Raw genomic sequence first — 56833 nt, 5'->3', positions numbered from 1 at the left:
GCACGCGCCGTACGGCGCGATCACGCTCACCGAGCGCGGCCGCAGCCTCGCGCTCGCGATGGTGCGCCGCCACCGGCTCCTCGAGACGTACCTCGTGTCCGAGCTCGGCTACGGGTGGGACGAGGTCCACGACGAGGCGGAGGTGCTCGAGCACGCGGTCTCCGACCTGCTCATCGAGCGCATCGACGCGCGCCTCGGGCACCCCACGCGCGACCCGCACGGCGACCCGATCCCCGGCGCCGACGGGACCGTCGTCCGCCCGCCCGCGGTCCCGCTCGCGGAGCTCGGCGTCGGCGACCGCGGCACGGTGGTGCGGATCTCCGACGCCGACCCCGACGTGCTGCGCTACCTCGCCGAGATCGGCGTCGGCCTCGACACGGGCGTCGAGGTCCGCGAGCGCCGCGAGTACGCGGGCATCCTCTCGGTCGTCTGGTCGCCGCCGGCGGAGGGCGTCGAGCCGGTGCCGGAAGGCCGCCCGGCGGCGCCCGCCCAGCTCGGTCTGCGCGCGGCGGACCACGTGTGGGTCGTGCGCGCCGAGCCCGTCTCCGCCTAGACTGGCCGCCTGCCCTTCTTCTCGTCGCCGATGTCGCCGACCGGACTCGAATCGATTCGACAACTCCGCTCCGAGCCGCTCGCCCGACCATCCCGACCGACGCACGAGGACACTCATGACCGACGCCACCCCGTCCGCACCGCCGTCGGACGCCCCTGAGCCGCGCGACGCCGGCCGCCTGCGCGGCGCCGGGCCCGCGCTGCTCGCGCTCGCGATGGGCGGCTTCACCATCGGGACGACCGAGTTCGCGACCATGGGGCTCCTGTCCGACATCGCGACCGACCTCGGCACGTCCATCCCGACCGCCGGCCACGCGATCACGGCCTACGCCGTCGGGGTCGTCGTCGGTGCGCCGCTGCTCACCGTCGCCGCGGCACGCGTGCCGCGCAAGACGCTCCTCCTCGCGCTCATGGCGTTCTACACGCTCGGGAACCTCTTCTCCGCCACGGCAGGGAGCATCGAGACCCTCGTCGCCGGGCGCTTCCTCGCCGGGCTGCCGCACGGCGCGTTCTTCGGCGTCGGGGCGGCGGTGGGCGCGGCCGTCGCGGGTCCTGGCCGCCGGGGCCGCGCCGTCGCGACGATGATGGCGGGCCTGACGATCGCGAACGTCGTCGGTGTCCCTCTCTCCACGTTCGCCGGGCAGCAGCTCGGCTGGCGGGCCGCGTTCGTCGTGGTCGGGGCGCTCGGGCTCGTGACGCTCCTGGCGCTGTGGCGGCTGATCCCCGCCGGGGCGGGCGACGAGGACACGAGCGTGCGGCGCGAGCTCGGCGCCCTGCGCAACGGCCCGCTGTGGACGGGGTTCGTCGGCGCCGCGATCGGGTTCGGCGGCATGTTCGCCGTGTACTCCTACGTCGAGCCGACCGTCACGCGCGTCACCGGGCTCGCGTCCGGCGCGGTGCCGCTCGTGCTCGCGATCTTCGGCGTCGGCATGACGGTCGGGACGGTGCTCGGCGGCCGGCTCGCCGACCGCTCGGTGATGCGCACCGTGTACCTCGGGTTCGTGTCGACCGGGGCGATGCTCGCCCTCTTCGCGCTCACCGGGCAGCACCCCGTCCCGGCCGTGCTGTCGCTGTTCCTCCTCGGCGTCACGTCGCAGATCCTCGGCCTGTCGCTCCAGACGCGGCTCATGGACCTGTCGCCGTCGGCGCCGTCGCTCGGTGCGGCGCTGTGCCACTCCGCGCTCAACGTCGGCAACGCCAACGGGGCGTTCCTCGGCGGGCTCGTCATCGCCGCCGGCTGGGGCTACCTCGCGCCCGCCTGGACGGGCGTCGTGCTCACCGTGGCCGGCCTCACCATCATCCTCGTCGCCGGTCGCCGCCCCGCGGGCGTCGTGGTCGCCACGCTGCCCGACGACGCGCACGCGCCGTCGGCGGCCGTCGCGCCGCCGCGGTAGCCCGTCGACCGACCGAGGTGGCGCCCGTGCGGTGGTCCGGTGTCTCCCAGCCAGGTCCCAGCGGGGCGCGGTAGGTTGTGCCGTGCGCGCACCGCCGTGCGCGCCGTCACGTCCGGCGGGAGCCGGTGACCCACGAGGAGCGTCCCCGTGAGCAAGAGCGCCACCGCCGGTGCGAACGTGTCCGCCGGGCCCGACGACGAGCTGCTGCCCGCGTCCGGCCCCCGCCCGATCAGGCCGCGCACGATGGGCTGGCTGCTCGTCGTGCTGGGCGCGATCGGCCTCGCCGGCTCGGCGGCGCTCGCGATCGAGAAGTACCTCAAGCTCGCCGACCCGGGTCACGTCGCCTCGTGCAGCGTCAACGCCCTGCTCGACTGCGGCGACGCGATGGACTCGTGGCAGGGCGCGCTCCTGGGCTTCCCCAACCCATTGCTCGGGATCGCGGCGTTCCCCGTGGTGATCACCACGGGCGTGGTCCTGCTGGCGGGCGCCCGCCTGCCGCGCTGGTACTGGCTCGCACTCCTCGGCGGGACGACGCTCGGCATGGGCCTGATCGTCTTCCTCATGTGGACGACGATGTACGCGATCTCCGCGATGTGCCCCTACTGCATGGTCGTGTGGTTCGCCATGATCCCGCTGTTCTGGTACCAGGTGGTCCACGCCGTGCAGGAGGGCTACCTGCCCGCGGGCGAGGGCGTGCGCCGCACCCTCGTCCGCAACCGGAACCTGTTCCTGGCGATCGCCTACGTCGCGCTCGTCGCGTGGATCGTGCTGGTCAAGGGCCCGATCATCGTCTCGCTGTTCTGACCGGCGCCGCCGCGCCGGTGGTGCCGTGTCGCGTCAGCGCCAGGCCGGCTGGTCCGGCGCGGCGTCCTGCGGGTAGCCGTGGCCGCCCGGCTGCGGGGGAGCGGACGGCCCACCCTGGGCCTGGTGGGCGGACTGCGCCGTCGCGCCGGGCTGGCCCGCGGCGAGCGGGCTGACGACGACGGCCGTGCCGTACGCGCACACCTCCGAGAACGACGCGGCGATCTCGCCGGTGTCGAAGCGCATCCCGACGACGGCGTTGGCCCCGCGGCGCTGCGCCTCCTGCACCATGCGGTGCATGACCTCCTGGCGCGACTCGTAGACGAGCTGCGTGTACTCCTTGACCTCCCCGCCCCCGATCGAGCGGAAGGACGCGACGAAGTTCGCCCCGAGGTTGGCGCTGCGCACGGTCATGCCCATGACCTCGCCGAGCACCGCGTCGATGCGGTAGCCGGGCACGTCGTTGGTCGTCACGATGATCACGCCGCACATCCTCGCACGGGGCGGACGGCCGCCGTCGGGCCGTGCGACGGCCGGTAAACTCGGCCGGGTGACCACGCCTGACACGACCTCGATCCCGCACGCCCCGGACGCCCCCGCCGCGGGCGGCCCCGCCCACCGCTACACGCCGGCGCTCGCGGAGCAGATCGAGCTCAAGTGGCAGGAGCTCTGGGAGCAGCGCGGCACGTTCTGGGCCGCGAACCCCACGGGCGACCTGACGGACGGCGAGGGCGACGGCCCCCGGGGCGCGAGCCCGTACTTCATCATGGACATGTTCCCGTACCCGTCGGGCGCGGGCCTGCACGTGGGGCACCCCCTCGGGTACATCGCGACGGACGTCGTGGGCCGGTTCCGGCGCATGCGCGGCGAGAACGTGCTGCACGCCCTCGGCTACGACGCGTTCGGCCTGCCCGCCGAGCAGTACGCGGTGCAGACGGGGCAGCACCCGCGCGTGACCACCGAGGCGAACATCGCCAACATGCGTCGGCAGCTGCGACGCCTCGGGCTCGCGCACGACTCGCGCCGCACGTTCGCGACGATCGACCCCGAGTACGTGCGCTGGACGCAGTGGATCTTCCTGCAGATCTTCGACTCCTGGTACGACCCCGAGGCCCTGCGCCCCGACGGTGGTCGTGGCCGCGCGCGCCGCATCGCCGAGCTCGAGGCCGAGCTCGCGTCCGGTGCCCGGCCGGTGCCGGGCGGCGTCGAGGGCGTCGAGGAGGGGGCCGGCTGGGCGACCCTCACGCCCCAGCAGCGCCGCGCCGTCGTCGACTCGCAGCGCCTCGCGTACGTGGACGAGTCGCCCGTGAACTGGGCCCCCGGCCTGGGCACGGTCCTCGCGAACGAGGAGGTCACCGCCGACGGCCGCTCGGAGCGCGGGAACTTCCCCGTGTTCCAGCGCAGCCTGCGCCAGTGGAAGATGCGCATCACCGCGTACGCCGACCGCCTCGCGGACGACCTGGACCTCATCGACTGGCCCGAGAAGGTCACGGCGATGCAGCGCAACTGGATCGGTCGCAGCGAGGGCGCGCTCGTGCGGTTCGCCGTGCTCGGCACGCCCGACGGGGCGAACGACGCTGCGGCGGAGTCCGGCGCGGAGGTCGAGGTCTTCACGACGCGCCCGGACACGCTGTTCGGCGCGACGTTCATGGTCGTCTCGCCCGAGCACCCGCTGCTCGACGAGGTCCCGGCGCACTGGCCGGACGGCACGTCGAGCGCGTGGACGGGCGGGCACCGCTCGCCGGTCGAGGCCGTCGCGGCGTACCGCCGCGAGGCCGCCGCGAAGACCGCTGTCGAGCGCCAGGCCGACGCCGGCAAGAAGACGGGCGTGTTCACGGGGCACCTCGCGGTGAACCCCGTGAACGGCCAGGCGATCCCGGTCTTCACCGCCGACTACGTGCTCATGGGCTACGGCACGGGCGCGATCATGGCCGTCCCCGGCGGCGACGAGCGTGACTTCGCGTTCGCCGAGGCGTTCGGGCTGCCGGTCGTGCGCACGGTCGAGCCCGCGGACGGGCTGCCGGAGGACTTCACGGGCCCGTACACGGGCGACGGCGTGGTCGTCGGCTCGGCGAACGACGAGATCTCGCTCGACGGGCTCGACGTGCCCGAGGCGAAGCGCCGCATCACCGAGTGGCTCGTGGGCAAGGGCATCGGCGAGGGCACGACGACGTACCGCCTGCGCGACTGGCTGTTCAGCCGCCAGCGCTACTGGGGCGAGCCGTTCCCCATCGTCTGGGACGAGAACGACCAGCCCGTCGCGATCCCCGACGCTCTGCTGCCCGTCGACCTGCCGGACGTCCCCGACTACGCGCCCCGCACGTTCGACGCGGACGACGCCGACTCGTCGCCCGAGGCGCCGCTGGGCCGCAACGACGAGTGGGTCAACGTCACGCTCGACCTCGGCGACGGGCCGAAGCAGTACCGCCGCGACACGAACACGATGCCCAACTGGGCCGGGTCGTGCTGGTACTACCTGCGCTACCTCGACCCGCAGTGGGACGGCGGTGCCCAGGACACGGTCGTCGACCCCGAGCTCGAGCGCTACTGGATGGGCCCGGAGCACAACCCGAGCGCGGGCCGCGCCGGGGGCGTGGACCTGTACGTCGGCGGTGTCGAGCACGCCGTGCTGCACCTGCTCTACGCGCGGTTCTGGCACAAGGTCCTCTACGACCTGGGCCACGTGTCGAGCGTCGAGCCGTTCCACAAGCTGTTCAACCAGGGCTACGTCCAGGCGTACGCCTTCACCGACGCGCGCGGCCAGTACGTCCCCGCCACCGAGGTCACGGAGGAGCCCGCGCCCGACGGCTCGGGCGAGGTCGTGTACCGCTGGAACGGCGAGGTCGTGCAGCGCGAGTACGGGAAGATGGGCAAGTCGCTCAAGAACGTCGTCACGCCCGACGAGATGTACGCCGAGTACGGCGCCGACACGTTCCGCGTGTACGAGATGTCGATGGGCCCGCTGGACCTGTCGCGCCCGTGGGAGACGCGCGCCGTCGTCGGGTCGCAGCGGTTCCTGCAGCGCCTGTGGCGCAACGTCGTCTCCGAGGAGACGGGCGAGGTGACGGTCGTCGACGAGCCGGCGTCGCCCGAGACGCTGCGCGCCGTGCACCGGGCGATCGCCGACGTCCGCGTCGAGATGGAGCACATGCGCCCCAACACGGCCATCGCGAAGCTCATCACGCTGAACAACCACCTCACGTCGCTCGACCGCGTGCCGCGCGAGGCCGTCGAGCCGCTCGTGCTCATGACCGCGCCCGTCGCGCCGCACATCGCGGAGGAGCTGTGGGAGCGCCTGGGCCACGAGCGCTCGCTCGCGCACGAGCCCTTCCCGACGGCGGACGAGCGCTACCTCGTCGAGGACACCGTGACGTGCATCGTGCAGGTCAAGGGCAAGGTCCGCGGCCGGCTCGAGGTGCCGCCGTCGATCTCGGAGGAGGACCTCACGGCCGCCGCGCTCGCCGAGCCGAACGTCGTGCGCGCGATCGACGGCGCCGAGGTCCGCAAGGTGATCGTCCGCGCCCCGAAGCTGGTCAACATCGTCGTCTGACGACCCGACTCGCTGAGTGCATGAAATCGTCGCGTGCCGGGCGCTCGGACGCGACGATTTCATGCACTCACGGGTAGCCCGGTGCCAGACGGCGTCGTCGCGCCTCGCGGACCCGGCGCACCAGGCGCTCGGGGAAGCGGAGCACGTCGTCGGCCGTCGCCGTGACGATGATCCAGCCGGCGTCCTCGAGCCGCTGGCGCCGCTCGACGTCCCGTCGCCACGTCGCGGGGTCGGTCCGGTGCACGTCGCCGTCGTACTCGATCGCGATGCGCAGCCGCGGGTAGGAGAGGTCGGGGAGAGCGAGGAAGCGGCCGGCGTCGTCGCGTGCCGGGACGTTCACGTGCGGGCACGGCAGACCGGCCTGGACCAGGAGGAGCCGGGTGCGCGTCTCCATGCTGGAGTCCGTCCCCGGCCGGACGAGGTCGATCGCCTCACGGCACCGCGCGATGCCGCGCATCTTGAACGTCGCGTCCGTCAGTCTCCGGAGCTCTCGGACGGTCGTCGCCGGGGCGTCCCGCCGCGTCATCGCGTCCGCGAGCACGACGACGTCGTCCGGCGGCAGGGTGTGCGCGAGGTGGAGCCAGGTCTGGGCCGCGGACGTGACGAGGAGCCCGTGGGCGGTGGTCAGGGTCAGGGCGGACTGACCGCAGTAGTGCGCGACGACGTTCGACCGCTGGGGGCGCTGCCGTCGCTGCGGCGCGACGACGTGGACGCGGTCGTCGTCGGTCAGGCGCCAGGGAACCTCGACACCGAGCAGACGCAGCGCGGTGACGTGGCTGAACGCGGTGCCTGCCGGGAGGACGCGGGCCGCGGCGGTGCAGAGGTCGACGACGGACCTGAGGCTTCCGCGCGGGACGCGCACCCCGGCGAACGGAGCCTCGAACGAAGGGCTGCGCAGCGACGCCGGTGTCATGCCGAACGTCTGCGCCGTGCGCGTGCGGAAGGGGCCGGACGGGCTGGAGACGGTCACCATGCGCACCGAGCATGCCCGCGCCGCCGCGGAGAGGAAACCGGCGCGCGCGAGGCTGTGGACAGCCCCGCCGTGAGTGCATGAAACAGTCGCGCTGAACCGGTTGCGGCGCGACTGTTTCATGCACTCAGCGGGAGGGGTGGGGGGTTCAGCGGCGGCGGGTGCCGAAGATGGTGCGGGTGAGCTCGCGCCCGAGCTGGGTGCCCGCCGAGCGGAGGAACGAGTCGAGCGGGCTCGACGACCGCGACCGGGAGGACCCGGACGAGCGCGAGCGTCCCTTCGCGGCCTCGCGCTCGAGCTTCGCCCGCATCTTCTCCAGCTCGGCCTGCTCCTTCTTCGCCGCACGCTCGGCCTCCTGGGCGGCCTGCTTCGCCGCCTTCTCCTGCGCGGCCGCCTCGGCCTCGGCCGCGTCGGCGGCGGCGCGTGCCGCCGCCTGCTCCTGGACGCGCACCTGGAGGAGCTCGAACGCGGACTCGGCGTCGACGGCGGTGCCGTACCGGGCCGTCGCGGGCGAGGCCGCCACGATGCCGTCGAGCACGGACGCCGGGGCGGGGTCCATCGACGACTGCGGCGCACGGACCCGTGTCCACGCCACCGGGGCGGGCGCGCCCTTCTCGGTGAGCACCGTGACGACGGCCTCGCCCGTCCCGAGCGACTGCAGCAGCCGTTCGAGGTCGTACGGCGACGTGGGGTAGGTGCGCACCGCGGCCCGCAGGGCCGCGGCGTCGTCCGGCGTGAAAGCGCGCAACGCGTGCTGGACGCGGTTCCCGAGCTGCGCGAGCACGTCGGCGGGGACGTCCTTCGGGCTCTGCGTCACGAAGAACACGCCGACGCCCTTGGACCGCACGAGGCGCACCGTCTGCACGACCTGCTGGAGGAACTCCTTCGACGCGCCCGTGAACAGCAGGTGCGCCTCGTCGAAGAAGAACACGAGCCGCGGCTTCTCGACGTCGCCCACCTCGGGCAGCTCCTGGAAGAGGTCGGCGAGCAGCCACATGAGGAAGGTCGAGAACAGCGCCGGACGGTCCTGCACCGCGGGGAGCTCGAGCGCCGAGACGACGCCCCGCCCGTCGGGCGTCGTGCGCAGCAGCTCCGACGTCGCGAACGCCGGCTCGCCGAAGAACACGTCCGCGCCCTGCGCCTGGAGCGCGACGATCTCGCGCAGGATCACGCCGGCCGTCGCGCCCGACACGCCGCCGATGCCCCGGAGCTCGGCCTTGCCCTCGTCGGACGTCAGGTACGCGATGGTGGCCCGGAGGTCCTTGAGGTCCAGCAGCGCGAGGCCCTGCGCGTCGGCCCAGTGGAAGATGAGCCCGAGGCTCGACTCCTGCGTCTCGTTGAGGCCGAGCACCTTGGCGAGCAGGAGCGGGCCGAAGTCCGCGACCGTCGTCCGGATCGGCACCCCGGTGCCGAGGCCGCCGAGCGAGTACACCTCGACGGGGTACGCCGTCGGGCTCCACTCCTGGCCGATCGACGCCGCGCGCTCCACGATCTTCGCGGACGACGTGCCCGGCACGGCGAGCCCCGACAGGTCGCCCTTGACGTCGGCGAGGAACACGGGGACGCCCGCCGCCGACAGGCCCTCCGCCATGCCCTGGAGCGTCTTCGTCTTGCCGGTGCCCGTCGCGCCCGCGACGAGCCCGTGCCGGTTGAGCATCGAGAGCGCGAACCCCACCTGGACGTCCGCGCGGGGCGCCGGGTCGCCGCCCTCCGCGCCCTCCAGCAGCGCGCCGAGCGGGAGCGTGCCGCCGGCGTACGCGTAGCCCGCCGCGACCTGCGCGGCGTACCCGCCCGCGGGGGGCGCCGCGTCCGGGGCGGGGTCGGTCGGCTCCGGCAGGGGCGGTGCGTCCGTCGCCGCCGTGCCGGCCGGGGAGGCCTCGCCCGAGGGAGCCCCGGCGGCCGCCTCGGCGGCTTCGAGCGCCGCCCGGGCCGCCGCGGCGCGCGCCTCGGCCGCCTCCGCGGCGGCCTGCGCGGCGGCGGCGCGCAGGGCGGCGAGCTCGGACGGGGACGGTGGGGCGTCGTCGGCCATGCTCGGATCGTAGGGTCGGGCCCGCGGGGGCGCAGCCGGGCCGGGATGCGCAGGGCGCCGAGCACGCCGTAAGGTGGCGCGGCCATGACCGACCACCGCGTGCACGTCGTCACCGACTCCACGGCCTCCCTGCCCCCCGGGCCCGACGAGCGGCTGCGCACCGTCCCCCTGCACGTGATCGTCGACGACGAGTCGCACCTGGAGGGCGTCGGCCTCACCGCCGAGGACGTCGCGGCGCACCTCCAGGCGGGCCACCGGGTGACCACCTCGCAGCCGACGCCGCGCGCGTTCGGCGAGGCGTATGCCGCGGCGGCCGCGGCCGGCGCACGCGAGATCGTCTCCGTCCACCTCTCGGGGCAGCTGTCGGGCACGGTGCACGCGGCGGCGCTCGCAGCCGCAGACGCCCCCGTCCCCGTGCGGGTCGTGGACTCGCGGACCGTCGCGATGGGGCTCGGCTTCGCCGCGCGCGAGGCGGCGGCGGCCGCAGCGGCCGGGGCGGGGTCGGACGTCGTCGCGCGGCGGGCGATCGAGGTCGCCGACGCGAGCCGTGCCGTCTTCCTCGTCGACTCGCTCGACCACCTGCGCCGCGGCGGCCGTCTCAGCGCGGCCTCGGCCGCGCTCGGGACGGTGCTCGGTGTCCGCCCGCTGCTGGCGGTGCGTGACGGCAGGATCGACGTCGTGCAGAAGGTCCGGACCCGGTCCGCCGCCGTCGAGCGGCTCACGACGGTCGCCGTGGAGTCCGCGGGTCGCCGCGCGGGGCCCGCGCTCGCGGTCCACCACGTCGGGGACGACGACGGCGCCGACCGGCTCGCGGTGGCGCTCACCGAGCGCACCGGCCTGGACGTCGTCGTGACGCCGGTGAGCGCGGTGCTCGGGGCGCACGTCGGCCCGGGCGTGCTCGCCGTCGTGGTCGCGGACCTCGCCGACCGCGGCTCCGGGGTGGGAGACCTCTCGGCGACGATCTGAGGTCCCGACGCCGGGGGCCTCCGATGCGTGGCCGTGCACAGCCGCGCACCTCGTCGTGTCCTCCACAGGCCGGGCAGCGGCGTCGGCAGGGCGCGCCGGCCGCGCCCTAGCGTCCACGGCGTGAGCACACCTCGGCACGAGCCCCGTCAGCACGCGCGCCCCGGCCGCGACCCCGGGAGGGACGGCGCCGTCGTCCGGCAACGCCTGCGGGCGGTCGCCGGCTCCGGGCGGCCTTCCCTCGCCTGGCACCCGGCGACCGCCGCGCTGCCCCGGGTCGACCCGCCGGAGACGAGCCCGGTGCGAGGCGAGCGGTGGTCGTGGGAGCCGCGCGAGGCGGTGGACGCCCCTGCGCCGGACATCCCTGCGCCGGACGTCGTCCCGTCCTGGCACCGGCGTCCTGGAGCGCCGGGCGACCCCGGGTCGTCCGGCGCCGACGGCTGGCTGCCGTCGCGGCCGGAGCCGGAGGAGCGTGCGCCGTCCGTGCCGTCCGTGCCGTCCGTGCCGTCTCTGCCGTCCCCGCCGTCCGGGGTGCCGGAGGCTGGCGAGGTCGTCGGTCCCGCCGCCCCCCGGGAGACGGCGCGGTCCGACGACGAGGCGCCCGCCGCCACCGTGGACGGAGAGGCGGACGGAGAGGTGGATGGCCTGCGGCGGCGCGCGGCGCAGACGGCGGCGAGCGCTTACACGGCAGCGCACGGGCACGCGACGGCCCACTCCGGGTTCGGCGACCTCGCCGAGGAGGGCGGCAGGCGGTGGGCGCTGCGGCCGCGGACCGCGGTCACCGCGCTCGTCGTGGTGCTGTTCGTCGCGGTCGGCGTCGCCGTGCTGCGGGCGCCGGCCGGGGGCGTCGAGCCCGTGGCGCGCGTGGACGCCCCCGCCGCGGCCGCGGCGGCCGGTGACGGCGCCCCGGCCGGTTCGGACGCGTCGCCCGCCGCGGCGGGTGGTGCCGCCGCCGACGGCGAGGCGGAGGCCGCTCCCGGTCCTGGCGCAGCAGCGGCGGGGACGCCGGACGGGGTCGTCGTGCACGTCGTCGGGCAGGTGGCGGCGCCGGGCCTCGTCACCGTCGCGACGGACGCCCGCGTCGCCGACGCGCTCGACGCGGCCGGGGGAGCGACCCCCGACGCCGACCTCGCCGCGCTCAACCTCGCGCGCACCGTGACCGACGGCGAGCAGATCCACGTCCCCCGCCCCGGGGAGGCGGTCGCCGCACTACCGCCCGCCTCCCCGGGAACAGCCGCCACCGGTGGCGGGAGCGCGGGTGGGGCGGTCGTCGACCTCAACGCCGCCGACGCCGCCGCCCTCGACACGCTGCCCGGCATCGGCCCCGTGCTCGCCGAGCGCATCGTCGCGTGGCGCGACGAGAACGGGCCGTTCACCGCGGTCGACGAGCTCGGCGAGGTCAGCGGCATCGGCCCTGCCGTGCTCGAGGACGTGCGCGACCTCGTGCGCGTGTGACCGACCTCCGGCTCGTCCCCGCGGCGCTCGCGGCGTGGGCCACCGCGTTCGTCGCCGTCGGTGCGTCGGCAGTGGACACGCTGCACGCGGCGCGTGCCACGGCCGTCGCGCTGTGCTGCGTGCTCGTCGCCGGCCTCGTCGCCCTGCGTCGCGGGGCGACCTTCCCCGGGGTCCCCGACGCGGGCCTCGGCGGGGGCGTCGTGACCGTGCCCTCCGGCCCGGCGACCGGAGCGGGCCCCTGTCGGTCGGGCGGGCCGCGACTCGGCGCACCCGTCCGGCCACGGGCCGGTCGGACGGTCGGGCCGCGGGCCGGGTCGTCGGTCGGCGTGCGTGTGCTCGGGCAGGTGGCGCTCGTCCTCGCGTGCGTGGCCGCCGTCCTCCTCTCGGGCGGGGTCCAGCTCGCCGCGCGGGCTCCGCTCGACGCGCTGGCCGACGAGCGCGCGACGGCGGCCCTCACCGGGACGGTGCGCTCCGCCGTCGAGCCGCGGACCGACCCGTGGTCGGGGTCGGCCGACCGGCACGAGGTGCGCGTGACGGTCGACCGGCTCACCGCACGCGGCGCGACCGTCCCGGCGGCGGGGCCCGTCGTCGTGTCGGGAAGCGGTGACGGGTGGACCGACCTTGCGTACGGGGCGGCCGTCGTGGTCACCGGCCGGCTCGACGTGCAGGGGGACCGGACCTTCCTGCGCACGGACGGCGCGCCACGCGTCGTCGACGACCCCGGGCGGTTCCTCCGGGGCGTGCACGCCATGCGGCAGAGCCTGCTCGACGTGACGGACCGGCTCAGCCCGCAGGCTCGCGGGCTCGTGCCGGGGGTGGCCGTGGGAGACACCTCGCGGCTGGACCCCGAGCTCGACGAGGCGATGCGCACCACGTCGCTGACGCACGTCACGGCCGTGTCCGGCGGCCACTTCGTCATCGTCGTCGCGTGCGTCGCGGCGCTGTGCGTCGTGCTGCGCGCGCCGCGAGCCGTCCGCGTCGTCGTCACGGGCGCGGCGATGGTCGGGTTCGTCGCGCTGGTCCACCCGGAGCCGAGCGTGCTGCGGGCGGCGGCGATGGGGGTGGTCGGCGTGCTCGGCATCGCGCTCGGGCGACCGTCCCGCGCGGTGGCGGCGCTCGGGGCCGCGGTGGTCGTGCTCCTGGTCGTCGACCCGTGGCTGGCGCGGTCGTACGGCTTCGTCCTCTCCGTCGCCGCGACGGCCGGGCTGGCCCTGCTCACGGCGCCGATCGCCCGCCGGCTGGCACCGTGGTGCGGACGGACCGCTGCGCACGTCCTCGCCGTCCCGGTGGCAGCGCAGGCGGCGTGCGCCCCGATCGTCGTCCTGCTCGACCCGAGCGTGAGCACGTGGTCCGTCCCGGCGAACCTCCTGGCCGCACCGGCGCTCGGTCCGGCGACGGTGCTCGGCGTCCTCGCGACGCTCGTCGCGCCGTGGTGGCCCGGCGCCGCGACCGCGCTCGCCTGGACGGCGGGGCTCTTCACGGGCTGGATCGCGGGCGTCGCCCAGGTCTTCGCGGCCGCGCCCGGCGCGCGGGTGCCTTGGCCGGGAGGGTTCGGAGGAGCCGCGCTGCTCGCCGCGCTGACTGCCCTCGGGCTCGCCGTGGTCCTCCGCTCGCGCGCCCTGCAGGACGCGGGGGAGCGCCGCATGCTGCGTCGCGCGACGTCGCCGTCCCTGCGGGTGCGCCTCGCCGGGGAGTGGCGTCGCGCCACCCGGTCGTCACGCCTCGGCGCCGGGCCGTTCGGACGGGCCGACGGCGCGCACGCCGCCCCCGCTCCGCGGGCGAGAGCCCGGTCCCGTGCGCGCCTCGCGGCCGTGGTCGTCGTGGTCCTGGCGGTGCCCGTCCTGCTCGTCGTGGTGCTCCGGCCGCTCGGTGTGACCGCGGGGCCGGTCCCCGCGGACTGGGCGGTCGTGGCGTGCGACGTCGGGCAGGGCGACGCGCTCGTCGTGCGCTCGGGCCCGCGCGCCGCGGTGGTCGTCGACGTCGGCCCCGCGGGCCCCGCGGCGGGGTCGTGCCTCGACGACCTCGGGGTCGAGCGGGTCGACCTGCTCGTCCTCAGCCACTTCCACGCGGACCACGTCGGCGGCCTGGAGGCGGTGCTCCGCGGCCGGGAGGTCGAGCGCGCGCTCGTGAGCCCGACGGCGGAGCCCGCGGCGCAGGCCGAGCGCGTGCTCGGGGACCTCGCGGACGCGGGCGTCCCGGTACAGGTCGCGCGGCCCGGGGAGACAGGCGCGGCGGGCTCAGTCGGCGCTGCGGGCGCTGGGGGCACCGCGGGCGTTGCGGGTGCCGGGGGATCCGGCGAGAGTGTCGGCGACGGCGCCTCGTGGGAGGTGCTGCAGGCCGGACCGGGTGACGCGAACGACGCGAGCGTGGCGCTCCTCGTCCGGGTGGCGGGACTGGACGTCGTCGCGCTGGGCGACCTGGAGGACGCAGGGCAGGCGGCGCTCGCGCGGACCCTGGGCGAGCGGGGCACGGGACCGGTCGACGTCGTCAAGGTCGCGCACCGCGGCTCGGCCACCCAGTCCGACCGGCTCGCGCAGGTCCTGGCACCGACGGTGGCGCTCGTCAGCTCGGGCGAGAACACCTACGGCCACCCCACCGACCGGGCGCTCGACCTCTACCGCGGGGTGGGCGCGACGGTGCTCCGGACCGACGCGTGTGGCACCGTGGCGCTCGTCGTGCGCGACGACGTCCTCTCCGCCGCGGGATGCGGGTGACCGCGCCCGAGCGCGCCCCCGCACGGGCACCCGGGCACCCGAGCGGCCGAGCACCCGGTGCCCCGGTGCCTCGGTGCCCCGGTGGCAGGGCGCCCCTGACGCCCGGGTGTCGTCGGTGCGGCGTCGCCGGAACTCCTGCGAGAGTCGCGGACCGCAGCCTCGGGGCGCGTCGGCCGGCACCGCCGGTGGGCGGCTCGTGGCAGGCTTGGGCCATGCCCGCGCCGACCCGCACCGCCCGTCCGTCCGCCGGCCCGTCCCTCGCGTGGGACGACGTCCGGCTCGCGCCCGTGGTGCTCGTCCAGGGGCCCGAGTCGCTCCTCGCGGAGCGTGCCGTCGACGCGATCGTCGACCTGGCGCGCGAGCGCGACCCCGAGGTCGAGAAGGTGACGATCGAGGCCGCGACGTACCAGGCCGGGATGCTCACGGTGGCGGCGAGCCCGTCGCTGTTCGGCGAGGCGAAGGTGGTCGTCGTCGAGGGCGCCGAGTCCGCGACGGACGCGCTCGTCGCCGACGTCGTGGACTACGTGCCGGTCGCCGACCCGGCGACGACGGTCGTCGTCGTGCACGGGGGCGGCGTGCGCGGCAAGCGCATGCTCGACGCGATCAAGGGCAGCGGCGCCCCGGTCGTCGCGGTCGAGGCGATCAAGAAGGACTCCGACAAGGTGGCGTTCGTCAACGCCGAGTTCCGCAGGGCGCGTCGACGCATCGACGCGTCGGGCGTGCGGGCTCTCGTCGAGGCACTCGGCAACGACCTGCGGGAGCTGGCGGCCGCCTGCAGCCAGCTCGTCACGGACACCGACGGCACCGTGAGCGAGGCCGTGGTGGACCGGTACTACGGCGGCCGGGTCGAGGCGACCGGGTTCCGGGTCGCGGACGCCGCGGTCGCCGGGAACGCGGGGGAGGCCGTGGCGCTCCTGCGGCACGCGCTCGCGACGGGCGCAGACCCGGTGCCGCTCGTCGCGGCCCTGGCGATGAAGCTCCGCGCCCTCGCGAAGGTCGGCGCGATGCGTGGCCGTGGCGGGGTGGCGGCCAAGGACCTGGGGCTCGCGCCCTGGCAGGTCGACCGCGCGCGCCGCGAGCTCGCGGGCTGGACCCCGGAGGGGCTCGCGACCGCGATCAGCGCCGTCGCGCAGGCCGACGCCGAGGTCAAGGGCGCGGGGCGTGACCCGGTGTTCGCCGTCGAGCGGGCCGTGCTGACGATCGCGCGGGCCCACGGCCGCTGACCGAGCAGCGAGCCCGCCCGGCTCCGGGCTCGGGTCCCCGGCTCCGCACGGTGGCGTCGGCCGCGGGCTCCGACCGGGGCCCGGTCCCGCGCGGTGTCGACGGCCAGGACGAGGCGCGCGACACCGGACGCACGAGGGGCGCCGACCCGTGCGGGTTGGCGCCCCTCGTGGGAAACCTGTGCGAGCGTCGCGACGATCAGCGTGTCACGACACCGCGGGCGAACCGTGCGCTCAGAGAGCGTTGACGGACTTCGCGATGGCCGACTTGCGGTTCGCGGCCTGGTTCGCGTGGATGACGCCCTTCGAGACGGCCTTGTCGAGCTTGCGCGACGCCGCCTGGAGCGCGGTGGTCGCCGCCTCCTTGTCGCCCGCGGCGACGGCCTCGCGCACGCGGCGCACGTACGTCTTGAGCTCGGACTTGACTGCCTTGTTGCGCAGACGAGCCTTCTCGTTCGTGCGGATGCGCTTGATCTGGGACTTGATGTTGGCCACGTGTGGACTTTCTGGTTCTGTTCGCCGGAGCGAGCGGATAGGTCGTAGAGGGCGACTCCAGCTCCGGGACTGGGGTGGGGAACCCGTGGAGAGGTGCTGGAGCTGTGCCCGCCGACCTGGGCGGACACGCAGCCATCAAGACTACCAGCGGTCCGGTCGTGACCCTAATCGTCGCGCGCGGCCGGAGTGCGACCTCGCCCGAGGCGTCGAGGCCGGCGCGAGGAGCCGGGACCACCGCCTCAGCGGTGCCGCGAGATCCCCTCGACCACGCGGTCGAAGACGTCGCGTCCGACGACGGCACCCTGGCGGCGCACCGCGGCCGGGTCGACGCGCACCACGCGGTCCAGCCGGACCTCGCTGTCGCGTCCCTTCGCGTCCCACGGGCCCGACCCGATGTCGAGCCAGTACCGCCCCCAGCGCGCCTCGTCCCGGGCGTCGCGCGAGTGGTCCTTGCTCGTGAGCATCACGCCGAGGAGCCACGCGCCGTCCGACCCGACGAGCAGCACGGGCCGGTCCTTGCCCTGCGAGTGGTCCTCCTCGAACGGGACCCACGTCCAGACGATCTCGCCGGGGTCCGGGTCGCCGTCGGGCCGCGGCGCGTACTGCGCACGCACCGCCCCTTCGAAGTCGCCCGGGTACGCCCCGGCGGCGGCGCCCCGACCGCCCGTCGTCCCGGCCGGGACCGGTCGCCCGCCCGCCGCGGGGCGGGGTCGAGGACCGGGTGCAGCACCGGGACGCGGGCCGGGCCGCGGCGACGGCGTGCGGTCGGCGGAGCCGCGGCCCGACGGCGTCCGCTCGCGCCCCGGGGCCCGCGTCGCCGCGGTGCCCTGGCGCGCGCCGCCCTGCCCCGCGCCCTGCGAGCGCGTGAGCCCGGAGACGACGGCGCGCGCCGCGTCGGTCAGAAGTCCCAGCCATCGGTTGCGTGCCACGCGCGCACCCTACCGGGCGGACGCGCGTCCGCCCGGCTGCCAGAACGGTGCACGTCACCCGGCCAGGACGGCGTCTACCTCGCGCAGGAAGTCGTCGAGGTCGCCGGGGTCGCGCGACGTGACGAGCGTGTACCCCTCGTCGTCGCGCACGACGGACCGGTCGACCCAGGCGCCGCCCGCGTTGAGCACGTCCGTCTCGAGCGACGCGTAGCTCGTGAGGGTCTTGCCCTCGACGGCGGCCGCCTCGACGAGCGCCCACGGGCCGTGGCAGATCGCCGCGACCGGCTTTCCGGCGGCGGTGAACGCGCGCACGAGGCTCACGGCGTCGTCCTGGAGGCGCAGCGCGTCGGCGTTGATCGTCCCGCCCGGCACGAGCAGCAGGTCGTACCCGGCGGGGTCGGCGTCGGCGAGCGTGAGGTTCGGGGTCACGGTGCGGCCGGGGTCCTTGTCACCCACGAGGGTCTGCACGTCGTCGGCGGACGTGGCCGCGACGTCGACCTCCACCCCCTCGCCGCGCAGGTGCTCGAGCGGGACCACGAGCTCGTCCTGCTCGACGCCGTAGTTGGTCACGATCGCGAGCACGCGGCGACCGCCGGTGCGGTCGGAGGTGCGGTGCTCGGTGTCCTGGGCCATGAGCGTTCCTCTCGTCGCCGGTCGGCCCGGTGCGGCCGGCCGGTCCTCCACGCTAGGTCGGCTCGCGGTGCCCCGCAGGGCGGGCGGGTGCCCGACGCCGGACGTGGGACAATGGTCGTTCCCGCCCGCCCGAGAGCGACCGTCGGCGCGCCGCCCCCGAGCGCGCGGCCCCGACCCGCACGCCACTCCCAGGAGCGCACCCGCGTTGTCCCCGATCCCCAGTGCCCAGCTGAGCACCCGCATCCAGCCCGCGGCCACGCCGCCCGAGCTGATCCGGAACTTCTGCATCATCGCGCACATCGACCACGGCAAGTCGACCCTGGCCGACCGCATGCTGCAGCTCACCGGTGTCGTCGAGCCGCGCGCCATGCGTGCGCAGTACCTCGACCGCATGGACATCGAGCGCGAGCGCGGCATCACGATCAAGTCGCAGGCGGTCCGCATGCCGTGGGCCGTCGTGGCGGACGGCGTGGAGACGCCGCACGCGCTCAACATGATCGACACCCCGGGGCACGTCGACTTCACGTACGAGGTCTCGCGGTCGCTCGCGGCGTGCGAGGGGGCGGTGCTGCTCGTCGACGCGGCGCAGGGCATCGAGGCGCAGACCCTCGCGAACCTGTACCTCGCGATGGAGAACGAGCTCGAGATCATCCCCGTGCTCAACAAGATCGACCTCCCGGCGGCCCAGCCCGAGAAGTACGCGGAGGAGCTCGCGAACCTCGTGGGCGGCGACCCGGACGACGTGCTCAAGGTCTCCGGCAAGACGGGCGCCGGCGTCGAGGCGCTGCTCGACCGCATCGTCGAGCGCGTGCCCGCGCCGGTCGGCGACGCCGACGCCCCCGCGCGCGCCATGATCTTCGACTCGGTCTACGACACCTACCGCGGCGTCGTGACGTACGTGCGCGTCGTCGACGGCAACCTCAACCCGCGCGAGCGCATCGTCATGATGTCGACGCGCGCGACGCACGAGCTGCTCGAGATCGGCGTCATCTCGCCGGAGCCGATCGTCACGAAGGGCCTCGGCGTCGGCGAGGTCGGCTACCTCATCACGGGCGTGAAGGACGTGCGCCAGTCGAAGGTCGGCGACACGGTGACGAACGCGGCCAAGCCCGCCGCGGACGCGCTCGGCGGCTACTCGGACCCGAAGCCCATGGTCTTCTCGGGCCTGTACCCGATCGACGGGACCGACTACCCGGTCCTGCGCGACGCGCTCGACAAGCTCAAGCTCAACGACGCCGCGCTCAACTACGAGCCGGAGACGTCGGTCGCGCTCGGATTCGGCTTCCGCGTCGGGTTCCTCGGCCTGCTGCACCTGGAGATCGTGCGCGAGCGCCTCGAGCGCGAGTTCGACCTCGACCTCATCTCGACCGCGCCGAACGTCGTCTACGACGTGACGCTCGAGGACGGGACGCTCGTCAACGTGACGAACCCGTCGGAGTTCCCGGGCGGCAAGATCAAGCAGGTCAGCGAGCCGGTCGTGCGCGCGACGATCCTCGCGCCGAGCGAGTTCGTGGGCACCGTGATGGGGCTGTGCAACGACCGCCGCGGCCAGATGCTCGGCATGGACTACCTGTCCGAGGACCGCGTCGAGCTGCGCTTCACGCTCCCGCTCGCCGAGATCGTGTTCGACTTCTTCGACCAGCTCAAGTCCCGCACGCGCGGCTACGCCTCGCTCGACTACGAGCCGTCGGGGGACCAGGTCGCCGACCTCGTCAAGGTCGACATCCTGCTCCAGGGCGAGCAGGTGGACGCGTTCAGCGCGATCGTGCACAAGGACAAGGCGTACGACTACGGCGTCATGATGACGGCGAAGCTCAAGGAGATCATCCCGCGCCAGCAGTTCGAGGTGCCGATCCAGGCGGCCGTCGGTGCGCGCGTCATCGCGCGCGAGACGGTGCGCGCGATGCGCAAGGACGTCCTCGCGAAGTGCTACGGCGGTGACATCAGCCGCAAGCGCAAGCTGCTCGAGAAGCAGAAGGAGGGCAAGAAGCGCATGAAGAACATCGGGTCGGTCGAGGTCCCGAAGGACGCCTTCATCGCCGCGCTCTCCTCCGACGCCGCGGGCGGCAAGGACGCCAAGGACAAGTCGAAGAAGTGAGCCCGGCGCTGCCCGAGGGCGAGCCGGTCCCGCCCGACGGCTCGCTGCCCTCCTGGGTCGCGAGCGGCGCGAGCGGCGCGGGCGGCACCGTGCCCGCGACCCGCGGGTTCGGGGTCTACCTGCACGTCCCGTTCTGCTCGGTGCGGTGCGGGTACTGCGACTTCAACACGTACACGGCGTCCGAGCTCGGCGGGGGCGCGAGCCAGGCCTCGTACGCGAGCACGGCGCTGCGCGAGATCGACCTCGCCGCGCGCGTGCTGCACGACGCCGGGCTGCCCGAGCGGCCCGTGTCGACCGTCTTCGTCGGCGGCGGCACGCCCACGCTCCTGCCTGCCGGGGACCTCGTCCGCCTGCTCGGTGGCGTGCGCGACGCGTGGGGGCTCGCCCCCGACGCCGAGGTGACGACGGAGGCGAACCCGGACTCGGTGACGCCCGAGTCGCTCGCCGAGCTCGCGACCGCCGGGTTCACGCGCGTGTCGTTCGGCATGCAGTCCGCCGTGCCGCACGTGCTCGCGACGCTCGAGCGCACGCACGACCCGCGCCGCATCCCGGACGTCGTGCGCTGGGCGCGCGACGCCGGCCTCCAGGTCTCGCTCGACCTCATCTACGGCACGCCGGGGGAGAGCCTCGACGACTGGCGAGCGAGCCTCGAGGCTGCGCTCGCGACCGGCGTCGACCACGTGTCCGCGTACGCGCTCGTCGTGGAGGCGGGGACGAAGATGGCCGCCCAGGTGCGGCGCGGGGAGGTCGCGCTCCCGAGCGAGGACGACCAGGCCACGAAGTACGAGCTCGCCGACGAGCTGCTCACGGCGGCCGGCCTCACCTGGTACGAGGTGAGCAACTGGGCCCGTACCGACGCCGACCGCTGCCGCCACAACCTCGCGTACTGGCGCGGCGACGACTGGTGGGGGATCGGGCCCGGTGCGCACTCCTACGTCGCGGCGACCGGCGCCGCGCCTGCAGGGGCGTCGCCCGAGGACGCCCGCGTCGGCGTGCGGTGGTGGAACGTCAAGCACCCGCGCCGGTACGCGGCGCTGCTCGAGGCGGGCACGAGCCCCGCGGCGGGACGCGAGCTCCTCACGCGCACGGAGGGCCGGCTCGAGCAGGCGATGCTCGGCGTCCGGCTGCGCGAGGGTCTCGACCTCGCGGTCCTCTCCCCGGCGGGACGCCACGCCGTCGCCGGGCTCGTCGCGAACGGGCTGCTCGACGGCCGCGCAGCGGTCGCCGGTCGTGCCGTGCTCACCCTGCGGGGGCGGCTGCTCGCGGACACGGTCGTCCGGACGATCACGGACGAGTGACGTCGGCCCGGGTCCACCGCGACCCGGGCGCGCCCCGCGGGGACGAGGCCCCTCGGCGGCACCATCCTGCCCGCCGCCGTGCGACGGCCGCGGTGCTCGCCGCGCGGTCCGGGCCGGGAACCGCCAAGGTGGACCCAGCACGTCGACGGAGCGTGCAGCCCGCAGCACGTGACGACGAGGAACGAGGTGCACGATGACCGACCCCACGAACCCGGGCGGCGAGCCGCCCCGCGACGACGAGCACACCCCCGCCGACGGCGCGGGCGGCCCGCGACCGGACGCCACGCCACCGTCCGGTCCCGGACCCGACCGGCCCGACGCCGCCCCGTCCGGCGGCGACGTCCCGCCCGCCTCGCCGTACGGCCCGGGCGGGGGAGCGCCGCACGACCCGGCCGCACCGCCGTCGGGCCCGCCCGCGTACGGGGCACCGGGTGCCTACGGCGCGCCGACCGGTGCGCCGGACGGCGCGGCCGGGGGACCGGCGACGCCCCCGCCGGGCGCGTACCCGCCCCCGTCCGGTGCGTACCCGCCGCCCGCCGGCGGATACCCGCCCCCCGCCGGGGGGTACCCGCCGCCGCCCGGGTCGTACCCGGGCGCCGCCGGAGGGTACGGGGGCCAGCCCGGCTACTCGGGCCCGGCGTTCGGCGTCGGCGACGCGATCTCCTACGGGTGGCGCCGCGTCACGTCGAACCTGGGGCCGTGGATCCTCGTCGCGCTGATCTTCCTCGCCGTCAACATCGCGTGGAGCTGGATCACGGGCGGGTTCGACCAGTTCCAGGACCAGTTCGACTACTCCGACACGAACTTCGCCGCGCTGAGCGGAATCACGTTCACCAGTGTCGTGCTGGGACTCGTCGGCACCGTCATCGGCTACCTCATCACCGCGTTCTTCACGCGCGGCGCGCTCGACGAGGCGGACGGGCGCCGGCCGGACGTCGCGGCGTTCTTCCGCATCGGCAACGTCGTCAACGTGCTCCTCGCTGCTCTGATCGTCGGCGTCCTGTCGTACATCGGGCTGTTCCTGTGCGTCCTGCCCGGCCTCGCGGTGCTGCTGTTCTCGGCGTTCGTGTACTACGTCGCGCTCGACCAGGGCGTCGACGCGATCACGGCGATCCGCACGAGCTTCTCGCTCGTCGCGAAGAACTTCGGGCAGGTGTTCCTGCTCCTGCTCGCCCTCGTCGGGATCAACATCCTCGGCGCGATCCCGTGCGGTCTCGGGCTCTTCGTGACGATCCCGCTGAGCTACGTCGCCGTCGGCTACGCCTACCGCCGTCTCACGGGCGGCGTGCCGGCCGCCTGAGACCCGGCCGACGCTGTCGCCGCGCCCCGGTACGGCCCGTCGGTACCGGGGCGCGGTGCGTCTCGAGCGCGGTACCTCACGCGCGGGGTGCGTCCCGCGCGCCCGCGACCGGTCAGGGCGCGGTGACGAAGTCGATGAGCTCCTCGACGCGCCCGAGCAGCGACGGCTCCAGGTCGGCGTACGTGCGCACCGTGCCGAGGATGCGCTGCCACGCGCGGCCGACGTCCTCCGCGCTCTCCGCCGGCCAGCCGAGCTCGCGCAGGATCCCGCGCTTCCACTCGGTGCCGCGCTCGATCACGGGCCACCGCTCGAGGCCGATCCGGGCCGGCTTCACCGCCTGCCAGACGTCGACGTACGGGTGCCCGAGCACGAGCACCGTGCCCGCGGGCGAGCGCCGCAGCGCCTCGTCGGCGATCCGCCGCTCCTTGCTGCCGGGCACGAGGTGGTCCACGAGCACGCCCACGCGCCGCTGCGGCGTCGGGCCGAAGTCCGCGAGCGCCGCCGCGAGGTCGTCGACGCCGTGCAGCGGCTCGACGACGACCCCCTCCACGCGCAGGTCGTCGCCCCACACCTTCTCGACGAGCTCGGCGTCGTGCTTGCCCTCGACCCAGATGCGGCTCCCGCGCGCGACGCGCGCCCGCTGCCCGACGACGGCCCGCGAGCCCGAGGCCGTGCGCGTCGGCGCGGCGGGGGCGCGGGAGGTGACGGGCGGGGTGAGCTCGACGGGCGCGCCGTCGACCCAGAACCCCGGCCCGAGCGGGAACGTGCGGGTCCGGCCCGCGCGGTCCTCGAGCACGACGACGTGCATCCCGCCCGACTTCTCGACCCGGACGACGGCCCCGACCCACCCGGTCTGCACCTCCTCGACGACGAGGCCGCGCTCCGCGGGCTGCGGGCGCGACACGGGCCGCGCGCGGTGGTGGGTGGGGGCGGGCGTGCCGCCGAGGACGTCGGAGCCGTAGCGGTCGAAGGACACGGCGTCACCCTAGGCCAGCGTCCGCCGTGCGCCGCCGAGATCGCCCCGTGCGTCGCGGGATCGGCCTCCCGCGGGGAGGTCCCGGGCGCCCGGCCCGGCCGCGCACGGCGGCTCCCGGCGCGCGCGCCCCCGGGGCGGGGTGGTACCACGGACCGATGAGCCAGCAGCGCGCGGAGCCGGACCCGAACCGCTGGCGCGTGCTGCCGGTCTGCCTCGCGGTGGGCTTCATCACGACTCTCGACGTGTCGATCGTCAACGTGGCCCTGCCGTCGATCGAGTCGTCGCTCGACGCGGGCCCGACCCAGCTCCAGCTCGTCGTCGCCGGCTACACGCTCGCGTTCGGTCTCGCGCTGGTGCCCGCCGGGCGCCTGGGCGACGCGGGCGCACGACGACCGCTCTTCATCGCGGGCCTCCTGGGCTTCGCGCTCATGAGCCTCGCGTCCGGGCTCGCGCCGACCGACACGTGGCTCGGCGTCGCGCGGCTGCTCCAGGGCGTGAGTGCGGGCGTCCTCAACCCGCAGGTCGTCGGTCTCATCCAGCAGCAGTTCCGCGGGTACGAGCGCGGGCGCGCGTTCGGCATGTTCGGCGCGACCATCGGCGTCTCGACGGCGCTCGGGCCCCTGCTGGGCGGGCTCATCATCGCCGCGGCGGGCCCGGAGACGGGGTGGCGGTGGGTGTTCCTCGTGAACATCCCCGTCGTCGCCGTGCTCCTGCCCTTCGCGTGGCGCCTCGTGCCCGGGCCACCGCGCACCGGCTCGGGCGCGGCGCGCGGGCCGCGCCGGCTGGACCTGGTCGGGCTGGGCCTGCTCGGCGCCGCGACCCTCGGCGTGATGATGCCGTTCGTCACGACGACGGGCCGCGGCGACGACGCGTCGCGCTGGTGGTGGCTCGTGCCGGCCGCGGCCGCCGTGGTGGCCGCCGTCGGGTGGGAGCGGCGCTACCAGCGGCGCACGGGCGAGGCCGTCCTCGACCCCCAGGTCGTGGGGCTCGGGTCCTTCCGCAACGGCGCGCTGCTCGGCCTCGCGTACTTCGCCGGGTTCACGGGCATCTTCCTCGTCGTCACGCTCTACCTCCAGGACGAGCTGGGGTACACGCCGCTCCAGGCGGGGCTCGTCGGCACGCCGTTCGCGGTCGCGTCGGGCGTGTCGGCGTGGTTCTCGGGCCGCTGGGTCGCGCGCTGGGGCCGCGAGCTCGTCGTCGGCGGCGTCGTGCTCGTGCTCGTGGGGGTGGTCGCGGCGGAGGTCGTCGTGCGCACGCTCGGGGACGACCCGGGCGCCGTCGGCCCGGCGCTCGCGGTCGCGCTGCTCGTCGCGGGCGCGGGCAGCGGCACGGTCATCGCGCCGAACCAGACGCTCACGCTGTCCGAGGTCCCGGTGAGCCGGGCCGGGGTGGCGGGCAGCATGCTGCAGCTCGGTCAGCGCATCGGGTCGGCCGTCGGGATCTCCGTGGTCCTGTCCGTCTACTACGGCGGGCTCGCGAGCGGCGACTCGGCCGCGGACGCGACCGGGCGCGCGCTCCTGGTGACGATCGGCCTCGTCGCGGTCGCGCTCGTCGTCGGCCTCCTCGACCTGCGTTCGCGACGAGCGGAGGACCGCCGGACGGGCCGCGCGGACGCGTAGGATTGGCACTCGGAGGTCGAGAGTGCCGACGCCCGCACGCCCGCCCGGGCGGCGACGGTGCGGCACGCGGGAGGTGGACGTGAGCGAGGAGCGCCGGCTCGAGGTGCTGCGGGCCATCGTCGAGGACTATGTCCTCACGCGCGAGCCCGTGGGTTCGCGCGTGCTCACCGAGCGCCACAGCCTCGGCGTCTCGCCCGCCACGATCCGCAACGACATGGCGGCTCTCGAAGACGCCGGGTACATCGCGCAGCCGCACACGTCCGCGGGCCGGATCCCGACGGACAAGGGCTACCGGCTCTTCGTGGACCGCCTCTCGGGCGTCAAGCCGCTGTCCGCGCCGGAGAAGCGCGCCATCGAGACCTTCCTGTCCGAGGGCGTGGACCTCGACGACGTCATCGCGCGCGCCGGGCGCCTTCTCGCCCAGCTCACCGGCCAGGTCGCCGTCGTGCAGTACCCGTCGCTGAGCCGGTCGGGCCTGCGCCACCTCGAGCTCGTGCCCGTCGGCGAGTCGCGCCTCCTGGTCGTCATCATCACGGACACGGGCCGCGTCGAGCAGCGCACGCTCGAGGTCGCGAGCCTGCCGGACGAGGGGACCCTCGTCGAGGTGCGCGCACGGCTCAACGCCGCGGCCGCGGGCAAGCGCCTCACGGACCTCGCGCCCGGTCTCGCCGCCGTGACCGAGAGCTTCCACCCCGACGACGCCCCGCTCGTCCGCGCGGTGGGCGACCTCGTCGCCCAGACGCTCGCGGAGGAGAGCGAGGAGCGCCTCGTCCTCGCGGGCACGGCCAACCTCGCGCGCGCGGGCATGCGGTTCGAGCACGCGCTGCGCCCCGTCCTCGAGGCGCTCGAGGAGCAGGTCGTCCTGCTCGGGCTGCTCACCGAGATGGCCGCCGAGTCGGGCGTGAGCGTCCGGATCGGTCGCGAGACCCAGCTCGAGGGCCTCGCGGAGACCTCCGTCGTGACGACCGGTTACGGTAACGACGGTGACACGGTCGCGCTCGTCGGCTCGATCGGGCCGACCCGCATGGACTACCCCGGCACCATCGCGGCGGTGCGCGCGGTCGCGCGCTACCTGTCACGGGTGCTCGGCACGTGAGCCCCGCGGTCTCCCCGCCCGCGGCGGGCCCGCTCGACGACCACCCCCGACCCCTCCCGACCGGCCGCGCGCCGGCCTCACGACCCGCACCAGCAGAGAGTGACGTGTGAGCGACTACTACGAGATCCTCGGCGTGGCCCGTGACGCCAGCCAGGACCAGATCAAGAAGGCGTACCGCAAGCTCGCGCGCGAGCTGCACCCGGACGTCGCGGGCGAGGAGGCGGGCGACCGCTTCAAGGACGTCGCGCGCGCCTACGAGGTGCTGTCCAACCCGGAGAAGCGCCAGCAGTACGACCTCGGCGTCGACCCCAGCGCCCCCGGCGGCGGGGGCGGCGGCCCCATGGGCGGCGGGTTCGGCTTCCAGGACATCTTCGAGACGTTCTTCGGCGGCGCCCAGGCGCAGCAGGGGCCGATCCCGCGTGCCCGCCGCGGCCAGGACGCGCTCGTGCGGCTCGACATCGACCTCTCCGAGGCGACGTTCGGCGCGCAGCGCGAGCTCCAGGTCGACACGGCGGTCGTGTGCGGCACGTGCGGCGGCACCTGCTGCCGTCCGGGCACCTCGCCCCGCACGTGCGAGGTGTGCCACGGCCGCGGCACGGTCCAGCGCGTCGCGCGCTCGTTCCTCGGCCAGGTCATGACGAGCGCGCCGTGCGCCGCGTGCCAGGGCTTCGGCACGGTCATCCCCGAGCCGTGCGCGGAGTGCTCGGGCGAGGGCCGCGTGCGCAGCCGCCGCAGCATCACGGTCAACGTCCCGGCGGGCGTCGACACGGGCACGCGCATCAAGCTCACCGCGCAGGGCGAGGTCGGCCCGGCCGGCGGCCCCGCGGGCGACCTGTACGTCGAGATCCGCGAGCGCAACCACGACACGTTCGTGCGCCGCGGCGACGACCTGCACTGCACCCTCCAGGTGCCCATGACGGCGGCCGCCCTCGGCACCGTGCTCGAGCTGGAGACGCTCGACGGGCTCCAGGAGATCGACCTGCGCCCCGGCACGCAGCCGAACCAGATCGTCACGCTGAAGAACCTCGGCGTCGGGCACCTGCACGGCAGCGGTCGCGGCGACCTCAACGTGCACATCGAGGTCCAGGTGCCGACGGCCCTCGACCCCGAGCAGGAGCAGCTCCTGCGCTCGCTCGCCGCGCTGCGCGGCGAGGAGCGGCCCGAGCCCCGGCTCGCCGCCGCGCACCCGGGCGTGTTCTCGCGCCTGCGCGACAAGCTCTCCGGCCGCTGAGCGGGGCGCGGGCATGAGTGCTCCGGTGTTCCTCGCCGAGACGGGGACCGACGGCGTCGCGCCCGGCGACCGCTACGTGCTCGACGGCGCGGAGGGCCGGCACGCGGGCGTCGTGCAGCGGCGCGGCGCAGGGGAGCGCGTCGACGTCGTCGACGGCGACGGGCTCCGGCTGCGGTGCGTCGTCGAGCACGCCGAGTCGGGCCGCGTGACGCTCCTCGTGCAGGAGGTGGACCGCGAGCCGGCACCGGACGTCGTCGTGACGCTCGTCCAGGCGCTCGCCAAGGGTGACCGCGACGAGATGGCGATCGAGGCGGCGACGGAGATCGGCGTCGACGTGGTCGTGCCGTGGCAGGCGGAGCGCTCCGTCGTCGTGTGGCGCGGCGAGCGCGCGGCGAAGTCCCGCGCGCGGTGGCTCGCGACCGTCCGCACGGCGACCAAGCAGGCCCGGCGGGCGCGACTGCCCCGCGTCGAGGTCGCGCTCGACTCGCGCGGCCTCGCGGCGCGCGTCGTCGACGTCGTCGCGGCGGGCGGTCGGGCGATCGTCCTGCACGAGGAGGCGACGACGCCGCTCGCCGACGTCGGGCTGCCCGCCGGTCCGGCCATGGACGGCGCGGCGGCGCCCGAGGTGCTCGTCGTCGTCGGCCCGGAGGGCGGGATCTCCGACCGGGAGCTCGCCGACCTCACGGCGGCCGGCGCGGTCGCGGCGCGGCTCGGGCCCCACGTGCTGCGCACGTCGACCGCCGGCCCGGTGGCCGTGGCGCTGCTCGCGGAGCGGCTCGGCCGCTGGGGCGTGGCCGGGACGCGTGGTCTAGCCTCGGGGTCATGACGAGCACCGACCTGCGCACCGACCCGGACTGCCTCTTCTGCCGCATCGTCGCGGGGGAGGTGCCGGCCGACGTCGTGGCGACCAGCGAGCGCTCGATCGCGTTCCGCGACATCGACCCGCAGGCGCCCGTGCACGTGCTCGTGGTGCCGCGCGACCACCACGGCGACATCGCCCAGCTCGCGGCGGCGGACCCGGAGCTGCTGGGCGACGTCGTCGCGCTGGCGGACGAGGTGGCGGGCGACCTGGCCGACGGCCAGTTCCGGCTCATCTTCAACTCGGGGCCGCGCGCCGGCCAGAGCGTGTTCCACGTGCACGGCCACGTCATCGCGGGCGCCGAGCTCGGTTGGTCGCCCGCCTGAGCCCTGCGCGAAAGCGCGTGTGACGCCCGGCCGCGCTCGGTACGATGGAAGCGATCTGCGGGGCGGTGGCCGTCCCGGACCCACTGCCCGACCGAAGGAGCGCAGCGGCGCAAGCCGGCTCATGACCTCTCTGTCCCGAGAACCCGACCCCTCGTCGCACCGGGTCGAGCACCGCATCGTCATCCCGAACCACGTGCCGATGGTGGCGCTCCTCGGTAGCCGCGACTCCGTGCTCCGGGCCGTCGAGGAGGGGTTCCCCGCCGTCGACGTGCACGTGCGGGGCAACGAGATCGCGGTCGCCGGCCCTCCGGGGGAGGTCGCGCTCGCCGCGCGCCTGCTCGACGAGCTCGTCGAGGTCGTCGAGGCCGGCACCCAGCTCACGGCCGACGTCGTCACGCGGTCCATCGCGATGCTCACCGCCGCGACGGCGTCGCGCCCGGCCGAGGTGCTGACGCTCAACATCCTGTCGAGCCGCGGCCGCACGATCCGGCCCAAGACCGTGGGGCAGAAGCGCTACGTCGAGGCGATCGACGCGAACACCATCACGTTCGGGATCGGTCCCGCCGGCACCGGCAAGACGTACCTCGCGATGGCGAAGGCCGTGCAGGCGCTGCAGTCGAAGCAGGTCAACCGCATCATCCTCACGCGCCCGGCCGTCGAGGCGGGGGAGCGGCTCGGGTTCCTGCCCGGCTCGTTGACGGAGAAGATCGACCCGTACCTGCGCCCGCTGTACGACGCGCTGCACGACATGATCGACCCGGACTCGATCCCCAAGCTCATCGAGGCCGGGACGATCGAGGTCGCCCCGCTCGCGTTCATGCGCGGGCGCAGCCTCAACGACTCGTTCATCATCCTCGACGAGGCGCAGAACACGACCACCGAGCAGATGAAGATGTTCCTCACGCGCCTCGGCTTCGGGTCGCGCATGGTCATCACGGGCGACGCGACGCAGGTCGACCTGCCGGGCGGCACCCAGTCCGGCCTGCGTGTCATCGAGGACGTCCTCACCGGCGTGGACGACGTCGAGTTCTGCCGGCTCACGTCGTCCGACGTGGTGCGGCACCGGCTGGTGAGCGACATCATCGACGCGTACGCGCGGTGGGACCTGGCGAGCGGCGGGGGCTCGGCGAGCTCCGGGTCGCGCCGCCGCGACGACGACCGCCGCGGGCGCCCCGCGGCACGAGAACGACGGACGAGGGACGACGCGTGAGCATCGAGGTCAACAACGAGACCGAGGCCGAGGTCGACGAGGCCGAGTTCGCGGCGCTGGCACGGTACGTGCTCGACGCGATGCGCGTGCACCCGCAGAGCGAGCTGTCGATCCTCTTCGTCGACACGGACGTGATGAGCGAGCTGCACGTGCGCTGGATGGACGAGCCCGGCCCGACGGACGTGCTGTCGTTCCCCATGGACGAGCTGCGGCCCGGGCGCGACGGCGAGGTCGCCGGCCCCGGCCAGCTCGGCGACGTCGTGCTGTGCCCGGAGGTCGCCGCCCGGCAGGCGGTGACGGCGGGCCACTCGACGGCGGAGGAGATGCTGCTGCTCACGACGCACGGCATCCTGCACCTGCTCGGCTACGACCACGCCGAGCCGGAGGAGGAGAAGGAGATGTTCGCGCTGCAGCGCAAGCTGCTCCTGACCTTCCTCGCGGGCCGGTGAGCGGCGAACCCGTCGCGCTCCTGGCGGCCCTGACCGTCCTGACGGTCGTGCTCGCGGCCGCGCTGAGCGCGGGCGAGGCGGCGGTGCTGCGCGTGACGCGGGCGGCCGTCACGGAGGCCGCCCTGGGCGACGACCCGGCCGTGCCCGCCCGCCCGGAGGGGCGTCGGGCGCTGGCGCTGCTCGCGGACCCGGCGGCGACCGTGCGCTCCGTCGGCTTCGTGCGCGTCGTCGCGGAGGTCGCGGCGGTCACGTGCCTCACGCTGCTCGTCGCGGCGTGGCTGGAGCCGTGGTGGCAGGTCCTGCTCGTCGCGCTCGCGGTGAGCGTCGTCGTCGGGCTCCTCGTGGTGCGCGTGAGCCCGCGGTCCCTCGGCCGCCGCCACGCGGTGCGCGTCCTGCTGAGCCTGTCGCGCCTGCTCACGGTCGTCGTCGGGGCCACGCGCTGGCTCACGCGGCTCGCCCCGGCGCCCGACGAGGGAGCCCACCAGCGCGAGCTCCAGGACATGGTGGACCGCGTCAACGAGTCCGAGGTCATCGAGGAGGAGGAGCGCGAGCTCATCCGCTCCGTCTTCGAGCTCGGCAGCACCCTCACGCGCGAGGTCATGGTGCCCCGCACCGACATGGTGACGACGGCGCGCGACACGCCCCTGCGCAAGACCCTCTCGCTCTTCCTGCGCTCCGGCTTCTCCCGCATCCCGGTCACGGGCACGTCCGCGGACGACCTCGTGGGCGTCGCCTACTTCAAGGACGTCGTGCGCGTCCTTCAGGGCGGTCCCGGGACCGACGCGCGGCCCGTGAGCGAGGTCGCGCGCCCCGCGATCTTCGTACCCGAGTCCAAGCCCGTGGACGACCTGCTGCGCGAGATGCAGGCGTCGTCCTCGCACATCGCCATGGTCGTCGACGAGTACGGCGGCGTCGCGGGACTGGTGACGATCGAGGACGCGCTCGAGGAGATCGTGGGCGAGCTCACGGACGAGCACGACCGGCCGGAGCCCGAGGTCGAGGACCTGGGCGACGGCGTCCTGCGCGTGCCCGCCCGCCTCGGCGTCGACGAGCTCGGCGAACTCTTCGGCCTCGGCCTGGACGACGACGACGTGGACACCGTGGGCGGCCTGCTCGCCAAGGCGCTCGGCAAGGTCCCGCTGCCCGGCTCCGTGGCCGAGGTCCACGGGCTGCGCCTCGAGGCCGACCGCGTCCAGGGCCGCCGCAAGCAGCTCGCGACCGTCCTCGTCTCCACGGCGACCTCGCCCGACGCTCCGGTCCCCGCGCCGGACGAGCCCGACCCCGCGGCCGACACCCGTCAGCCCCTCCCCACCGTGAAGGACACCCCGTGAGCACGACCACCCCCGAGCACCGCTCCGGCTTCGCCTGCCTCGTCGGGCGGCCCAACGCGGGCAAGTCGACCCTGACGAACGCGCTGGTCGGCCAGAAGGTGGCGATCACCTCCGGGCGCCCCCAGACGACGCGCCACACGATCCGCGGGATCGTGCACCGCCCCGACGCGCAGCTCGTCCTCGTCGACACCCCGGGGCTGCACCGCCCCCGCACGCTGCTCGGCGAGCGTCTCAACGACCTCGTGCGCGAGACGCTCACCGAGGTCGACGTCATCGCGTTCTGCCTGCCCGCCGACCAGAAGATCGGCCCGGGCGACCGCTTCATCGCGAACGAGCTCGCGGAGCTCATGCGCGGGCGCCGCGGCACGCCCGTGGTCGCGGTCGTCACGAAGGCCGACCTCGTGGACCGCGGCACCCTCGCCGCGCACCTGCTCGCGGTCGACCGGCTGGGGGAGACGGCGGGCGGCTGGGCCGACATCGTGCCCGTCTCGGCCCAGGACGGCTACCAGGTCGACGTGCTCACCGACGTCCTCGTCTCCCACCTGCCCGAGGGCCCCGAGCTGTACCCGGGCGGCGAGCTCACGGACGAGCCGGAGGCCGTCATGGTCGCCGAGCTCGTGCGCGAGGCGGCGCTCGAGGGCGTGCGCGACGAGCTCCCGCACTCGCTCGCGGTCCAGGTCGAGGAGATCGTGCCCCGCGAGGGCAGCGGCGACGAGGCCACGGGCCGGCCGCCGCTGCTCGACGTGCGCGTCAACCTCTTCGTCGAGCGCGACTCGCAGAAGGCGATCGTCATCGGCCGCGGCGGCTCACGGCTGCGCGAGGTCGGGACGCGCGCGCGGCACGGCATCGAGGCGCTGCTCGGGGCGAGGGTCTACCTCGACCTGCACGTGAAGGTCGCCAAGGACTGGCAGCGCGACCCCAAGCAGCTCCACCGGCTCGGCTTCTGACCCGGGGGGACGTCCCCCGTGCCGTCGTCGGGACGGCACCAGGGACCGGCCGGCGGCCCGCGACGTACGATTCCTCGGTGATCTTCCGGACCGCCGCGACGACGGCAGCCCTCGCGATCGTCCTCGCGATCGTCGGAGCGGTCACCGGGCCGCAGTGGGACCCGGTGCCCGTGACCGAGCACCTCGTCCCCGAGACGCCCGACACGACCGTCGGCGGGCAGCCGCCGGGCGGGGCCGCCCCGGTCGGCACCTACGACGTGCGCGAGACCGACGTGACGGTCCGGCTCGACGGCGCGACCGTCGGGGGCGTGCTGCGCGAGCCCGTCGACGCGGGCGACGACCTCCCGGGCATGGTGTTCGTGCACGGGGCAGGGACCGGCCTGGCGTCGGAGGCGTTCGTGGACGTCGCGACCGACCTCGCGAGCGCGGGCGTCGTGACCCTCGTCCCGGACAAGCGCCTGGACACCTACACCACGCGCCACCGCGACTACGAGGCGATGGCGCGCGACTACGCGCACTCCGTGGACCTCCTGCGGGCGCGTCCCGGCGTCGACCCGGAGCGCGTGGGGCTGTACGGAGAGTCCGAGGGCACGTGGATCGTGCCCGTGATGGCGGCCGACGACCCGACCATCGCGTTCACCGTCCTCGTGTCCGCGCCCGTCGTGCCGCCGCGCCAGCAGGCCGCGTTCGCGGTCGACAGCTACCTGCGCAACACCGACGTGCCCCACGGGGTGTTCCGGGCGATCCCGCGCGCCGTCGGGATGGCGATCCCCGGCGGCGGCTTCGAGTACGCGGACTTCGACGTGGAGCCGTTCCTCGAGCGGCTCACCCAGCCGGTGCTCGTCGTGTACGGCACCGCGGACCCGTCGATGCCCGTCGAGCAGGGGGCGCGGCAGATCCTCGACGCCACGGGCCCGTCGTCGCAGGTGCCGGGCGGGGCCGACGTCACCGTGCGCTACTACGCGGACGCGAACCACGGGATCAAGATCGACGACGTGCTCGTGCCCGACTTCCCGCGCGACGTGAGCGCGTGGGTGACGTCCCTGCCCGCGAGCGCGACCGCGCTGCCGCAGGTCGCGGGCGCCGAGCCCACGCAGCAGTACCTCGCCGGGCCGGTCCCGTCGCCGCGCTGGCTGGGCAACGGCGACCTGTTCGTCGCCCTCGTCCTCGCCGCCGTCGGGCTGCTCGTGCTCGGCCCGCTCGTCGGCCTCGTCGGGGGCCTCGTGCGCCGGCTGCGACGGGTCGCTGGCCGGCCCGGAGCGCCCGCCGGTCTCGCGCCCGGCTTCCGCGTGCCGCTGGTGGGGCTCGGGGTCGGCGCGTTCGCGACGACGGTCGCGCTCGTCGTCTACCTCGTGGCCACCGCGCGGCTCGCGCTCGACTACGAGAAGGACGCGTGGGTCGTGCAGGGCGGCTGGATCGGGGTGCGGCTCGTCGGGCTCGCGACGCTCGTCGCGGGCGCCCTGCTGGTCAACCGGGCCGCCGAGGTCCGCTCCGCGCGCCGTGCGCACGACGAGCGCCGGGGCACCGACGAGGTGGTCGCCGCGGACGAGGGCGGGAGCGTGCTGCAGGTCGCGCGGGGCGTGACCCCCCGCGTCATGCTGTGGTGCGTGGTCGCGGGGTCCACCGTCCTGCTCGTCATCCTCGCGTACTGGGGCGTCTACCAGCTCGGCATCTGACCGTGCCGGTGCGCCGTCGTCCGGGCGCGACGGTCCCGCCGCTCGCCCGGCGCGGCCCGACGGGCGTGCGTATCGTGGACGGGTGAGGCGCCGTCGGCTCGCGCAGGACCGGGCGGCTCGTGCCGGGCACGTCACCCACGAGCCGACGACGGACGGTGCCGGGACGGCGGTCGGCGGCCTCGAGCTGCTGCCGCCCGAGCTGCGGTCCGACGACCGGTTCGACGCCGCCCTCGACGCCGCGCTCGCGGGTCCTGCCGAGGCGCCCGTCCGCCGTCCGCCCGACGGGCCGCGACCCCGGGACGAGGACGGTCCGCCCGCCACGCGGAGCGGGCACCACGACCGAGCGGCCCGCGACGTGCTGCCCCTGTCGCGCCCGCAGGACGAGCGCCCGCCCACGGCCCCCGACATGCCCGGCCCCGCGCGGTCCGGCGCGCCCCGGCCGTCCGGGACCGCCGGGGGCGGCGAGTCCCCGCAGGTGCGTGCGCCCGGGCGCCGCTGGTTCCTGCACCCCGTCCCGTGGGTGGCGCTCGCGGTCGCCGTCGCGTTCGCCGGCTCCGTCGCCTTCACCGCGTCGATGGAGGACGCGCGGCCCGTCGACGTCACCGCGCTCGCCGGGGGGCTGCGGCCGCTCGAGGACCCGCCCGAGCCGCGCTGGTCGGTCCCCGTCGAGCCCGGCACCGAGGTGGTCCCCGCGGTCGGTGCCGTCGTGACCGTCGACGGGTCGCTCACGGCGTACTCCGTCGCGGACGGCTCGGTCCTCTGGCGGTCCGAGCGTCTCGGCGACCGTGCCACGTGCCTGCCGGCCTCGGGCGAGCCCGCGCGCGAGGTGGTGGTGTGCGCGGTGCCGACGGGGTGGCGCGAGCAGGCGGCCCGGCTCACCACCGTGCGCGCGACGACCGGGGAGGTCGTGGGGGAGCGCACGGCCGCGACGGCGGGGCGGCTGTCCGTCGTGCCGGTCGGCGCGACGGACGTCGTGCGGGCGTGGTGGCGCGGCGACGAGGTCGCGGTGGTGCGCGAGGACGCCGCGACCGGGGAGGTGCGGTGGGAGCGCACGCTCGCGCACGACGGCCTCGGGAGCGGCGGCGACGTCGTGCTCGACGTGCGCCGCGGCGTCGTCGACGTCCTCGCGCCGGGCGTCGCGGCGGCGCTCACGGAGGACGGCCTGTCGCTCGTCGAGGACGACGTGTGGACCATCGTCCGGCTCCAGGACGGGCGCTACGTCGGCAACGAGTACGGCCGCGGCACCGCCACGGTGTTCACCGCCGCGGGCGAGCCCGCGTTCCGGATCTCCGGCCGCGTGCTCGAGGCGCCCCTGTCGGACGGGTCCGCGCCGGGCGTCATCGTCACGAACACGTTCGGCAGCATCGTGGGCGTGGACGCCGCGACCGGCTCGGAGCTGTGGTCGTTGCCGGGCACGGGCATGCGCGCCGTCGCGCGGGTCGACGGCCGCGTCGTCGTCCAGACGGACTCGGCCTACCGCAGCGTCGACGCCCGCACGGGCGAGGAGGCGTGGGCCGTCACGCTCGAGGACGGCGGCCCCGGGCCGGTGCTCACCGACGGCCGGTCGCTGTTCGTCACGGAGCGGCAGCGCCGCCAGCCAGGGCTCGTGTCGATCGCGCTCGACGACGGGGCGGTCGAGTGGCGCTGGACGCTGCCCGAGGGCACCTACGACGTGCTCGCGGTCGAGGGCCGGCTCTTCCTCCTCGGGACCGGCGGGCTGACGGCCGTGTCCTGAGCGGCGTCTCAGCGATCCTTGAAGTAGCGGAACAGCGAGCGCTCGCGGGTTCCGAGGACGCCGAGCAGCGCGCCGAGGAGCGCGCCTCCCGTGCCCACGGCGACCACGCGCAACCCCGTCCACCACGCCTCCGCTCCGGGGTCGGGGTTGCCCCACCGGGAGATCCAGAGCAGGCATGCGCCGGCGATCAGCGCACCGGCGAGCGTCCAGGCGAGGACCTCCAGGAGCACCTGCCAGGCGAGCGCGGGCCGGGGGACCCGCGCGTGCAGCGCGGCCGCCAGCTCGAGCCGCCGCGCGCGGACCGAGGCCGCTCCGAGCACGAACCCTGTGAGCAGCGCTGCGACCGGCGCGTGACGTGTCAGCCGGTGCGCCAGCAGGTCGAGCGCGTCGTGCTCCGCGCCCAGCCGGGTGTTCAGCTGGCCCAGCGTGGCCTCGGTGGGGTCCGTCCCCGGGAGGAGGGCCGTCGGGAGCAGCGCGCTCGACCCGGCGTCGACGGGCCAGGCCTCGGCCCAGCAGACGTCGAACGTCCCTGCCGGGGGGACCGGCGTCAGCACGGCGTAGGCGAGCGCGCGATCGCGCCCGTCGTCGGGGTAGGCATAGATGCCGGCCACCGTCGCGTCGCCCGAAAACGTGGCGAGCCGGTCTCCCGCCACCACGCCGAGGGTCTCAGCGAGCTCTGCGGACAGCCAGACGCCGCTCGTGCGCGCGGGCGTCGTCGTCCCGGTGAGCACGTCGAGCAGACCCGGAGTCACGTCGAAGACGCTGAGCCGCGAGGAGGGCAGGCTGAGCGCCCGCAGAGGCTCGCCGGCGCGGTAGGCCCCGGCGGTGATGCCGGGGACGTCGCCGAAGGCCTCGCACCGACCACCGTCCACGCGTCCCGGCGCAGCGAGCGTCGCGATCGCTGCCCCCGACGCCCGGAAGTCGGCGGCACCGCGCAGCACGTCGACGACGGCACGGGTGTCGAGCGCAGCGAGGGTCCCCACCAGGAGGACGAACGCCACGGCAAGCAGGAGGGCGCGGGTGGTGCCCGAGCGGAGGTTGCGTGCGGCCTCGGACGCGACCGACCGGGGCCGCATCACGAGGTCCTCGTCGCTCGGGCCCGGGTGAGGTCGACGACGCGGGTGCACGCGTCGCGCGTTCGAGGGTCGTGGGTGGCGACCACGACGATCGAGTGCTGCTGCGCCACCCCGGCGAGGACGGCGTTCACCGTGCCGGCGGTGCGCAGGTCGAGCTGGGCCGTGGGCTCGTCGACGAGCAGCAGGTCCGGGGCGAGCGCGACCGCGCGCGCGAGCATCAGCCGTTGTGCCTCTCCGCCTGACAACGCGCGGAACGGACGGTCCGCGGTGGCAGAAAGCCCGAAACGATCGAGGATGGCGCTCGCTCGCAGCTCGGCCTCGCGGCGCCGCAGCCCCCGTGCGAGAAGGGGCAGGACGACGTGGTCCAGGGCGGAGCGCCGCGGCACGCCGTGGGGGTTCTGGAAGACCCACCCGACGTGTTCTATCCCCTCCCGCTCCACCGTGCCCGCGGACGGCGTCACCCAGCCGGCCAGGATGCTGAGCAGGGTCGACTTGCCCGAGCCCGACGGCCCGACCAGCGCGACCACCTCGCCCGGGTCCAGGTCCAGGTCCAGGCCGGAGAACAGGTCGCCGGTACCGGCGAACGCGTGGGCGAGACCCCGCGCACGGACTGCTCGGGTCACCGGCAGTCCCGGCTGCCGGTCGGCGGCGTGAGCGCGACGCGGGCAGGGGTGCTCCCGTCGTCGAACGTGACGAAGGTCTGGCCGAGCGAAGAGGCCACGACGGTCACCGGGCGCGGTCTCCCGTCGGCCACGACGCAGGCCGTGCCGCCCGAGAGGCCGTACAGGGCCCCGGGCGCCACCGTGGAGACCTGGAGCGGCTGCGCCAGCACGTAGTCGAGGGTCATCGGCTCCGTGGCTCCCTCGCTCTGCGAGAAGCGGAACGCCGCGTCGTCGTGGACGGCGTCGAGGAACGACCTGTCCCGGACCACGCCGTCGTCTCCGACCGCGGCCGTGGTCTGGGACCCGGCGAGCCGCACGACGCGGTCGCCCGGCGTCGCGTCCTGCGGCACGGCGTCGATGCGCACGGACTCGAGGACGCCCGCGACGGTCGCCAGCCCGGTGCCGGCGAACGGCTGGCCGACCTGTGCCTCGCACGTCGTGACGGTCACCGAGGGCGCCGGCAGCCACAGGACGGAGGCGACCGCGAGCGCTCCGGGCGGCCGCGCAAGACCGAGCACGTCTCTCTGCAGCGCGGACACGGAGGCCTTCGTCGCCGCGCCGTACTCGCCGTCCGGCTCGACGTCGAAGCCGAGCCGGGCCAGCTCGCGCTGGAGGCTCGCCACGTCGTCGCCCTTCGAGTCCGGCGCGAGGTCCCGCCACAGCGGGACGTCGGTGGCCAGCGCGAGGACGGGGCGGTCGTCGATCGTCGCAGGCGAGCTGCCTGACGCGATCGTCGCGCCCGGCGCGCACGCGCTGCGTCGCAGCCGCCCTGAGTCGCCGAGCGTCAGCGTCGTGCTCGGGGTGAGCTGCGGGGTGACCGGGACCTGACGGGCGTCGTCGAACTCCTGCGTCACGACGGCGACGGACGCTTCAGCCGTGGCAGGGCCCCGCAGCGAGGCGGGGGTGCGCTCGGGGACGACGAGGACCCCGGCGATCGCCCCGCCCGTGACGAGCACCAGCGCCGTCAGGGTGGACGTGGCCCACGCGGTCCTGCGCGGGGGAGCGAGAGCGGCTCGCTTCACGGCACCCTCGTCTCCTGTTCGCGCTCCTCGACGGCTATGACACGCACGTCCCGACCTCAGGCGGAGGGACGTAGGACTCGTCGTCGACGAGCTCCTGCAGCTCCTGGTCCGTGAGGTCATGGATCTCGTCGACCCCGGCCGACTCCAGGCACTCGCGCCACAGCTCCAGCAAGGACCTGCCCTCGGGGTTGCTCCGCATCTCGTGGTAGTACAGGCCGATGTCCCAGATCGTCCCGTCCGCGCACGCGTCGGCGATCGTAGGAATCTGGTCCAGCGCGGCCTCGGGGTCTGCCGAGGCGCTACGGAAGGCGTCCTGGGACTCCTGCGTCGCGCCGTAGGAGAACCCGTCGCCGTCGCCGAAGTCCGCCTCCAGGCCGCGGTCAGACATGCAGCGCGCGTAGGCGTCCCGCGCCTCGGTGAGCTCTGCGTCGGTGATCTCGTAGTCGGCGAGCACCTGCCGCTCCAGCGCGCTGACGTCGTCGGCGAGGAGCGCGTCGATCTCCGTGCGCCACCGGTCGGCCACGTCCGGCGCCGGGTCCGCGCCGGAGGAGCACCCCGCCAGTGCCAGCGCGAGGCCCGCTACGGCGACACCGAGGTGCTGCCTGGTCCGTGGACCTTCGAGCGTCCTCGCAGCCTGCCGACCGGTCCGGACGGTCGTTCCTGGGCGCCGGAGCATCGACGTGCGCACTGCTCTACACCGTCTGCTCGTAGAAGCCGAGCTCCGCGCTCCCGGACATGATGGACCCGCCCGTCCTGCCGGAGGCGTACGTGGTGCCGCTCGGTGCGTACACGGTCACGTTGCTCGTCGAGACCTGTCGGTTCGTCCAGTACGCGGTGCCGCCGGCGGACCGGTACTGCACCCGGGCGGAGACGCGGTAGCAGCTGCTGTTCTGCGCGGTCGCGCCACCGCTCGGCTTCAGCGCCTTGTACTGGCACGTCGCCGTGCTCGCCCGCACGGTGATCGTGCCGGTCGCCGCAGTCGCCGTCGGAGGGAGGGCCACCAGGCCCCCCAGCACCAGGACGCCTGCGGCCCCGACGCTCGCCCACGACTTCCTCAGACTCTTCTGCAGCACCATGTCTGCCCCCCGGGGATGTGGTCGCCCTCGTCGGCGGCCATGGAGTCCTCATGCTGGCGCCCGCGGACCGCGTTTCGCAGGGGTGCTCACATATTGGGACGTCGGCTCGGCCGCGCTCGTGGCCTTTCCTCGGCGGGCGGCCTGATCCGCCCCGGGAGCACGGCGCCGCGCGTGGGCGCTTGAGCCGCACGTGATGAACCGGTAGAAACGGTCGGGGCCCCTCGGCCCGGCGTGCGTGCGACCGGCACCGCGCGACAGCGTAGGGAGTGCACGATGACCAACCAGACAGAGCCGGCCGAGGACCCGCAGCCCGGTGCTGCGGGCACCGGGCCGACCCGGGCGCCCCAGGGCGTCACGGCGGGTGACGGGGACTCCACGGCCGAGCGCGCACCGGACGGTGCGACGGGCTCGGCAGGGTCGGACCCGGACGCGGCGGGAGCCGCGGACACGGGCACGGAGAAGGACACGGGCTCCGCGCGCGAGACCGGCGGGGCCTCGACGGCGACCGCCACCGCGTCGCCCTTCGCCGGGATCCCGGTGAGCGACTACGTGCGCGACGGCGTCGCCGCGCTGCTGCTCCTCGTCTCCCTCGCGCTGCCGTGGGACGTGTCGAGCCGCGCGTCGGACAAGATCGAGGTCGTCCTGCTGACGATCCTCTCGCTGCTGACGCTCGCGCTGCCGTACCTCGCGCGCACGGGCGTGCTCCCGACGACCTGGACCGTGCACACCACGCGCACGGTCCGTCTGCTGGCCAACGCGCCGTACGTGCTGCTCGTGCTCGTCTACCTCGTGGTCGACGTCGTGGGCGGCGGCGACCTCGCCGACGGGTGGGGCGGGGTCGGCTCCGCCGCCGCGCTCGGCCTCGCGGGCGCGCTCCTCGCGGCGCAGCCGCGCGAGAGCGAGCTCGGGCCGCAGGACCAGGACCGCGCGGTCACCGACCGGTGGCTCCAGGCGCTCCTCGCGCTCGCGGCGCTCCTCGCCCTCACCGTGCTGCTCACGGTGATCCTCACCGCCACCGGCACGCGCCTCGGCGGCGCCCTGTTCGTGCTGCTGGTGATCGTGGCCGCGGTGTTCGTCCTCGCGCTCGCCGGGCTGCCGACGTACGGCACGTGGCGCCGGTCCGAGGCCGCGCGCCTCACGCTCGTCGGGCTGGGCGTCATGCTCGCCGTCGGGTTCGTCCTCGGCTCGGGCAACAACGGGCTCGTGACGATCGAGAGCACGCACGGCGGCCGGTTCGGGCTCGTGCTCGTCCCGGCGCTCGCGGCCGTCGCCGCGGCGCCCGCCGTGCACCGCGCGATGGCCGCCGCGGACCCGGTGACCACCTGGGTGCGCGTGGCCGTCAACGCCCTCGACCTCGTGCTCGTCGTCGCGGGCTACGTCGCCGTGAGCGCCGTGCTCACCCTGGCCGACGGCGCACGCGGCGTCCCGGTCGTCCTCGCGGTGATCGTCGGTGTCCTCGCGGCCGCCGTCGCGTTCGTCGCGCGCCGCTCGCTCGCTCGCGACGCCGCCACCGGGCGCCCGCTCGCGCTCGGCGGCGCCGGGGTCGTGGCGCTGCTCGGCATCGTGCTGCTCGTCGTGACCTCGAACCGCGTCGTGCTCGGCGGCGGGGTGGAGCACGTGCTGCTCGCCTTCGGCCTCCCGCTGCTCGTCGTCGGGGCGCTCACCGTGCCGCGCGAGGTGCGCGCCTACTTCGCCGAGCACCGCCCCGTGCCCGCGGCCACCGGGGCGGAGGCGGCACGCGCGTACGTGTGGCAGCCGCCCGCGCCGAAGCAGCCCAAGCCGGCCCGGCCCGCGCCCGCCCCGGCGGGCCCGCCGACCGGCGCGCACCCGACGACCGAGCACTCGGGTGCCTACCCGGGCACGGGCGCCTACCCGGCCACGGGACCGACGGGCGCCTACCCGGCCACCGGACCGACGGGCGCCTACCCGCCGGCCGGACACACCGGCCCCGTCCCGACGCAGCAGGCGCCGGACCGGCGGTTCGCCGCCGGGTCCGACGCGACCGAGGTGCTCCCGGTCCAGCCGGCGGAGCCGGAGCGCAGCGGGTACGCCGCGCGTCCCGGCCTCACGCCCGACGAGGGCCCGTCGACGGCGGTCCTGCCCGCCTACCAGGAGGAGCAGCCGGGCACCGGCCCGCAGCCGACCGCCCAGCAGCCCGGCCAGGGGTACCCCCAGCAGGGATACGGCCAGCAGCAGGGCTACGCGTCCTCCGGGCCGGCGCAGCAGGGCTACGCGCCGCAGGGGTACGACCCGCAGGGCTACGGCCAGCAGGGGTACGCCCAGCAGCCCGCGGCGCAGCAGCCGTCGTACGCCCCGCCGGCCCAGCCGGCGGGCTTCACCGCGGCCCAGGCGCTCGACCCGGGCACGCCGCTCGAGGTCCTGGCGCAGATCGTCCAGGACGCGCCGCACCTGCGGCCCCAGGTCGCGGCGAACCCGTCGACGTACCCGGCGCTGCTCGAGTGGCTCGGCAACCTCGGTGACCCTGCGGTCGACGCGGCGCTGCGCTCGCGACGCGGCTGACGCACCCCGGCGCCCGGTCGGCCCTCCGCGCGAGGGCCGGCCGGGCGCACCCACGCCGTGCCCGAGGAGCGGACGTCCCGGGCGCGCGGACGGCGGAGGAGTACAGTGGCGTCGTGCACCTGATGCGGCAGCTCCTCCTTCGTTGCCGCGGCGAGGCCCTGTAGCCGGTTCCTCGTCGCGGTGGTTGGTGTGCCGGCTGACACCGATCAGGACGACCCCGAAGGACCGACGATGAACGCCTCCGCCCCCACCTCGACGCCCACCGCCGCGGACCCGAACCCGCAGCAGCCGTCGGGCATGCCGATCCACAAGTACCTGCCGTTCCACCGGCAGATCGACGTCTCCCTGCCTGACCGCACGTGGCCGGACAAGCGCATCGAGACCGCGCCCCGCTGGTGCGCCGTCGACCTGCGCGACGGGAACCAGGCCCTCATCGAGCCCATGAACGCGGAGCGCAAGCTGCGCATGTTCGAGCTGCTCGTCGCGATGGGCTACAAGGAGATCGAGGTCGGCTTCCCCTCGGCCTCGCAGACCGACTTCGACTTCGTGCGGATGCTCATCGAGGAGGACCGCATCCCGGACGACGTCGTCATCCAGGTCCTCACGCAGTCCCGCGAGCACCTCATCGCCCGCACGTACGAGGCGATCAAGGGCGCGAAGCAGGCGATCGTGCACCTCTACAACTCGACGTCCGTCCTGCAGCGCGAGGTCGTGTTCCGCTCGGACGAGGACGGCATCATCGCGATCGCCGTCGACGGCGCGCGGCTGTGCAAGAAGTTCGAGGAGACCGTCCCGGAGACGACGGTCTACTACGAGTACTCGCCCGAGTCGTACACCGGCACGGAGCTCGAGTTCGCGGCCCGCATCTGCAACGAGGTGCTCGAGGTCTTCGAGCCTCGCCCCGACCGCAAGGTGATCATCAACCTGCCCGCCACGGTCGAGATGGCGACGCCGAACGTCTACGCCGACTCGATCGAGTGGATGAACCGGCACCTGCACCACCGCGAGAACGTCGTGCTGTCGCTGCACCCGCACAACGACCGCGGCACGGCGGTCGCGGCCGCCGAGCTCGGCTACCAGGCGGGCGCGGACCGCATCGAGGGCTGCCTGTTCGGCAACGGCGAGCGCACCGGCAACGTCTGCCTCGTCACGCTGGGCATGAACCTGTTCAGCCAGGGCGTGGACCCGCAGATCGACTTCTCCGACATCGACCACGTCCGCCGCACGGTGGAGTACTGCAACCAGCTCGGCGTCCCCGAGCGGCACCCCTACGCGGGCGACCTGGTCTTCACGGCGTTCTCCGGCTCGCACCAGGACGCCATCAAGAAGGGCTTCGACGCGATGGCCGTCCGTGCGGAGGCGGAGGGTGCCACGGTGGACGACATCACGTGGGCCGTCCCGTACCTGCCGATCGACCCCAAGGACGTCGGCCGCTCGTACGAGGCCGTGATCCGCGTCAACTCGCAGTCCGGCAAGGGCGGCATCTCCTACCTGCTGAAGTCGGAGCGCCACCTCGACCTGCCGCGCCGTCTGCAGATCGAGTTCTCGCAGTCGGTGCAGCAGCACACCGACGCGCACGGCACGGAGGTCACGGGCGAGGACATCTGGCGCCTCTTCTCGGACGAGTACCTGCCCGTCGAGCCCGGTTCCGGCCTGGAGCCGTGGGGCCGGCTCAAGCTGCGCTCCACGCGCGCGTCGTCGAGCGAGGACGGCCCCGACACCCTGAGCGTCGACGTCCTCGACCGCGGCGAGGAGCTGACGCTCGAGGGCACGGGCAACGGCCCGGTCGCGGCGTTCGTCGACGCGATCGCGCAGGTGGGGGTCGACGTCCGCGTCCTGGACTACGCGGAGCACGCGCTCTCGGAGGGCGGGGACGCCACGGCCGCGGCGTACGTGGAGTGCCAGGTGGGCGACGACGTCCTGTGGGGCGTGGGGATCGACCCGTCGATCACGACCGCCTCGCTCAAGGCCATCGTGTCCGCCGTGAACCGTGCGGAGCGTGCCCAGGGCTGACCGCCCTCCCGCCGATCTCGCCGACGGCCCGGACGACCTCGTCGTCCGGGCCGTCGGCGTTTTGTCGACACCATGTTGGTAAGATGCCGACGCACTGTCGACAAAATTGGAAGGCTTCTCATGTTCCTCGCGTTGCGCGAGCTCGTCTTCGCGCGCACCCGCTTCCTGCTCATGGGCGGTGTCGTCGCGCTGGTCGCGGTCCTCGTCGTCCTCCTCTCCGGGCTGTCCGCCGGCCTCGTCAACGACGGCGTCTCCGGCCTCAAGCGCACGCCCGTCACCGACTTCGCCTTCGCCGAGGGCACCGGGACGGACGCCGCGTTCACGCGCTCCGTCATCGAGACGGACCAGGTCGGCACCATGGCCGAGCAGCCGGGCGTGCTCGAGGCCGCCCCGTACGGCCTGCTCCTGGCGAACGCGCACCAGGAGGACGGCTCGCCCGTCGACCTCACCCTCGTGGGCGTCGAGCCCGGATCGTTCGTGGCCCCGGCCGCGATGGCGGAGGGCGACGCCGTCGGGGCGGCGGACGGCATCGTCGTCTCGGCGACCGCCGCCGAGGACGGCCTCGCCATCGGCGACACCGTTGCCCTCGCGCGCCCGGAGCGCACGCTCACGGTCGTGGGCGTCCTCGAGGACCAGCACACGTTCGGCCACGTCGACATCGCCTACCTCCCGCTCGGCACGTGGCAGGAGCTCCTCGCCGGGGCCGAGCAGCCGGGAGCCGACGTGCCGGACGTCGCGACCGCCGTCGCGCTGCGCACCGATCCCGGGTCGTTCGACCGCGAGGCCGCCGACGCGGCGTCGGGCACGGTGACGCGCACGCTCACCGAGTCCTTCGACGCCTCGCCCGGGTACGCGGCCGAGACCGCGACCCTCCTGCTCATCCAGGTGTTCCTCTACGCCATCTCGGCGCTCGTGGTCGGGGCGTTCTTCACCGTGTGGGTCATCCAGCGCCGGCACGAGATCGCCGTGATGCGCGCCATGGGGGCACGGCGCCGCTTCCTGCTCGCCGACTCCCTCGGCCAGGCCGCCGTGCTCCTGCTCGCCTCGATCGGCGTGGGCTTCGCCCTCGGTGTCGCGGCGGGCGCGGGCCTCGGCGCGTCGCCGATGCCGTTCGCGCTCCAGGCCCCCGACCTCGTGCTGGCCGGCGTCCTGCTCTTCGTCCTCGGCATGGCCGGAGCGGCCGTCGCCGTCGCGCGCGTCACCTCCGTCGACCCCCTGACCGCCCTGGGAGGGCAGCGATGAGCACCACCACCCCCGCCACGCCCGTGCTCGAGATCGACCGGGTCACCGTCCGCCACGGCGACGGCGACACCACGGTCGTCGCGCTCGACGAGGTCAGCCTGAGCGTCGCCGCGGGCGAGCTCGTCGGTGTCGTCGGGCCCTCGGGCTCCGGCAAGTCGAGCCTGCTCGCCGTCGCCGGTGCGCTCACGGCGCCGGACTCCGGGACCGTCCGTCTCGAAGGGGTCGACCTCGGCGCGACGAGCGACCGCGAGCGGGCCCGGCTGCGGCGCGAGCGCATCGGCTTCGTCTTCCAGTCCGGCAACCTCCTCCCGGCGCTCACGAGCGTCGACCAGCTCCGGCTCGCGCTGCGGGTCGCCGGGATCGACGAGCGCGACCCCCGTGCCCGCGACCCCCGCGAGCTGCTGGGCTCGGTGTCCATGAGCCACCGTGCCGACCGGCGCCCGGACCAGCTCTCGGGCGGCGAGCGGCAGCGCGTGGGGATCGCCCGCGCGCTCGTCGCGAGCCCCGCGCTGCTCCTCGTCGACGAGCCGACGGCGGCGCTCGACCGGGCCCGCAGCCACGAGGTCGTGAGCCTGCTGGCCCGCGAGGTCGAGGCCTACGGCGCCGCGGCGCTCATGGTCACGCACGACCACGACGTGCTCGAGCACTGCCACCGGGTCGTCGAGATGGTCGACGGGCGGCTCGGGCTGCCCGCGGTGGCCGGCTGACGTCGGCGGGCGGCCCCGGAGGGCCGCCCGACCGCCCCCGGTCGGGCATGATGGTCCGGCCGGGGGCCGTCGCGCTCCCGGGGGAGCGCTCCGCAGACGCTCCGGGAAGGAGGACCCTCGTGCCCAAGATCGCCGCCCCGACGGTGGCCGAGCACCGCGCGGCGCAGCTCCGGACCCTGCTCGACGCCGCGCGCGACCTCATCCGCGAGGACGGCAGCGGGCTCACGCTCGCGGCGGTCGCGGCGCGGGCCGGGCTCGCCCGGTCGAGCGTCTACCAGTACTTCCGGTCGCGGGAGGAGCTGCTCGACGCGGTCGTCGCCGACGTCGTGCCGCGGTGGTCCGCGCGCATCACCGCCGCGGTGGCCACCGCGGCGTCCCCGGAGGACGCGATCGTCGCCTACGCGCGCGAGAACCTGCTCCTCGTGGCCGAGGGCGAGCACGCCGTCGTCGCCGCGCTGCGCGCCGAGGCGGGCCGCGAGGCGCTCGCCCAGCAGAGCGCCGCGATGCACGCGACGATCCTCGTGCCGCTCGTCGAGGCCCTGGAGCAGCTCGGCGTCCCGGACGCCGCGCGCTCCGCGGAGCTCGTCAATGCCGTGGTGCTCGCCGCGGCCCGCCAGGTCGAGTCCGGCGAGGACGCGGGCACGACGCTCGCCCGGGTCCGCGCGGTCCTCGGGTGCCTCGCGCCCGCGTGACCGCCGTCGGCGGGTGGTGCGCGCCGTGTCGGCGGCGTGACGGACAATAGGGGCGTGGTGCTGTACCGAGACGACGCGATCGTGCTGCGCGCCCAGAAGCTGGGCGAGGCGGACCGCATCGTCACCCTCCTGACGCGCGAGCACGGGAAGGTGCGCGCCGTCGGCAAGGGCGTGCGCCGCACGTCGTCCCGGTTCGGCGCGCGGCTCGAGCCGTTCATGCTCGTGGACGTCCAGCTCTACGCGGGCCGGTCGCTGGACACGGTGACGCAGGCGGAGACGATCGGCCCGTACGCGCGCCGGATCTGCGAGGACTACGGCCTGTACACGGCGGGCGCCGCGATGCTCGAGACCGCGGAGCGCCTCGTCGCCGACGAGCGCGAGCCCGCCGTGCAGCAGTACTGGCTGCTCGCGGGCGCGCTGCGGGCGCTCTCGGAGCACGCGCACGCGCCGGGGCTCGTGCTCGACTCCTACCTCCTGCGCGCGCTCGCCGTCGCGGGCTGGGCGCCGTCGTTCGTCGACTGCGCGCGGTGCGGCGAGCCGGGCCCGCACCACGCGTTCGCCGTCGCGCAGGGCGGGGCCGTGTGCTCGCGCTGCCGCCCGCCGGGATCGACGGCGCCCGCGCCCCAGACCTTCGCCCTGCTCGCCGCGCTGCTCGCGGGGGAGTGGGACGCGGCCGACGCGTCGGACGCCCGGCACCGCAAGGAAGCGAGCGGCCTCGTGGCCGCGTACAGCCAATACCACCTGGAGAGAACGTTGCGATCACTGCGCATGGTGGAGCGGGACGCTCCCGCCCCGCACGTCCCCGCCGTCCCGCACGCCGACGAGGCCGCCGCCTCCGCGGACCCGCGCGCCGGTGCCGGGGCGGACGCCTGATGGCGCGGCGCACGTACCAGCCGCCGTTCCCGCACCCCAGCGGTGCGCGGCCCCCGGCGATCCCGGCGCAGTTCGTGCCGAACCACGTCGCGGTCGTCATGGACGGCAACGGCCGCTGGGCCAACGCGCGCGGGCTGCCGCGCACCGCGGGCCACGAGGCCGGCGAGGCGGCGCTGCTCGACGTCGTCGCGGGCGCCATCGAGATCGGCGTCAAGCACGTGTCGGCGTACGCGTTCTCGACCGAGAACTGGAAGCGCTCGCCCGACGAGGTCCGCTTCCTCATGGGCTTCAACCGCGACGTGATCCGGCGTCGCCGCGACGAGATGGACTCGTGGGGCGTGCGCGTGCGGTGGGCGGGGCGTCGTCCGCGGCTCTGGGCGTCCGTGATCAAGGAGCTCGAGGTCGCGGAGGAGCAGACGAAGCAGAACGACGTCTGCACGCTCACGATGTGCGTCAACTACGGGGGGCGCGCCGAGATCGCCGACGCCGCGGCCGCCATCGCGCGCGAGGTCGCCGCCGGGCGGATCGACCCGCGCAAGGTCACGGAGCGGACCGTCCAGCAGCACCTCGACGAGCCCGACCTGCCGGACGTGGACCTGTTCCTGCGCAGCTCGGGCGAGCAGCGCACGTCGAACTTCATGCTGTGGCAGGCCGCGTACGCGGAGCTCGTGTTCCTCCCGGAGCCCTGGCCCGACGTGGACCGCCGCTCGCTGTGGCGCGCCGTCGAGGAGTACGCGCGCCGCGACCGCCGCTACGGCGGTGCGGTCGACGCGGTGGGCGGGACGGCGGGCGGCCCGGCCTGACGTCGCGCGCGGAGCAGCGCGTGCCTTGTCGCCGGGACGCCGTGGGAGGCGGCCGGTAGCGTGCGCGGCATGACTCTGAGCATCGGCATGGTGACCGTCGACTCCACCGACCCGCGGCCGCTCGCCCAGTGGTGGGCGCGCCGCCTCGGCGGGCGGCTCGTCGACGAGGCGGACGGGTGGTTCCTCGAGGTCGTGCCCGCCGAGGGGGTGACGGCTCCGGTCCTCGGGTTCCAGCGCGTCGAGGACCCGACGCCCGGCAAGAACCGGCTGCACCTCGACCTCGGCACGTCCGACCGCGAGGCGGACGTCGCGGCGCTCGTGGCGGACGGCGCGACGCTCGTCGGGGAGCACACCATCCCCGGGTACCGCTGGGCGGTGCTGGCCGACCCGCAGGGCAACCAGTTCTGCGTCGGCGCGCCCGAGGAGCCGACGAGCGTCGGTTGAGGCGCGCGGTCGTCCCGTCGGGCGTCCCGTCGGGTCGGCCCGTCAGCGAGCCAGCGCGTCGAGCCGGGCGGCGAGCTCGGCCGGGCGGCTGAGCGCCACGAGGTGGCCGCCCGGCATCGTCTCGACCTCGGCACCGAGCCGCTCGCGCGCGACGGCGCGTTGGAACGGCGGCGGGAAGAGGCGGTCGTCGTCGCCCTGCAGCACGACCGTGGGCACGGCCGGCCAGGCGCGGGCGGGCCACGGCTCGGCGAAGGACCGCTCGGACGGCTGCCGGTCGCTGCGCTGCACGACGACCGCGACCGGGTCCGGCACGTCGTGGAAGAAGTCGTCCACGGGGTCGAACGGGCCCAGGCCCGTGGCGGCACGACGCGCGGCATGGTCCGTCGCCCGCCACCAGTCGCCCCCGCTCTCGCCCGGTCGCGGGATCATCGGGTTGAGCAGCACGAGCAGGCGGACCGCCTCGCGCTCGCACACGAGCGGCCCGACGTACGCGCCCATGGACTGGGCGACCACCACGAGGTCGTCCCGCTCGGCGGGGGCCGTCGCCCGGCGCAGCGTCGTCACCGCGACGTCGGTGAGGTCCGCCCAGTCGTGGCCCTCGTCGTGCTGGGGGAGGTCGACGGCGACCGGCCGGTGGCCGAGCCGGTCGAGCTCCGGGACGAGCAGGTCCCAGTACGCGGGGTCGCCGCCGGCGCCGGGAAGCAGGAGGAACGTCGTCATGGAGGTTCGGACGGTCCGGGACGCGTCATCTCATCGGTCGGTGTGCGGCGCGTCCTCGTCGCGAGGGAGCGTCGCCTGCCCGTCCAGCGCGGGGACGTCCCCGGCGGGCGCGCCGGTCGGCACGACCGCGGCGTCGGCGCCCGCCCGGGCGGCCCGGCGGCGGGCCATGAGGACCACCGCCACGACGACCACGACGACGATCGCGACGAGCACCGCGACGCCCGTCGGCGAGCCCGTCGCGGCGGCGAACGCGGCGGTCCACACCGCCCACCCGACGGTCGCGTAGATCGTCGCGTGCACCGCGCACCCGAGGATCATGGCCGCGAGGTAGCGCCCGAACGGCATGCGCACGACGCCCGCGGCGGCGTTGATCACGGTCTTCGTCCCGGTCGCGAGGAACGACGCGGGCACCGCGAGCACGCCCCACCGCCGCACGGTCTCGATCCCGCGTGCGGCCGACCGTCCGGACAGCCAGGCGTGGACGCGCGCGACCCACGGCTTGACGGGGCGTGTGCGGTCGAGCGTCCACGTCGTGACGAGGCGCGCGATCCAGTAGGTCGCCTGCGTCCGCACGAACGCGATCGCGAAGAAGAAGGCGAAGAGCGCGGCGAACGGGGCGCCGTCCAGCGCGTCGGGCACCGCTCAGTCCTGGACGGCGGTGGCCCGCGCGCAGCCCGCGCACGTGCCGAACAGCTCGATGGTGTGCTGGATGTCGACGAACCCGTGCGAGGTGCCGACCTGGTTGGCCCAGGCCTCGACCGTCGGGCCGTCGATCTCGACGGTCCGCCCGCACGCCCGGCACACGAGGTGGTGGTGGTGCTCGCGGCGCTCGCACCGGCGGTAGAGGTTCTCGCCCTCCTCGGTGCGCAGCACGTCCACGTCGCCGCCGTCCGCGAGGCTCTGCAGCGTGCGGTAGACGGTGGCGAGCCCCACGTTGTCGCCGCGCGTGCGCAGGATCTCGTGGAGCTGCTGGGCGCTGCGGAAGTCCTCCAGGTCCTCCAGCGCGTCCGAGACGGCGGCGCGCTGGCGGGTCATGCGCTGCACGGGTCACCTCCGGTGGTGCGGTGGGTCGACCCCGAGGGTACGAGGTCGAGCTCGACGTCGTCGGGGATGTCCGGGTGCGGGTCCCGCGCGACGCGCGGCCGCCGTCGGACCCACAGGGGTCGCAGCGCGGCGACGACGAGGTACGTCGCGATCGCGAGGACGACGATCGTCGCACCCGGCGAGACGTTGTTCCAGTACGTGAAGGACAGCCCGACGACGCACACGACCACCCCGACGACCGACGCGACGAGCATCGTGCGGCGGAACGAGCGCGTGACGAGCTGGGCGACCGCGACGGGCACGATCATGAGGGCGCTGACGAGGAGCAGGCCGACGACCCGCATGGACACGGTCACCGTGAGCGCGGCGACGACGGCGACGGCGATGTTCAGCGTGCGCACGGGCAGGCCGGACGCGCGCGCGAACTCCTCGTCGTGGCTCACCGAGAACAGCGCGGCCCGCAGGCCGACACCGACGAGCAGGATCACCGCGCTGAGGACGACCGTGAGGACGAGGTCCGACGACGTCACCGTCGAGATCGAGCCGAACAGGTACTGCATGAGGCTGCCCGACGAGCCGCCCGCGAGGCCGATGAGCAGGACGCCGCCCGCGATGCCGCCGTAGAACAGGAGCGCGAGCGCGAGGTCACCGCTCGTGCGGCCCCGCTCGCGCACGAGCTCGATCGCGACCGCGCCGAGCACCGCCGCGACGACCGCGCCGGGGATCGCGAGCGCGTCGTTCGGCACGACGCCCATCGCGGCGCCGACGAGCCACCCGAGCGCGACGCCCGTGAGCGCGACGTGCCCGATGCCGTCGCCGAGCAGCGAGAGCTTGCGCTGCACGAGGTACGTGCCGACGACGGGGGCGCTGACGCCGACGAGCAGCGCCGCGAGGAGGGCGCGCTGCATGAGCGGGTCGGTGAGCAGCAGGGAGATCTCGGAGAACAGGGTGGTCATGAGGCCGTCCTGGGTGCGTGGCCTGCGGAGAGGTCGGGGTTCAGGGTGTCAGTGAGGCCCGTCTCCGGGCCCGCGGGACGGTTGTCGCCGTCGACGGGCTCGTGCGGGTGCAGGTGCTGGTGCGTCGCGCCCGCGTGCGTGGACGACGCGCGGGGCGGTGCGCCGTCGTGCACGACGCGCCCGTGGCGCAGGACGACCGCGCGCTCGACGAGCGGGGCGAGCGCCCCGAGCTCGTGGAGCACCACGAGGACCGTGAGGCCGTCGCCCACGAGGCGCGTCATCGTCGCGGCGAACGCCTCCTGGCTCGGCTTGTCGACGCCCGCGACGGGCTCGTCGAGCACGAGCAGGTCGGGCCGGCGTACGAGGGCGCGCGCGATGAGCACGCGCTGCTGCTGCCCGCCCGAGAGCTCGGCCGTCGAGTCGTCGGCGCGGTCTGCGAGGCCCACGAGCTCGAGCGCCTCGACCGTGCGGTCGCGCCACCCGCGCGGGAGCCGGAGGCGGCCGCCGCCGAGGAGCCCGGACGCGACGACCTCCGACGCGGTGGACGGCATGCCCGAGGGCGCGCTCACGCGTTGCGGCACGTAGCCGAGCCGCCGCCACGGCAGCCGCGGGCCGAGCGGCGCGCCGAACAGGTCGACGGAGCCGCGGGAGAGCGGCACGATCCCGACGAGCGCGCGGACCAGCGTCGACTTCCCCGAGCCGTTCGCGCCGAGGAGCGAGACGACCTCGCCCGCGCGGACCGAGAGGTCGATGCCGCGCAGGATCTCGCTCCCGCCGAGGGTCACGTGGACGTCGCGCGCGGCGATCAGCTCCGGTGCGTCCGTCATGCGCACGCGAGGCCGGACGTGAGCGCCTCGAGGTTGGACTCCATGACCTCACGGTAGTCCGTCGCGCCCTCCGCGAGGCTCTCGAGCGGGTCGAGCAGAGCGGTCCGGACGCCGAGGTCGTCGGCGAGCGTCTGGGTCACCTTCGGGCTGACGAGCGTCTCGAAGAAGAGCGTGGTCACGCCGTTCTCCCGGACGACCTCGCCGACCTCGCGCAGGCGAGCAGGCGAGGGCTCCGCCTCGGGGTCGATCCCGGAGATCCCGACCTGGTGCAGGTCGTAGCGCTCGGCGAGGTAGCCGAAGGCCTCGTGCGAGGTGACGAGCGTCGCGCCCGCGCACGGGGCGAGCGCCTCGGCGAACTCGGCGTCCAGGTCGTCGAGGTCCGCGGTGAGGGCGGCGGCACCGGCCGCGTAGTCGTCGGCGTGGTCGGGGTCGATCGCGGAGAGCTCGTCGGCGACGGCGTCGCCCACGGCGGCCAGGCGTGTCGGGTCGAGCCAGAAGTGCGGGTCCGTGGGGCCGTGGTCGTGACCGTCGCCGGACTCGTCCGCGTGCTCGGCGTGCTCCTCCGCGGTCTCGTCGGCGTGCTCGCCCTCGCCGCCGGGGTGCTCCTCGAGCCCGGCCGACGCCGCGGCGTCGACCACGTGCTCGGGGGCGCGCTGCTCGATCCCCTCGTCGACCGCGGGCTGGAACCCCGAGAGGTAGACGACGAGGTCGGCGTCGCCGATCGAGCGGACCTGCGCGGGCGCGAGCTCGAGGTCGTGCGGCTCGGCCGCGGGCGGCGTGAGGTTCGCGACGTCGACGTGCTCCCCGCCGACCTGCTCGACGACGTACTGGAGCGGGTAGAACGACGCGAGCACCTGGAGCCGGCCGTCGTCGCCGCCGCCTCCTCCCGAGCCGCCGTCCCCGGGGGAGCACGCCGCGACGAGCGCGGCCGTGGCGAGGGCGGCGGTGGTGGCGAGGGCGCGACGGCGCCGGGAGGGGGAGCGGTGCATGACCCCCAGTCTCCGCCTTCTTGAGAATGAATGTCAAAACCGTTCCCGGTGAGCCGGGTCACGGCCGGGTACGCTGGTCGGTCGGCGCCCGTGCGGGCGTCGCCCACCCGTCCAGCCCCCACGAGCCACGTGCGGGGCCGTGAGCACCAGGAGTGATGTCCGTGGCCGCAGCGCCCTCGCCCACCGCCCGTCTCGACGCCGTCGTCTCCCTCGCCAAGCGGCGCGGGTTCGTCTTCCCCTCGGGCGAGATCTACGGCGGCACCCGCTCCGCGTGGGACTACGGGCCCCTGGGCACCGAGCTCAAGGAGAACATCAAGAAGCAGTGGTGGCGCGCGATGGTCACGAGCCGCGACGACGTCGTGGGCCTCGACTCGTCCGTGATCCTGCCGCGCCAGGTGTGGGTCGCGTCGGGCCACGTGGGCGTCTTCACCGACCCGCTGACGGAGTGCCTGCACTGCCACAAGCGGTTCCGCGAGGACCAGATGATCGAGGAGTTCGAGGAGAAGAAGGGCCGCGCGCCCGAGGGCGGCCTCGCCGAGATCGTCTGCCCGAACTGCGGCACGCGCGGGCAGTGGACCGAGCCGCGCGACTTCAACATGATGCTCAAGACGTACCTCGGCCCCGTCGAGGACGAGTCGGGCCTGCACTACCTGCGCCCCGAGACGGCGCAGGGCATCTTCGTGAACTTCGCCAACGTCATGGGGGCGAGCCGCAAGAAGCCACCGTTCGGCATCGGCCAGATCGGCAAGTCGTTCCGCAACGAGATCACGCCCGGCAACTTCATCTTCCGCACGCGCGAGTTCGAGCAGATGGAGATGGAGTTCTTCGTCGAGCCCGGCACGGACGCCGAGTGGCACCAGTACTGGATCGACACGCGCACCGACTGGTACGTGGACCTCGGCATCCAGCGCGACAACCTGCGCCTGTACGAGCACCCGCAGGAGAAGCTCTCGCACTACTCGACCCGCACGGTCGACATCGAGTACCGCTTCGGCTTCTCCGGCTCGGAGTGGGGCGAGCTCGAGGGCATCGCGAACCGCACCGACTTCGACCTCAAGACGCACGCCGAGCACTCCGGCAAGGATCTGTCGTACTTCGACCAGACGAAGAACGAGCGCTGGGTGCCCTACGTCATCGAGCCGGCCGCGGGTCTCACGCGCTCGCTCATGGCGTTCCTCGTCGAGGCGTACACCGAGGACGAGGCGCCGAACGCGAAGGGCGGCGTGGACACGCGCACGGTCCTGCGCCTTGACCACCGCCTCGCGCCGGTCAAGGCCGCCGTGCTCCCGCTGAGCCGCAACGAGCAGCTCTCGCCCAAGGCGAAGGACCTCGCGACGGAGCTCCGCAAGTACTGGAACGTCGACTTCGACGACGCCGGCGCCATCGGCCGCCGGTACCGCCGCCAGGACGAGATCGGCACGCCGTTCTGCATCACGGTCGACTTCGACACGCTCGACGACCAGGCCGTGACGATCCGCCACCGCGACTCGATGAGCCAGGAGCGCGTCGCGCTCGACAAGGTCACCGAGTACCTCGCCGGGCACCTGCTCGGCGCCTGACGCGTCACCGGCCCGGCGCACCGGCGCCGGGCATGCAGGAGGGGCGGGACCGTGCGGTCCCGCCCCTCCTGTCGCGTCTCGTCGGGACGCGTCGCCCCCCAGCGGCCTCGCGCTAGCGGGCCGCCCCCTTAGCCCTGTTGAGCAGGCCGATCACCAGGCTCACGACGAGCACGATGATGCCGATCCAGATGAGGATCTTCGCGGCCTCGATGGCGACGCCGAGGATGAGGAGCACGGCGCCGACGATGACCAGGATGAGCCAGAGAGGCATGTCGTCCCTTTCGTCCGTGTCCGGCCTGGATTGCCGGACCTCCTCAACACTGCCACGACCGTACGCTGCTCGCTCGTCGAAACGGGGCTCGTCGTGCAGCGGGAGCCGGGTGGGACAATGGAGCGCGTGACTGCACCCGCTCCTGCCCTCAGCACGACGACCGACCGCCCCGACCCGGGGACCGGTCCGCTCGTGGCGCCGCTGCGGATCGGCCCGATCGTCGTCCGGACGCCGGTGGTCCTCGCCCCGATGGCGGGCGTCACGAACCGCGCGTTCCGCACGCTGTGCCGCGAGGCCGGCGCGTCCGGCGGCGACGACCCCGGCCTCTACGTCGCCGAGATGGTCACGAGCCGCGCGCTCGTCGAGCGCAACCCCGAGGCGCTGCGCATCGTGACGTTCGGCGCGGACGAGACGCCGCGGTCCGCGCAGGTGTACGGCGTGGACCCCGCGACCGTCCGCGAGGCGGTGCGCATCATCGTCGCCGAGGACCGCGCCGACCACGTCGACCTGAACTTCGGCTGCCCGGTGCCCAAGGTCACGCGCAAGGGCGGGGGAGCGGCGCTGCCCTGGAAGCGCGACCTGTTCACCGCGATCGTGCAGGGCGCGGTCGAGGCCGCCCGCCCGTACGGGGTCCCCGTCACCGTGAAGATGCGCAAGGGCATCGACGACGACCACCTCACCTACCTCGAAGCCGGCCGCATCGCGGAGGGCCTGGGCGTCGCCGCCGTCGCGCTGCACGCGCGCACCGCCGCCGAGCACTACTCCGGCACGGCTGACTGGTCCGCGATCGCGCGTCTCAAGGAGGCCGTCACGAGCGTGCCGGTGCTCGGCAACGGCGACATCTGGTCGGCCGAGGACGCCGTGCGCATGGTGCGCGAGACCGGGTGCGACGGCGTCGTCGTCGGGCGCGGCTGCCAGGGCCGGCCGTGGCTGTTCGCCGACCTCGCCGCGGCGTTCGCGGGCCGCCCGGAGCGCGTGCGCCCCGGGCTCCGCGAGGTGGCGGGCACGATCTACCGCCACGGCGAGCTCATGATCGAGTACTTCGACGGCGACGAGGGCAAGGGCATGCGCGACCTGCGCAAGCACATGGCCTGGTACCTCAAGGGCTACGCGGTGGGCGGCGACGCGCGCCGCGCGCTCGCGATGGTCTCGACGCTCGTCGAGCTGCGCGCGCTGCTCGACGACCTCGACCAGGACGCGCCCTACCCCGGCGAGGCCTCCGAGGGGCAGCGCGGCCGGGCCGGGTCGCCCAAGACGCCGCACCTGCCGTACGGCTGGCTCGACTCGCGCGAGCTCGACGCCGAGCACGAGGAGCGCCTGCGCGAGGCCGAGCTGAGCGTCTCCGGCGGCTGAGCGCCGCCTCCTCCGCCGCCTCCTCGCCGGCCGCCCGAGCGCGGCCCTGCACCGGCGGGACGCAAAGAACGACGGCCGGGACCCCCGCGGGGTCCCGGCCGTCGTGCACATGCAGCGGCGTCGGTCAG

The 56833-nt window shown here is 75.0% G+C and carries 52 protein-coding genes (2 of these 52 cut by a window edge); 32 read left to right on the top strand and 20 right to left on the bottom strand.

Annotated elements, in window-relative coordinates; translation table 11 throughout:
- The 3 genes from BXA05_RS13980 to BXA05_RS13970 all read left to right on the top strand — a co-directional run.
- Nucleotides 1-553: the 3' portion of a metal-dependent transcriptional regulator gene (locus BXA05_RS13980; protein ID WP_076405579.1), read on the top strand. The gene continues 176 nt to the left of window position 1, outside the view; only the last 553 of its 729 coding nucleotides appear in the window; its start codon lies beyond the left edge, outside the window; its stop codon occupies nt 551-553.
- A 115-nt stretch (nt 554-668) separates the two neighbouring features.
- Entirely contained in the window at nt 669-1946 is a 1278-nt protein-coding gene (locus tag BXA05_RS13975) for an MFS transporter (RefSeq protein WP_083711894.1), read from the top strand.
- A 147-nt stretch (nt 1947-2093) separates the two neighbouring features.
- A complete protein-coding gene (locus tag BXA05_RS13970) occupies nt 2094-2750 on the top strand; it encodes a vitamin K epoxide reductase family protein (RefSeq protein WP_240696681.1) in 657 nt (218 codons plus the stop codon).
- A gap of 33 nt (nt 2751-2783) precedes the next feature.
- On the opposite strand, the gene BXA05_RS13965 is transcribed toward BXA05_RS13970, so the two are convergent.
- Nucleotides 2784-3230, bottom strand: coding sequence for a YbjQ family protein (locus BXA05_RS13965; RefSeq protein ID WP_051876945.1), 447 nt, complete (start codon nt 3228-3230; stop codon nt 2784-2786).
- A gap of 67 nt (nt 3231-3297) precedes the next feature.
- On the opposite strand from BXA05_RS13965, the gene leuS reads away from it, so the two are divergent.
- Nucleotides 3298-6297, top strand: coding sequence for a leucine--tRNA ligase (leuS, locus tag BXA05_RS13960; RefSeq protein WP_425291926.1), 3000 nt, complete (start codon nt 3298-3300; stop codon nt 6295-6297).
- A gap of 67 nt (nt 6298-6364) precedes the next feature.
- On the opposite strand, the gene BXA05_RS13955 is transcribed toward leuS, so the two are convergent.
- Complete coding sequence (locus BXA05_RS13955; protein ID WP_076405577.1) at nt 6365-7270, bottom strand: putative endonuclease domain-containing protein; 906 nt, start codon at nt 7268-7270, stop codon at nt 6365-6367.
- Nucleotides 7271-7415: 145 nt separating this feature from the next.
- Nucleotides 7416-9296: a helicase HerA-like domain-containing protein gene (locus tag BXA05_RS13950; RefSeq protein ID WP_076405575.1), complete on the bottom strand. Its 1881-nt coding sequence runs from the start codon at nt 9294-9296 to the stop codon at nt 7416-7418.
- 84 nt (nt 9297-9380) lie between these two features.
- Between BXA05_RS13950 and BXA05_RS13945 the strand changes: the two genes are divergently transcribed.
- The 4 genes from BXA05_RS13945 to holA all read left to right on the top strand — a co-directional run bounded on the left by BXA05_RS13945 (nt 9381) and on the right by holA (nt 15651).
- Nucleotides 9381-10262, top strand: a complete 882-nt coding sequence (locus BXA05_RS13945; protein ID WP_076405573.1) for a DegV family protein — start codon at nt 9381-9383, stop codon at nt 10260-10262.
- A 120-nt stretch (nt 10263-10382) separates the two neighbouring features.
- The gene (locus BXA05_RS20565) at nt 10383-11714 is read left to right on the top strand and encodes a ComEA family DNA-binding protein (protein ID WP_244550471.1); all 1332 of its coding nucleotides are present in this window, start codon (nt 10383-10385) and stop codon (nt 11712-11714) included.
- Nucleotides 11711-14428: a ComEC/Rec2 family competence protein gene (locus BXA05_RS13935; protein ID WP_076405571.1), complete on the top strand. Its 2718-nt coding sequence runs from the start codon at nt 11711-11713 to the stop codon at nt 14426-14428. Before BXA05_RS20565 ends, BXA05_RS13935 begins: the two co-directional genes overlap by 4 nt.
- 212 nt (nt 14429-14640) lie before the next feature.
- A complete protein-coding gene (gene holA / locus BXA05_RS13930; protein WP_076405569.1) occupies nt 14641-15651 on the top strand; it encodes a DNA polymerase III subunit delta in 1011 nt (336 codons plus the stop codon).
- Between the two features lie 231 nt (nt 15652-15882).
- On the opposite strand, the gene rpsT is transcribed toward holA, so the two are convergent.
- The 3 genes from rpsT to BXA05_RS13915 all read right to left on the bottom strand — a co-directional run bounded on the left by rpsT (nt 15883) and on the right by BXA05_RS13915 (nt 17705).
- Nucleotides 15883-16143: a 30S ribosomal protein S20 gene (rpsT, locus tag BXA05_RS13925; RefSeq protein WP_021482133.1), complete on the bottom strand. Its 261-nt coding sequence runs from the start codon at nt 16141-16143 to the stop codon at nt 15883-15885.
- Nucleotides 16144-16382: 239 nt separating this feature from the next.
- Nucleotides 16383-17072 carry a type II toxin-antitoxin system PemK/MazF family toxin gene (locus BXA05_RS13920; protein WP_076405567.1) on the bottom strand — a complete coding sequence of 230 codons (690 nt, stop codon included), beginning with the start codon at nt 17070-17072 and terminating at the stop codon, nt 16383-16385.
- A gap of 54 nt (nt 17073-17126) precedes the next feature.
- Nucleotides 17127-17705 (bottom strand): type 1 glutamine amidotransferase domain-containing protein, encoded by a 579-nt coding sequence (locus BXA05_RS13915; protein ID WP_061266751.1) that lies wholly within the window; start codon nt 17703-17705, stop codon nt 17127-17129.
- A 205-nt stretch (nt 17706-17910) separates the two neighbouring features.
- Between BXA05_RS13915 and lepA the strand changes: the two genes are divergently transcribed.
- The 3 genes from lepA (at nt 17911) to BXA05_RS20090 (ending at nt 22401) form a co-directional block, all read left to right on the top strand.
- Nucleotides 17911-19803, top strand: coding sequence for a translation elongation factor 4 (lepA, locus tag BXA05_RS13910; RefSeq protein ID WP_021479819.1), 1893 nt, complete (start codon nt 17911-17913; stop codon nt 19801-19803).
- Entirely contained in the window at nt 19800-21101 is a 1302-nt protein-coding gene (gene hemW / locus BXA05_RS13905; RefSeq protein ID WP_076405565.1) for a radical SAM family heme chaperone HemW, read from the top strand. The genes lepA and hemW overlap by 4 nt, the downstream gene beginning before the upstream one ends.
- A gap of 193 nt (nt 21102-21294) precedes the next feature.
- Nucleotides 21295-22401 carry a DUF2189 domain-containing protein gene (locus BXA05_RS20090; RefSeq protein WP_170963184.1) on the top strand — a complete coding sequence of 369 codons (1107 nt, stop codon included), beginning with the start codon at nt 21295-21297 and terminating at the stop codon, nt 22399-22401.
- A 112-nt stretch (nt 22402-22513) separates the two neighbouring features.
- Here the strand turns inward: BXA05_RS20090 and BXA05_RS13895 are convergent, their stop codons facing one another.
- Nucleotides 22514-23377: a DUF3097 domain-containing protein gene (locus BXA05_RS13895; protein ID WP_076405563.1), complete on the bottom strand. Its 864-nt coding sequence runs from the start codon at nt 23375-23377 to the stop codon at nt 22514-22516.
- Nucleotides 23378-23532: 155 nt separating this feature from the next.
- Here BXA05_RS13895 and BXA05_RS13890 point away from each other — a divergent pair, with 155 nt between their 5' ends.
- The 11 genes from BXA05_RS13890 to BXA05_RS13840 all read left to right on the top strand — a co-directional run bounded on the left by BXA05_RS13890 (nt 23533) and on the right by BXA05_RS13840 (nt 35856).
- Nucleotides 23533-24996 (top strand): MFS transporter, encoded by a 1464-nt coding sequence (locus BXA05_RS13890; RefSeq protein WP_076405561.1) that lies wholly within the window; start codon nt 23533-23535, stop codon nt 24994-24996.
- A gap of 79 nt (nt 24997-25075) precedes the next feature.
- Nucleotides 25076-26092 carry a heat-inducible transcriptional repressor HrcA gene (gene hrcA / locus BXA05_RS13885; RefSeq protein WP_021482687.1) on the top strand — a complete coding sequence of 339 codons (1017 nt, stop codon included), beginning with the start codon at nt 25076-25078 and terminating at the stop codon, nt 26090-26092.
- A 106-nt stretch (nt 26093-26198) separates the two neighbouring features.
- Complete coding sequence (gene dnaJ, locus BXA05_RS13880; RefSeq protein WP_043651775.1) at nt 26199-27323, top strand: molecular chaperone DnaJ; 1125 nt, start codon at nt 26199-26201, stop codon at nt 27321-27323.
- A 13-nt stretch (nt 27324-27336) separates the two neighbouring features.
- Complete coding sequence (locus BXA05_RS13875; protein ID WP_076405559.1) at nt 27337-28149, top strand: 16S rRNA (uracil(1498)-N(3))-methyltransferase; 813 nt, start codon at nt 27337-27339, stop codon at nt 28147-28149.
- Entirely contained in the window at nt 28146-28508 is a 363-nt protein-coding gene (locus BXA05_RS13870; protein WP_021482946.1) for an HIT domain-containing protein, read from the top strand. The genes BXA05_RS13875 and BXA05_RS13870 overlap by 4 nt, the downstream gene beginning before the upstream one ends.
- A 121-nt stretch (nt 28509-28629) precedes the next feature.
- A complete protein-coding gene (locus BXA05_RS13865) occupies nt 28630-29718 on the top strand; it encodes a PhoH family protein (RefSeq protein WP_076405557.1) in 1089 nt (362 codons plus the stop codon).
- Nucleotides 29715-30167, top strand: a complete 453-nt coding sequence (gene ybeY, locus BXA05_RS13860) for an rRNA maturation RNase YbeY (RefSeq protein WP_076405555.1) — start codon at nt 29715-29717, stop codon at nt 30165-30167. Before BXA05_RS13865 ends, ybeY begins: the two co-directional genes overlap by 4 nt.
- Nucleotides 30164-31498 (top strand): hemolysin family protein, encoded by a 1335-nt coding sequence (locus tag BXA05_RS13855; RefSeq protein WP_076405554.1) that lies wholly within the window; start codon nt 30164-30166, stop codon nt 31496-31498. The genes ybeY and BXA05_RS13855 overlap by 4 nt, the downstream gene beginning before the upstream one ends.
- Nucleotides 31495-32445: a GTPase Era gene (era, locus tag BXA05_RS13850; RefSeq protein WP_043651768.1), complete on the top strand. Its 951-nt coding sequence runs from the start codon at nt 31495-31497 to the stop codon at nt 32443-32445. Before BXA05_RS13855 ends, era begins: the two co-directional genes overlap by 4 nt.
- 77 nt (nt 32446-32522) lie before the next feature.
- Complete coding sequence (locus BXA05_RS13845) at nt 32523-34121, top strand: alpha/beta hydrolase family protein (RefSeq protein ID WP_076405552.1); 1599 nt, start codon at nt 32523-32525, stop codon at nt 34119-34121.
- An 82-nt stretch (nt 34122-34203) separates the two neighbouring features.
- The gene (locus tag BXA05_RS13840; protein ID WP_076405550.1) at nt 34204-35856 is read left to right on the top strand and encodes a BamB-related PQQ repeat family beta-propellar protein; all 1653 of its coding nucleotides are present in this window, start codon (nt 34204-34206) and stop codon (nt 35854-35856) included.
- Nucleotides 35857-35864: 8 nt separating this feature from the next.
- Here BXA05_RS13840 and BXA05_RS13835 read toward each other — a convergent pair whose 3' ends face one another.
- The 5 genes from BXA05_RS13835 to BXA05_RS13815 all read right to left on the bottom strand — a co-directional run bounded on the left by BXA05_RS13835 (nt 35865) and on the right by BXA05_RS13815 (nt 39692).
- On the bottom strand, nt 35865-36935 hold the full coding sequence (locus tag BXA05_RS13835; protein WP_170963183.1) for a hypothetical protein: 1071 nt from the start codon (nt 36933-36935) through the stop codon (nt 35865-35867).
- Entirely contained in the window at nt 36932-37555 is a 624-nt protein-coding gene (locus tag BXA05_RS13830; RefSeq protein WP_076405546.1) for an ABC transporter ATP-binding protein, read from the bottom strand. The genes BXA05_RS13835 and BXA05_RS13830 overlap by 4 nt, the downstream gene beginning before the upstream one ends.
- Nucleotides 37552-38616 (bottom strand): peptidoglycan-binding domain-containing protein, encoded by a 1065-nt coding sequence (locus BXA05_RS13825; protein ID WP_170963182.1) that lies wholly within the window; start codon nt 38614-38616, stop codon nt 37552-37554. The genes BXA05_RS13830 and BXA05_RS13825 overlap by 4 nt, the downstream gene beginning before the upstream one ends.
- 34 nt (nt 38617-38650) lie before the next feature.
- A complete protein-coding gene (locus tag BXA05_RS13820; protein ID WP_143311162.1) occupies nt 38651-39139 on the bottom strand; it encodes a hypothetical protein in 489 nt (162 codons plus the stop codon).
- 169 nt (nt 39140-39308) lie between these two features.
- Nucleotides 39309-39692, bottom strand: a complete 384-nt coding sequence (locus tag BXA05_RS13815) for a hypothetical protein (RefSeq protein ID WP_076405540.1) — start codon at nt 39690-39692, stop codon at nt 39309-39311.
- A gap of 273 nt (nt 39693-39965) precedes the next feature.
- On the opposite strand from BXA05_RS13815, the gene BXA05_RS20310 reads away from it, so the two are divergent.
- The 8 genes from BXA05_RS20310 (at nt 39966) to BXA05_RS13775 (ending at nt 48986) form a co-directional block, all read left to right on the top strand.
- The gene (locus BXA05_RS20310; protein ID WP_076405539.1) at nt 39966-42212 is read left to right on the top strand and encodes a DUF7937 domain-containing protein; all 2247 of its coding nucleotides are present in this window, start codon (nt 39966-39968) and stop codon (nt 42210-42212) included.
- 231 nt (nt 42213-42443) lie between these two features.
- Entirely contained in the window at nt 42444-44225 is a 1782-nt protein-coding gene (gene leuA / locus BXA05_RS13805; RefSeq protein ID WP_043651760.1) for a 2-isopropylmalate synthase, read from the top strand.
- A 120-nt stretch (nt 44226-44345) separates the two neighbouring features.
- Nucleotides 44346-45467, top strand: coding sequence for an ABC transporter permease (locus BXA05_RS13800; protein WP_076405537.1), 1122 nt, complete (start codon nt 44346-44348; stop codon nt 45465-45467).
- The gene (locus BXA05_RS13795; protein WP_076405535.1) at nt 45464-46174 is read left to right on the top strand and encodes an ABC transporter ATP-binding protein; all 711 of its coding nucleotides are present in this window, start codon (nt 45464-45466) and stop codon (nt 46172-46174) included. The genes BXA05_RS13800 and BXA05_RS13795 overlap by 4 nt, the downstream gene beginning before the upstream one ends.
- 119 nt (nt 46175-46293) lie before the next feature.
- Nucleotides 46294-46866 carry a TetR/AcrR family transcriptional regulator gene (locus tag BXA05_RS13790; RefSeq protein WP_009862740.1) on the top strand — a complete coding sequence of 191 codons (573 nt, stop codon included), beginning with the start codon at nt 46294-46296 and terminating at the stop codon, nt 46864-46866.
- A gap of 54 nt (nt 46867-46920) precedes the next feature.
- A complete protein-coding gene (recO, locus tag BXA05_RS13785; protein ID WP_061266734.1) occupies nt 46921-47739 on the top strand; it encodes a DNA repair protein RecO in 819 nt (272 codons plus the stop codon).
- Nucleotides 47739-48542 carry an isoprenyl transferase gene (locus tag BXA05_RS13780; RefSeq protein ID WP_061266733.1) on the top strand — a complete coding sequence of 268 codons (804 nt, stop codon included), beginning with the start codon at nt 47739-47741 and terminating at the stop codon, nt 48540-48542. The genes recO and BXA05_RS13780 overlap by 1 nt, the downstream gene beginning before the upstream one ends.
- Before the next feature lie 69 nt (nt 48543-48611).
- Nucleotides 48612-48986 carry a VOC family protein gene (locus BXA05_RS13775; protein ID WP_043651741.1) on the top strand — a complete coding sequence of 125 codons (375 nt, stop codon included), beginning with the start codon at nt 48612-48614 and terminating at the stop codon, nt 48984-48986.
- A 42-nt stretch (nt 48987-49028) separates the two neighbouring features.
- Here the strand turns inward: BXA05_RS13775 and BXA05_RS13770 are convergent, their stop codons facing one another.
- The 6 genes from BXA05_RS13770 to BXA05_RS13745 are packed head-to-tail and all read right to left on the bottom strand — an operon-like array spanning nt 49029 to nt 53522.
- Entirely contained in the window at nt 49029-49706 is a 678-nt protein-coding gene (locus BXA05_RS13770) for an alpha/beta fold hydrolase (RefSeq protein WP_076405533.1), read from the bottom strand.
- 30 nt (nt 49707-49736) lie between these two features.
- A complete protein-coding gene (locus tag BXA05_RS13765) occupies nt 49737-50345 on the bottom strand; it encodes a DedA family protein (protein WP_076405531.1) in 609 nt (202 codons plus the stop codon).
- Nucleotides 50346-50348: 3 nt separating this feature from the next.
- On the bottom strand, nt 50349-50741 hold the full coding sequence (locus tag BXA05_RS13760) for a Fur family transcriptional regulator (RefSeq protein ID WP_009864106.1): 393 nt from the start codon (nt 50739-50741) through the stop codon (nt 50349-50351).
- Complete coding sequence (locus BXA05_RS13755; RefSeq protein ID WP_076405529.1) at nt 50738-51706, bottom strand: metal ABC transporter permease; 969 nt, start codon at nt 51704-51706, stop codon at nt 50738-50740. Before BXA05_RS13755 ends, BXA05_RS13760 begins: the two co-directional genes overlap by 4 nt.
- Nucleotides 51703-52533 carry a metal ABC transporter ATP-binding protein gene (locus tag BXA05_RS13750; protein WP_082774215.1) on the bottom strand — a complete coding sequence of 277 codons (831 nt, stop codon included), beginning with the start codon at nt 52531-52533 and terminating at the stop codon, nt 51703-51705. Before BXA05_RS13750 ends, BXA05_RS13755 begins: the two co-directional genes overlap by 4 nt.
- Nucleotides 52530-53522 (bottom strand): metal ABC transporter substrate-binding protein, encoded by a 993-nt coding sequence (locus BXA05_RS13745; protein WP_076405528.1) that lies wholly within the window; start codon nt 53520-53522, stop codon nt 52530-52532. The genes BXA05_RS13750 and BXA05_RS13745 overlap by 4 nt, the downstream gene beginning before the upstream one ends.
- Nucleotides 53523-53683: 161 nt before the next feature.
- Here BXA05_RS13745 and BXA05_RS13740 point away from each other — a divergent pair, with 161 nt between their 5' ends.
- Nucleotides 53684-55081 carry a glycine--tRNA ligase gene (locus BXA05_RS13740; RefSeq protein WP_021482542.1) on the top strand — a complete coding sequence of 466 codons (1398 nt, stop codon included), beginning with the start codon at nt 53684-53686 and terminating at the stop codon, nt 55079-55081.
- Between the two features lie 112 nt (nt 55082-55193).
- Here BXA05_RS13740 and BXA05_RS20085 read toward each other — a convergent pair whose 3' ends face one another.
- Nucleotides 55194-55352, bottom strand: a complete 159-nt coding sequence (locus BXA05_RS20085; protein ID WP_021483859.1) for a hypothetical protein — start codon at nt 55350-55352, stop codon at nt 55194-55196.
- 117 nt (nt 55353-55469) lie between these two features.
- On the opposite strand from BXA05_RS20085, the gene dusB reads away from it, so the two are divergent.
- Entirely contained in the window at nt 55470-56705 is a 1236-nt protein-coding gene (gene dusB, locus BXA05_RS13735; protein ID WP_083711891.1) for a tRNA dihydrouridine synthase DusB, read from the top strand.
- A gap of 124 nt (nt 56706-56829) precedes the next feature.
- On the opposite strand, the gene BXA05_RS13730 is transcribed toward dusB, so the two are convergent.
- Nucleotides 56830-56833 carry the final stretch of a glycoside hydrolase family 13 protein gene (locus tag BXA05_RS13730; protein WP_076405526.1) on the bottom strand. The gene runs 1844 nt beyond the window's last position, so only the last 4 of its 1848 coding nucleotides appear in the window; the start codon falls outside the window, past its right edge; its stop codon occupies nt 56830-56832.

The organism is Cellulosimicrobium funkei (assembly GCF_900155925.1).
GTDB lineage: Bacteria > Actinomycetota > Actinomycetes > Actinomycetales > Cellulomonadaceae > Cellulosimicrobium > Cellulosimicrobium funkei.
Note: the sequence above shows the minus strand (reverse complement) of the source record. Positions and strands in the feature narration are given on the sequence as shown.

Excerpts from the sequence above, each read along its gene's own strand:
- holA (WP_076405569.1), top strand. The coding sequence starts at position 14,641 with ATGCCCGCGCCGACCCGCACCGCCCGTCCGTCCGCCGGCCCGTCCCTC.
- BXA05_RS20090 (WP_170963184.1), top strand. The coding sequence starts at position 21,295 with ATGACCGACCCCACGAACCCGGGCGGCGAGCCGCCCCGCGACGACGAG.
- BXA05_RS20310 (WP_076405539.1), top strand. The coding sequence starts at position 39,966 with ATGACCAACCAGACAGAGCCGGCCGAGGACCCGCAGCCCGGTGCTGCG.
- BXA05_RS13760 (WP_009864106.1), bottom strand. The coding sequence starts at position 50,741 with ATGACCCGCCAGCGCGCCGCCGTCTCGGACGCGCTGGAGGACCTGGAG.
- BXA05_RS13745 (WP_076405528.1), bottom strand. The coding sequence starts at position 53,522 with ATGCACCGCTCCCCCTCCCGGCGCCGTCGCGCCCTCGCCACCACCGCC.
- BXA05_RS13915 (WP_061266751.1), bottom strand. The coding sequence starts at position 17,705 with ATGGCCCAGGACACCGAGCACCGCACCTCCGACCGCACCGGCGGTCGC.
- BXA05_RS13975 (WP_083711894.1), top strand. The coding sequence starts at position 669 with ATGACCGACGCCACCCCGTCCGCACCGCCGTCGGACGCCCCTGAGCCG.
- BXA05_RS13800 (WP_076405537.1), top strand. The coding sequence starts at position 44,346 with ATGTTCCTCGCGTTGCGCGAGCTCGTCTTCGCGCGCACCCGCTTCCTG.
- BXA05_RS13755 (WP_076405529.1), bottom strand. The coding sequence starts at position 51,706 with ATGACCACCCTGTTCTCCGAGATCTCCCTGCTGCTCACCGACCCGCTC.
- BXA05_RS13865 (WP_076405557.1), top strand. The coding sequence starts at position 28,630 with ATGACCTCTCTGTCCCGAGAACCCGACCCCTCGTCGCACCGGGTCGAG.
- BXA05_RS13890 (WP_076405561.1), top strand. The coding sequence starts at position 23,533 with ATGAGCCAGCAGCGCGCGGAGCCGGACCCGAACCGCTGGCGCGTGCTG.
- BXA05_RS13815 (WP_076405540.1), bottom strand. The coding sequence starts at position 39,692 with ATGGTGCTGCAGAAGAGTCTGAGGAAGTCGTGGGCGAGCGTCGGGGCC.
- BXA05_RS13950 (WP_076405575.1), bottom strand. The coding sequence starts at position 9,296 with ATGGCCGACGACGCCCCACCGTCCCCGTCCGAGCTCGCCGCCCTGCGC.
- BXA05_RS13795 (WP_076405535.1), top strand. The coding sequence starts at position 45,464 with ATGAGCACCACCACCCCCGCCACGCCCGTGCTCGAGATCGACCGGGTC.
- BXA05_RS13780 (WP_061266733.1), top strand. The coding sequence starts at position 47,739 with ATGGCGCGGCGCACGTACCAGCCGCCGTTCCCGCACCCCAGCGGTGCG.
- BXA05_RS13770 (WP_076405533.1), bottom strand. The coding sequence starts at position 49,706 with ATGACGACGTTCCTCCTGCTTCCCGGCGCCGGCGGCGACCCCGCGTAC.
- dusB (WP_083711891.1), top strand. The coding sequence starts at position 55,470 with ATGGAGCGCGTGACTGCACCCGCTCCTGCCCTCAGCACGACGACCGAC.
- BXA05_RS13945 (WP_076405573.1), top strand. The coding sequence starts at position 9,381 with ATGACCGACCACCGCGTGCACGTCGTCACCGACTCCACGGCCTCCCTG.
- leuA (WP_043651760.1), top strand. The coding sequence starts at position 42,444 with ATGAACGCCTCCGCCCCCACCTCGACGCCCACCGCCGCGGACCCGAAC.
- BXA05_RS13750 (WP_082774215.1), bottom strand. The coding sequence starts at position 52,533 with ATGACGGACGCACCGGAGCTGATCGCCGCGCGCGACGTCCACGTGACC.
- BXA05_RS13870 (WP_021482946.1), top strand. The coding sequence starts at position 28,146 with ATGACGAGCACCGACCTGCGCACCGACCCGGACTGCCTCTTCTGCCGC.
- BXA05_RS13875 (WP_076405559.1), top strand. The coding sequence starts at position 27,337 with ATGAGTGCTCCGGTGTTCCTCGCCGAGACGGGGACCGACGGCGTCGCG.
- BXA05_RS13775 (WP_043651741.1), top strand. The coding sequence starts at position 48,612 with ATGACTCTGAGCATCGGCATGGTGACCGTCGACTCCACCGACCCGCGG.
- BXA05_RS20085 (WP_021483859.1), bottom strand. The coding sequence starts at position 55,352 with ATGCCTCTCTGGCTCATCCTGGTCATCGTCGGCGCCGTGCTCCTCATC.
- BXA05_RS13955 (WP_076405577.1), bottom strand. The coding sequence starts at position 7,270 with ATGGTGACCGTCTCCAGCCCGTCCGGCCCCTTCCGCACGCGCACGGCG.